Annotated in this window: 55 protein-coding genes and 3 pseudogenes (2 of these 58 only partly in view); 22 read left to right on the forward strand and 36 right to left on the reverse strand. The window is 55.1% G+C overall.

The genetic code is table 11. The annotated features are described in order from the left end of the window. The 4 genes from cgtA to rplU form a co-directional block, all read right to left on the reverse strand. Window positions 1-988: the 5' portion of an Obg family GTPase CgtA gene (gene cgtA / locus J2Y91_RS05550; protein WP_048914473.1), read on the reverse strand. It extends 191 nt beyond the left edge of the window; only the first 988 of its 1,179 coding nucleotides appear in the window; it begins with the start codon at window positions 986-988; its stop codon lies beyond the left edge, outside the window. Further along, window positions 985-1,980 (reverse strand): DMT family transporter, encoded by a 996-nt coding sequence (locus tag J2Y91_RS05555; RefSeq protein ID WP_253537640.1) that lies wholly within the window; start codon window positions 1,978-1,980, stop codon window positions 985-987. Before J2Y91_RS05555 ends, cgtA begins: the two co-directional genes overlap by 4 nt. Before the next feature lie 105 nt (window positions 1,981-2,085). After that, entirely contained in the window at window positions 2,086-2,343 is a 258-nt protein-coding gene (gene rpmA, locus J2Y91_RS05560; protein WP_048914471.1) for a 50S ribosomal protein L27, read from the reverse strand. A 15-nt stretch (window positions 2,344-2,358) separates the two neighbouring features. After that, window positions 2,359-2,670 carry a 50S ribosomal protein L21 gene (rplU, locus tag J2Y91_RS05565; protein ID WP_048914470.1) on the reverse strand — a complete coding sequence of 104 codons (312 nt, stop codon included), beginning with the start codon at window positions 2,668-2,670 and terminating at the stop codon, window positions 2,359-2,361. Window positions 2,671-2,925: 255 nt separating this feature from the next. On the opposite strand from rplU, the gene ispB reads away from it, so the two are divergent. Continuing rightward, on the forward strand, window positions 2,926-3,900 hold the full coding sequence (gene ispB / locus J2Y91_RS05570; protein ID WP_048914469.1) for an octaprenyl diphosphate synthase: 975 nt from the start codon (window positions 2,926-2,928) through the stop codon (window positions 3,898-3,900). Between the two features lie 239 nt (window positions 3,901-4,139). Further along, window positions 4,140-4,400: a helix-turn-helix domain-containing protein gene (locus tag J2Y91_RS05575; protein ID WP_048914468.1), complete on the forward strand. Its 261-nt coding sequence runs from the start codon at window positions 4,140-4,142 to the stop codon at window positions 4,398-4,400. A gap of 51 nt (window positions 4,401-4,451) precedes the next feature. On the opposite strand, the gene murA is transcribed toward J2Y91_RS05575, so the two are convergent. The 7 genes from murA to mlaF all read right to left on the reverse strand — a co-directional run bounded on the left by murA (window position 4,452) and on the right by mlaF (window position 9,377). Then, window positions 4,452-5,720: a UDP-N-acetylglucosamine 1-carboxyvinyltransferase gene (murA, locus tag J2Y91_RS05580; RefSeq protein WP_099753981.1), complete on the reverse strand. Its 1,269-nt coding sequence runs from the start codon at window positions 5,718-5,720 to the stop codon at window positions 4,452-4,454. A 76-nt stretch (window positions 5,721-5,796) separates the two neighbouring features. Continuing rightward, complete coding sequence (gene ibaG, locus J2Y91_RS05585; protein WP_048914466.1) at window positions 5,797-6,051, reverse strand: BolA family iron metabolism protein IbaG; 255 nt, start codon at window positions 6,049-6,051, stop codon at window positions 5,797-5,799. A gap of 227 nt (window positions 6,052-6,278) precedes the next feature. Then, window positions 6,279-6,575, reverse strand: coding sequence for a lipid asymmetry maintenance protein MlaB (gene mlaB, locus J2Y91_RS05590; protein WP_048914465.1), 297 nt, complete (start codon window positions 6,573-6,575; stop codon window positions 6,279-6,281). Then, on the reverse strand, window positions 6,575-7,210 hold the full coding sequence (gene mlaC / locus J2Y91_RS05595; RefSeq protein WP_133622604.1) for a phospholipid-binding protein MlaC: 636 nt from the start codon (window positions 7,208-7,210) through the stop codon (window positions 6,575-6,577). The genes mlaB and mlaC overlap by 1 nt, the downstream gene beginning before the upstream one ends. 11 nt (window positions 7,211-7,221) lie before the next feature. After that, window positions 7,222-7,770 carry an outer membrane lipid asymmetry maintenance protein MlaD gene (mlaD, locus tag J2Y91_RS05600; RefSeq protein ID WP_048914463.1) on the reverse strand — a complete coding sequence of 183 codons (549 nt, stop codon included), beginning with the start codon at window positions 7,768-7,770 and terminating at the stop codon, window positions 7,222-7,224. Between the two features lie 4 nt (window positions 7,771-7,774). After that, entirely contained in the window at window positions 7,775-8,557 is a 783-nt protein-coding gene (mlaE, locus tag J2Y91_RS05605; RefSeq protein WP_133622603.1) for a lipid asymmetry maintenance ABC transporter permease subunit MlaE, read from the reverse strand. A gap of 7 nt (window positions 8,558-8,564) precedes the next feature. Next, complete coding sequence (gene mlaF / locus J2Y91_RS05610; protein ID WP_048914461.1) at window positions 8,565-9,377, reverse strand: phospholipid ABC transporter ATP-binding protein MlaF; 813 nt, start codon at window positions 9,375-9,377, stop codon at window positions 8,565-8,567. A gap of 228 nt (window positions 9,378-9,605) precedes the next feature. On the opposite strand from mlaF, the gene J2Y91_RS05615 reads away from it, so the two are divergent. From J2Y91_RS05615 to npr, 11 genes are all read left to right on the forward strand, one after another. Continuing rightward, window positions 9,606-10,586 (forward strand): calcium/sodium antiporter, encoded by a 981-nt coding sequence (locus tag J2Y91_RS05615; RefSeq protein ID WP_048914460.1) that lies wholly within the window; start codon window positions 9,606-9,608, stop codon window positions 10,584-10,586. A gap of 15 nt (window positions 10,587-10,601) precedes the next feature. After that, entirely contained in the window at window positions 10,602-11,588 is a 987-nt protein-coding gene (gene kdsD, locus J2Y91_RS05620; protein ID WP_133622602.1) for an arabinose-5-phosphate isomerase KdsD, read from the forward strand. 17 nt (window positions 11,589-11,605) lie between these two features. Continuing rightward, window positions 11,606-12,172, forward strand: a complete 567-nt coding sequence (gene kdsC / locus J2Y91_RS05625; protein ID WP_133622601.1) for a 3-deoxy-manno-octulosonate-8-phosphatase KdsC — start codon at window positions 11,606-11,608, stop codon at window positions 12,170-12,172. Next, window positions 12,169-12,744, forward strand: coding sequence for an LPS export ABC transporter periplasmic protein LptC (lptC, locus tag J2Y91_RS05630; RefSeq protein WP_048914457.1), 576 nt, complete (start codon window positions 12,169-12,171; stop codon window positions 12,742-12,744). The genes kdsC and lptC overlap by 4 nt, the downstream gene beginning before the upstream one ends. Then, on the forward strand, window positions 12,716-13,264 hold the full coding sequence (gene lptA, locus J2Y91_RS05635; protein WP_048914456.1) for a lipopolysaccharide ABC transporter substrate-binding protein LptA: 549 nt from the start codon (window positions 12,716-12,718) through the stop codon (window positions 13,262-13,264). The genes lptC and lptA overlap by 29 nt, the downstream gene beginning before the upstream one ends. Window positions 13,265-13,269: 5 nt before the next feature. Next, window positions 13,270-13,995, forward strand: coding sequence for an LPS export ABC transporter ATP-binding protein (lptB, locus tag J2Y91_RS05640; RefSeq protein ID WP_048914455.1), 726 nt, complete (start codon window positions 13,270-13,272; stop codon window positions 13,993-13,995). Window positions 13,996-14,043: 48 nt separating this feature from the next. Continuing rightward, a complete protein-coding gene (gene rpoN / locus J2Y91_RS05645; RefSeq protein WP_048914454.1) occupies window positions 14,044-15,477 on the forward strand; it encodes an RNA polymerase factor sigma-54 in 1,434 nt (477 codons plus the stop codon). A 22-nt stretch (window positions 15,478-15,499) separates the two neighbouring features. Continuing rightward, a complete protein-coding gene (hpf, locus tag J2Y91_RS05650; protein ID WP_062818062.1) occupies window positions 15,500-15,787 on the forward strand; it encodes a ribosome hibernation promoting factor in 288 nt (95 codons plus the stop codon). Window positions 15,788-15,963: 176 nt separating this feature from the next. Then, the gene (gene ptsN, locus J2Y91_RS05655) at window positions 15,964-16,446 is read left to right on the forward strand and encodes a PTS IIA-like nitrogen regulatory protein PtsN (RefSeq protein ID WP_048914450.1); all 483 of its coding nucleotides are present in this window, start codon (window positions 15,964-15,966) and stop codon (window positions 16,444-16,446) included. A 41-nt stretch (window positions 16,447-16,487) separates the two neighbouring features. Further along, window positions 16,488-17,342, forward strand: coding sequence for an RNase adapter RapZ (rapZ, locus tag J2Y91_RS05660; protein ID WP_048914449.1), 855 nt, complete (start codon window positions 16,488-16,490; stop codon window positions 17,340-17,342). Further along, window positions 17,339-17,611: a PTS phosphocarrier protein NPr gene (npr, locus tag J2Y91_RS05665; protein ID WP_048914448.1), complete on the forward strand. Its 273-nt coding sequence runs from the start codon at window positions 17,339-17,341 to the stop codon at window positions 17,609-17,611. The genes rapZ and npr overlap by 4 nt, the downstream gene beginning before the upstream one ends. 169 nt (window positions 17,612-17,780) lie before the next feature. On the opposite strand, the pseudogene J2Y91_RS05670 reads toward npr, so the two are convergent. From J2Y91_RS05670 to arcB, 16 genes and pseudogenes are all read right to left on the reverse strand, one after another. After that, a pseudogene (locus tag J2Y91_RS05670) lies at window positions 17,781-17,903 on the reverse strand (type VI secretion system baseplate subunit TssF); the annotation flags it as partial. Between the two features lie 81 nt (window positions 17,904-17,984). Beyond that, window positions 17,985-18,452: an immunity protein TsiR gene (tsiR, locus tag J2Y91_RS05675; RefSeq protein WP_133622600.1), complete on the reverse strand. Its 468-nt coding sequence runs from the start codon at window positions 18,450-18,452 to the stop codon at window positions 17,985-17,987. 2 nt (window positions 18,453-18,454) lie between these two features. Then, window positions 18,455-19,508, reverse strand: a pseudogene (locus J2Y91_RS05680) (polymorphic toxin type 44 domain-containing protein). Between the two features lie 29 nt (window positions 19,509-19,537). After that, window positions 19,538-22,963: an ImcF-related family protein gene (locus J2Y91_RS05685; protein ID WP_253537643.1), complete on the reverse strand. Its 3,426-nt coding sequence runs from the start codon at window positions 22,961-22,963 to the stop codon at window positions 19,538-19,540. Continuing rightward, window positions 22,960-24,237 (reverse strand): KPHS_23130 family T6SS system protein, encoded by a 1,278-nt coding sequence (locus tag J2Y91_RS05690; protein WP_253537646.1) that lies wholly within the window; start codon window positions 24,235-24,237, stop codon window positions 22,960-22,962. The genes J2Y91_RS05685 and J2Y91_RS05690 overlap by 4 nt, the downstream gene beginning before the upstream one ends. Window positions 24,238-24,262: 25 nt before the next feature. Beyond that, entirely contained in the window at window positions 24,263-25,003 is a 741-nt protein-coding gene (locus tag J2Y91_RS05695) for a hypothetical protein (RefSeq protein WP_133622599.1), read from the reverse strand. Next, window positions 24,990-25,130, reverse strand: coding sequence for a hypothetical protein (locus tag J2Y91_RS05700; protein WP_166643150.1), 141 nt, complete (start codon window positions 25,128-25,130; stop codon window positions 24,990-24,992). The genes J2Y91_RS05695 and J2Y91_RS05700 overlap by 14 nt, the downstream gene beginning before the upstream one ends. Then, entirely contained in the window at window positions 25,130-25,870 is a 741-nt protein-coding gene (locus tag J2Y91_RS05705) for a hypothetical protein (protein ID WP_253537649.1), read from the reverse strand. Before J2Y91_RS05705 ends, J2Y91_RS05700 begins: the two co-directional genes overlap by 1 nt. After that, window positions 25,857-25,997, reverse strand: coding sequence for a hypothetical protein (locus tag J2Y91_RS05710; RefSeq protein WP_166643149.1), 141 nt, complete (start codon window positions 25,995-25,997; stop codon window positions 25,857-25,859). The genes J2Y91_RS05705 and J2Y91_RS05710 overlap by 14 nt, the downstream gene beginning before the upstream one ends. Then, the gene (locus tag J2Y91_RS05715) at window positions 25,997-26,851 is read right to left on the reverse strand and encodes a hypothetical protein (RefSeq protein ID WP_133622598.1); all 855 of its coding nucleotides are present in this window, start codon (window positions 26,849-26,851) and stop codon (window positions 25,997-25,999) included. Before J2Y91_RS05715 ends, J2Y91_RS05710 begins: the two co-directional genes overlap by 1 nt. A 30-nt stretch (window positions 26,852-26,881) precedes the next feature. Further along, a complete protein-coding gene (locus tag J2Y91_RS05720; protein ID WP_253537652.1) occupies window positions 26,882-27,637 on the reverse strand; it encodes a hypothetical protein in 756 nt (251 codons plus the stop codon). Beyond that, on the reverse strand, window positions 27,624-29,777 hold the full coding sequence (locus tag J2Y91_RS05725) for a M23 family peptidase (protein WP_133622597.1): 2,154 nt from the start codon (window positions 29,775-29,777) through the stop codon (window positions 27,624-27,626). The genes J2Y91_RS05720 and J2Y91_RS05725 overlap by 14 nt, the downstream gene beginning before the upstream one ends. A gap of 15 nt (window positions 29,778-29,792) precedes the next feature. After that, the gene (locus tag J2Y91_RS05730; protein ID WP_133624998.1) at window positions 29,793-32,144 is read right to left on the reverse strand and encodes a type VI secretion system Vgr family protein; all 2,352 of its coding nucleotides are present in this window, start codon (window positions 32,142-32,144) and stop codon (window positions 29,793-29,795) included. A 583-nt stretch (window positions 32,145-32,727) separates the two neighbouring features. Beyond that, window positions 32,728-32,862: pseudogene (locus J2Y91_RS05735) on the reverse strand (sigma 54-interacting transcriptional regulator); the annotation flags it as partial. 29 nt (window positions 32,863-32,891) lie between these two features. Further along, window positions 32,892-33,617, reverse strand: coding sequence for a monofunctional biosynthetic peptidoglycan transglycosylase (mtgA, locus tag J2Y91_RS05740; protein WP_133622596.1), 726 nt, complete (start codon window positions 33,615-33,617; stop codon window positions 32,892-32,894). Window positions 33,618-34,410: 793 nt separating this feature from the next. Next, entirely contained in the window at window positions 34,411-36,750 is a 2,340-nt protein-coding gene (gene arcB / locus J2Y91_RS05745) for an aerobic respiration two-component sensor histidine kinase ArcB (RefSeq protein WP_133622595.1), read from the reverse strand. 983 nt (window positions 36,751-37,733) lie between these two features. On the opposite strand from arcB, the gene J2Y91_RS05750 reads away from it, so the two are divergent. Together J2Y91_RS05750 and J2Y91_RS05755 are read left to right on the forward strand one after the other, a co-directional pair. Continuing rightward, window positions 37,734-43,265, forward strand: a complete 5,532-nt coding sequence (locus J2Y91_RS05750; protein WP_133622594.1) for a glutamate synthase-related protein — start codon at window positions 37,734-37,736, stop codon at window positions 43,263-43,265. 35 nt (window positions 43,266-43,300) lie between these two features. Next, complete coding sequence (locus J2Y91_RS05755) at window positions 43,301-45,058, forward strand: sulfite reductase subunit alpha (protein ID WP_133622593.1); 1,758 nt, start codon at window positions 43,301-43,303, stop codon at window positions 45,056-45,058. A 41-nt stretch (window positions 45,059-45,099) separates the two neighbouring features. Here J2Y91_RS05755 and sspB read toward each other — a convergent pair whose 3' ends face one another. From sspB to zapE, 5 genes are all read right to left on the reverse strand, one after another. Then, entirely contained in the window at window positions 45,100-45,600 is a 501-nt protein-coding gene (sspB, locus tag J2Y91_RS05760; RefSeq protein WP_048914441.1) for a ClpXP protease specificity-enhancing factor, read from the reverse strand. A gap of 5 nt (window positions 45,601-45,605) precedes the next feature. Next, the gene (gene sspA, locus J2Y91_RS05765) at window positions 45,606-46,247 is read right to left on the reverse strand and encodes a stringent starvation protein SspA (protein ID WP_048914440.1); all 642 of its coding nucleotides are present in this window, start codon (window positions 46,245-46,247) and stop codon (window positions 45,606-45,608) included. A 308-nt stretch (window positions 46,248-46,555) separates the two neighbouring features. Continuing rightward, window positions 46,556-46,948: a 30S ribosomal protein S9 gene (gene rpsI, locus J2Y91_RS05770; RefSeq protein WP_034890399.1), complete on the reverse strand. Its 393-nt coding sequence runs from the start codon at window positions 46,946-46,948 to the stop codon at window positions 46,556-46,558. 15 nt (window positions 46,949-46,963) lie between these two features. Further along, window positions 46,964-47,392, reverse strand: coding sequence for a 50S ribosomal protein L13 (gene rplM / locus J2Y91_RS05775; RefSeq protein WP_048914439.1), 429 nt, complete (start codon window positions 47,390-47,392; stop codon window positions 46,964-46,966). Between the two features lie 244 nt (window positions 47,393-47,636). Beyond that, window positions 47,637-48,764 (reverse strand): cell division protein ZapE, encoded by a 1,128-nt coding sequence (gene zapE, locus J2Y91_RS05780; protein ID WP_133622592.1) that lies wholly within the window; start codon window positions 48,762-48,764, stop codon window positions 47,637-47,639. A 176-nt stretch (window positions 48,765-48,940) separates the two neighbouring features. Here zapE and zapG point away from each other — a divergent pair, with 176 nt between their 5' ends. The 3 genes from zapG to degS all read left to right on the forward strand — a co-directional run bounded on the left by zapG (window position 48,941) and on the right by degS (window position 51,981). Next, on the forward strand, window positions 48,941-49,339 hold the full coding sequence (zapG, locus tag J2Y91_RS05785; RefSeq protein WP_048914437.1) for a Z-ring associated protein ZapG: 399 nt from the start codon (window positions 48,941-48,943) through the stop codon (window positions 49,337-49,339). A gap of 121 nt (window positions 49,340-49,460) precedes the next feature. Then, the gene (gene degQ / locus J2Y91_RS05790; RefSeq protein WP_133622591.1) at window positions 49,461-50,843 is read left to right on the forward strand and encodes a serine endoprotease DegQ; all 1,383 of its coding nucleotides are present in this window, start codon (window positions 49,461-49,463) and stop codon (window positions 50,841-50,843) included. 82 nt (window positions 50,844-50,925) lie between these two features. Then, window positions 50,926-51,981 (forward strand): outer membrane-stress sensor serine endopeptidase DegS, encoded by a 1,056-nt coding sequence (degS, locus tag J2Y91_RS05795; RefSeq protein ID WP_133622590.1) that lies wholly within the window; start codon window positions 50,926-50,928, stop codon window positions 51,979-51,981. Window positions 51,982-52,112: 131 nt separating this feature from the next. On the opposite strand, the gene mdh is transcribed toward degS, so the two are convergent. Next, entirely contained in the window at window positions 52,113-53,048 is a 936-nt protein-coding gene (gene mdh / locus J2Y91_RS05800; protein ID WP_133622589.1) for a malate dehydrogenase, read from the reverse strand. Window positions 53,049-53,416: 368 nt separating this feature from the next. On the opposite strand from mdh, the gene argR reads away from it, so the two are divergent. The 4 genes from argR (at window position 53,417) to yhcN (J2Y91_RS05820) (ending at window position 55,353) form a co-directional block, all read left to right on the forward strand. Continuing rightward, on the forward strand, window positions 53,417-53,887 hold the full coding sequence (gene argR / locus J2Y91_RS05805) for a transcriptional regulator ArgR (protein ID WP_048914434.1): 471 nt from the start codon (window positions 53,417-53,419) through the stop codon (window positions 53,885-53,887). A 454-nt stretch (window positions 53,888-54,341) separates the two neighbouring features. Then, window positions 54,342-54,605 carry a peroxide/acid stress response protein YhcN gene (yhcN, locus tag J2Y91_RS05810; RefSeq protein WP_099753738.1) on the forward strand — a complete coding sequence of 88 codons (264 nt, stop codon included), beginning with the start codon at window positions 54,342-54,344 and terminating at the stop codon, window positions 54,603-54,605. A 110-nt stretch (window positions 54,606-54,715) separates the two neighbouring features. Then, entirely contained in the window at window positions 54,716-54,985 is a 270-nt protein-coding gene (yhcN, locus tag J2Y91_RS05815; protein ID WP_048914430.1) for a peroxide/acid stress response protein YhcN, read from the forward strand. 104 nt (window positions 54,986-55,089) lie between these two features. Then, window positions 55,090-55,353: a peroxide/acid stress response protein YhcN gene (yhcN, locus tag J2Y91_RS05820; RefSeq protein ID WP_048914429.1), complete on the forward strand. Its 264-nt coding sequence runs from the start codon at window positions 55,090-55,092 to the stop codon at window positions 55,351-55,353. 79 nt (window positions 55,354-55,432) lie between these two features. On the opposite strand, the gene J2Y91_RS05825 is transcribed toward yhcN (J2Y91_RS05820), so the two are convergent. The 3 genes from J2Y91_RS05825 to aaeB form a co-directional block, all read right to left on the reverse strand. Further along, entirely contained in the window at window positions 55,433-55,702 is a 270-nt protein-coding gene (locus J2Y91_RS05825; protein WP_133622588.1) for a barstar family protein, read from the reverse strand. A 51-nt stretch (window positions 55,703-55,753) separates the two neighbouring features. Continuing rightward, complete coding sequence (locus J2Y91_RS05830; RefSeq protein WP_099753740.1) at window positions 55,754-57,208, reverse strand: NAD-dependent succinate-semialdehyde dehydrogenase; 1,455 nt, start codon at window positions 57,206-57,208, stop codon at window positions 55,754-55,756. 137 nt (window positions 57,209-57,345) lie between these two features. Further along, window positions 57,346-57,450: the end of a p-hydroxybenzoic acid efflux pump subunit AaeB gene (aaeB, locus tag J2Y91_RS05835; RefSeq protein ID WP_133622587.1), read on the reverse strand. The gene runs 1,854 nt beyond the window's last position; only the last 105 of its 1,959 coding nucleotides appear in the window; the start codon falls outside the window, past its right edge; it ends in the stop codon at window positions 57,346-57,348.

Raw genomic sequence — 57,450 nt, forward strand, 5'->3', positions numbered from 1 at the left:
ACATCAGGTCCCAGCACAGCGCATTGACGCCCACACGGTTCGCCGCGGAGATCAGGTAATACTTCTCGGTCCAGCCCAGCGCGTCTGCGATCGCTTTAGCACGCGCCTGCGCCTCTTCCTCATCCAGCAGGTCAACTTTGTTGAACACCAGCCAGCGTGGCTTATTGAACAGCTTGTCGCTGTATTTTTCCAGCTCGCCGAGGATGATGCGCGCATTCTCAACCGGGTCGCTTTCGTCAATCGGCGCCAGATCGATAGTGTGCAGCAGAACGCGGCAGCGCTCGAGGTGCTTCAGGAAGCGAATACCCAGGCCAGCACCATCAGATGCACCTTCGATCAGCCCTGGAATATCGGCCACCACGAAGCTCTGCTCGCTGTCCATGCGCACCACGCCGAGGCTTGGCACCAGGGTGGTGAACGGGTAATCGGCCACTTTTGGCTTCGCGGCAGAAACCGCGCGAATAAAGGTCGATTTACCGGCGTTTGGCAGGCCCAGCATACCGACGTCGGCCAGCAGCATCAGCTCCAACTGCAGGTCGCGCTTTTCGCCCGGGGTGCCCATTGTTTTCTGGCGTGGCGTACGGTTTACGGAGGATTTGAAGCGGGTGTTACCCAGACCGTGCCAGCCGCCCTTCGCTACCATCATCTGCTGCTGATGGTGAGTCATATCACCCAGCGTTTCACCGGTACCCTGGTCGATAATACGCGTGCCGACCGGCACTTTGATCAGGATATCGTTGCCGCGTTTACCGGTACAGTCACGGCTCTGGCCGTTCTGCCCGCGCTCGGCACGGAAGGATTTCTCAAAACGGTAGTCAATCAGGGTGTTGAGGTTTTCATCAGCCTGCATATAGACATCGCCGCCGTCACCACCATCACCCCCGTCTGGACCACCACGCGGAATATATTTCTCACGACGGAAGCTGACGCAGCCATTGCCGCCGTCGCCCGCTACTACCAGAATCGTCGCTTCATCAACAAACTTCATTTTACTTCTCCGTCACTCATTCGCCCGGGCTCACTGCCTGCTGGCAGCGGGTCGGGATTGCTCCGCCGTGGCCATAAGCGATGACCAATTGCGGAAAACATGGCGCCTGACACCACGACGATTGCTCCAACAAACCCTAAGGTATTGAGTTGCGGAATGGCAAAAAAGTCGGGCCAGCCAAGCGATAAAAATTCTGAAAACAGCAGGGTAAATAAGGGCGTCAGCGTCACGATTGCGCTGACCTGTGCCGCCTGCCAGCGTGCATAGGCTTCCGCCAGCGCGCCATAACCCACCAGGGTATTGAGCGCGCAAAATAACAGACAGCCTAACTGCCAGCCGTCCAGCTGCCACAACAGCTCCAACCGAGCCCTCGGTAACAGCGCCACTGCACATAAAGTGTACAGCAAAAACAGGATTTGTTGCGAGCCCAGACGGCGCAGCAAAATTTTCTGCGTCACGCCGTACACTACCCACACCATGGCCGCGCTGACACCGAGGATCACACCCCAGGTGTAATCCGTCAGGCGCGTGAAGATCTCAATCAGGCTGGTGTTAAAGAACATCACCAGTCCGCATAACAGCATCACCCCACCGACGATCTGGCTGCCACGCATCCTCTCTTTCAGGATGAATACGCTGGCGAGCATCATGCCCGGCGGTGCCAGTTGGGCAATCACCTGGGAGGCGGTAGGGCTGAGATACTGCAACGAAGAACCAAACAGCACGAAGTTGCCCACCAGACCCGCGGTGGCAATTAACACCCAGACCAGCCAGCGCGGGTGACGAAAGAAGTCACGCGGCGGCAGTTGGCGTTTCAGCGCTAAAATTGCGCCCAGGCCTGCTGCTGCAAGGAGAAAACGGTAGAACACCACCGTGGCGGGATCCATCACCACCAGCACCTGTTTCATCGCAATAGGCAACGAGCCCCAGCTCATTGCAGTGACCAGCGCGAGAGCGGTCCCTATCCCTGCCTGCTGCTTACTGACTGACATCGGTGTTCCCTGGCAGAATGTAAAAAGCCCCGCAGTCTAGTGCGGGGCTTTTCTTTTCGTCGTCGCATAGAGCGGCATTTGCCACTCTGCGGCACGAAAACCTAATTACTCAGCAACGATGCTGATGTATTTACGGTTGTTCGGGCCTTTAACTTCGAATTTGACCTGGCCGTCTGCAGTTGCAAACAGAGTGTGGTCACGGCCGCAGCCAACGTTGGTGCCCGCGTGGAATTTGGTGCCACGCTGACGAACGATGATGCTACCAGCCAGAACAGTTTCGCCGCCGAAACGTTTTACGCCCAGGCGTTTTGCGTTGGAGTCACGACCGTTACGAGTCGAACCACCAGCTTTCTTGTGTGCCATTTGTCAGATCTCCTATTAAGCGCTGATGCCAGTGATCTTCACATCAGTGAACCACTGACGGTGACCCTGCTGCTTACGGTAATGTTTACGACGACGGAACTTAACAATCTTGATTTTGTCGCCACGACCGTGAGCAACGATTTCCGCTTTAACCAGGCCACCAGAAACTAATGGTGCGCCGATCTGAACGTCTTCGCCGTTAGCAATCATCAGAACCTGGTCGAATTCAACAACTTCGCCGGTTGCGATGTCCAGCTTTTCCAGGCGAACGGTCTGACCTTCGCTTACTCGGTGTTGTTTACCACCACTTTGGAAAACCGCGTACATATAAACTCCGCTCTCGCGCTTGCCTTCTTTGATTTCGGGCTGCGCTATAAATATTCACAATAGGGCGCGAATTCTACGCAACTTCCTCACTAAAGACAAGTGCCTGTTACGCTGTATTGCAGAAAAAAAACGCAACATGAATGGAGACGTTTCACCGCCGCGTTTTTGCAGTACAATCTGTCATACATTTCATGCCACAGGCACGGGTTAAGGCGCTTATCATAGCAGCGAACTGAGCGATAGCTGAAAAGACTGATGAACTTAGAACAGATAAACGAACTCACCGCGCAAGATATGGCGGACGTCAATGCGACAATACTCGACCAGCTGAACTCCGATGTATCCCTTATCAACCAGCTGGGCTACTACATAATCAGCGGCGGAGGGAAACGCATCCGCCCAATGATCGCCGTGCTGGCTGCACGCGCGGTGAATGATTACTCCGGTAAGCAGCATATTACCGTGGCAGCTTTGATCGAATTTATTCACACCGCGACGCTGCTGCACGACGACGTCGTCGACGAATCCGATATGCGGCGCGGCAAAGCCACCGCCAATGCGGCATTTGGCAATGCCGCCAGCGTGCTGGTCGGCGACTTCATCTATACCCGCGCTTTCCAGATGATGACCAGCCTGGGTTCACTGAAGGTGCTGGCGCTGATGTCGGAAGCGGTGAACGTGATTGCGGAAGGGGAAGTGTTACAGCTGATGAACTGTAACGACCCGGATATCACCGAAGAGAGCTACATGCGGGTGATCTACAGCAAAACCGCACGCCTGTTCGAAGCGGCGGCGCAATCGTCGGCAATCCTCGCCGGTGCCACCGCAGCACAGGAGCAGGCGCTGCAGGATTATGGCCGCTATATCGGCACCGCTTTCCAGCTGATCGACGATCTTCTCGATTACAGTGCCGATGGCAAAACTCTGGGGAAAAACGTCGGTGATGACCTGAGCGAAGGCAAACCAACGCTGCCGCTGCTGCACGCGATGCGTAACGGCAACCCGGAGCAGGCTGCGATGATTCGCTCGGCGATTGAAGAGGGTAACGGCCGTCATTTACTGGAACCTGTTCTGGAAACCATGCGTGAATGTGGTTCCCTGGAATGGACCCGCGACGCCGCAGAGAAAGAAGCCGATAAGGCGATCGCTGCGCTGAATGTATTACCGGAATCACCGTGGCGTAGCGCGCTGGAAGCGCTGGCACATATGTCAGTACAGCGCGAATTCTAATCTCGATTCTGCTTTAAGAGCGCGGCCTGCCGCGCTTTTTTTCTCTCCACGATCCGGCTATTTAGCCCGGCAGTTCTGCCCGCCTTCTCATCTTTATGCAACAACCTCACGCCATTACCTGTACTTTTGCGTAGTACTACGCAAAAAATGTTTTAGTCGCTCATTTTACTGGAAATAAATGGAAATTATTTGCTATAAAGCACCTGTTATATCCAAAAGTGCCCAAGGAGGGTAAGCACGTGAGACACAATCAGCAAGACTGGCACCCCGCCGATATTATTGCCGCGCTGCGTAAAAAAGGCACCACGCTAGCCGCACAATCCCGACAGGCTGGCTTAAGCTCATCGACACTCGCCAACACCCTGTGCCGCCCGTGGCCGAAAGGTGAATGGTTGATTGCTGATGCGCTGAATATTCATCCATCGGAGATCTGGCCGAGCCGCTACTATGATCCGCACACCCACCGGCTGCTCGATCGCAAGCAGCGCATCCGCAAGTAAAAAAAAGGGCCGGTATTATCTACCGACCCTGTTTCTTGCTGCGCGCAAAGATTACTCTTCGCTGCTGCCGCTTACGCGCTGAATATTCGCCCCAAGAGCGGCCAGCTTGTCTTCAATGTGCTCGTAACCACGATCGATGTGGTAAATACGATCCACAATGGTGGTGCCTTCTGCGATACAGCCAGCCAGAACCAGGCTGGCGGAAGCACGCAGATCGGTAGCCATAACCTGTGCACCGGACAGTTTTTCCACCCCGTGGCAGATCAGCGTGTTGCTTTCGATCTCGCCGTGTGCGCCCATGCGTACCAGCTCTGGCACGTGCATAAAGCGGTTCTCGAAGATGGTTTCGGTAATTACACCGGTCCCTTCCGCTACCAGGTTCAGCAGGCTGAACTGGGCCTGCATATCGGTTGGGAAGCCCGGATGCGGCGCGGTGCGCAGATTGACGGCCTTAGGACGCTTACCGTGCATATCCAGGCTGATCCAGTCTTCACCGGTTTCGATATCGGCACCCGCTTCACGCAGCTTAGCCAGTACGGCATCCAGAGTGTCAGGCTGTGCCGCACGGCACACCACTTTACCGCCGGAGATCGCCGCAGCGACCAGGAAGGTTCCGGTTTCAATACGGTCAGGCAGTACGCGGTACACGCCGCCGCCCAGGCGCTGCACGCCTTCAATGGTGATGCGGTCGCTGCCTGCGCCGGTGATTTTCGCCCCCAGCGTGTTCAGGAAGTTAGCGGTATCAACGATTTCCGGCTCGCGGGCCGCATTCTCAATCACGGTGGTGCCGGTGGCCAGCGTGGCCGCACTCATAATGGTTACGGTTGCGCCAACGCTGACCTTATCCATCACGATATGTGCGCCTTTCAGGCGGCCATCAACCGAGGCTTTCACGTAGCCCTCTTCCAGCTTAATCGTGGCGCCAAGCTGCTCCAGACCGGTGATATGCAGGTCAACCGGGCGCGCACCGATAGCGCAGCCGCCGGGCAGTGAAACCTGCCCCTGGCCAAAACGCGCCACCAGCGGACCAAGCGCCCAGATAGAAGCGCGCATGGTTTTCACCAGATCGTAAGGCGCACAGTAAATGTTGACCTCACTGGCATCCAGATGCACGGAACCATTACGTTCTGCTTTCATACCCAGCTGGCTGAGCAGCTTCATGGTGGTATCGATGTCCTTCAGCTTCGGGACATTCTGAATCTCTACCGGCTCTTCAGCCAGCAAAGCAGCGAACAGGATCGGCAATGCGGCGTTTTTGGCCCCGGAAATAGTGACTTCACCACTCAGACGGGTCGGACCCTGTACACGAAATTTATCCATTGCAACTGCTCTCTGTTGTCAGCTAAAAATCTGCCGCCAGCGCCTCACCACGTTACGCGTGGCAAACTCTGGCAGCTTAAAAACCGTTTAACTTACGGTCACGCGCCCACTCTTCAGGGGTATAAGTCTTGATGGAAACCGCATGCATGCGGTTATCCGCGATGTACTCCATCAGCGGAGCATAGACAGTCTGCTGTTTCTTAACGCGGCTCAGTTCACCAAACAGTTCACCCACGGCAATCACCTGGAAATGGCTGCCATCTCCGGTTACGTGGACTTCCTGCAGCGGTAGCGCGCTCATCAGCACGGATTGAATTTCACTCGTTTCCATGATGCTCTTAAATTCACTTGATAATAAACAGGCACACATCTTAGTGGAATCTGCCCGACTCTTAAACAAGCAAAAAATGCCTGCGCTTTGAGAAAAAGCCTAAATGAGAACAGATAACACTCCCGGCGCGTAACGAAGAAGGGAGCGACAATGCGCTCCCTTGGGTAAAAACGAGTAAACTCAACGCGTTCCACGGCTACTGCTGCCGGACTAACGCGCCCAGTGCCTTACTCGCCTTCGGCAATAATTTTCTGCAGGTTGTAGAGGGTGATCAGCGAACGCAGTTTATCCGTGATCCCGGTAAAACGCGGCGCTTTGCCACGCGCTAGCACGATCTGGCGCAGATGGACCAGCAGGGCCAGGCCACCGGAGTCCACGCGCTGCAGGCCCGCAACGTCGATAATCTCAACCCGGCCCATCACCTCAGCACGCTGCTGCCAAAGCGGCAGCAGCGTTTCACGTTCCAGCTCGCCGGCAAGAGTTAGCCGGTCGTCCTCGACCTGCCAGCGCAGTTGCCCGTCCATTACTGCTTCTTGTCCAGCGTGATAGGCTCATTTGCTGCCGACTTCAGGCGCGCGGTCAGGCCGTCGATGCCCTGCTGACGCAGCACGCCGCTCCACTCATTCTGCTTGGTGCTAATCATACTCACGCCTTCAGCGATCATATCAAACGCCTGCCAGTTTCCGCTGACGCTGTTTTTACGCCACTGGAAGTCCAGGCGCACCGGTGGTCGGCCGTTCGGGTCGATGATGGTGACGCGGATAGCGATAATGTTTGCATCACCCAGCGGCTGCTCCGGGGCGATCTGATAAGTCTGGCCGTTATACATCGCCAGCGCCTGGCCGTATGCCTGGGTCAGATAGTCGCTGAAAGCCGCAAAATAGGCTTCACGCTGTGCCGGGGTGGCTTCTTTGTAGTAGCGGCCCAGCACCAGCGCTCCCGCATATTTCACCTGCACATACGGCAGCAGCTCTTCACGCACGACCTGCCGCAGATAGTTAGGATCCTGCTTGATTTTAGGCTGTTCGTTTTTCAGGCGGTCAAAGGTCTTCTGCGCCGCCTCATTCATTAGCTTGTAAGGATTGGTCTGGTCGGCTGCGGCATTCGCCGCTACGGGTGCAATGACCAGCATCGCGACCATCAGTAAACGTTTAAACATTACTTGCCCTCTTATGGATTGTTCGCCGCAGCAGGCGCTGCTGCGGCCGGAGCCGCCTCATCGCCCGCGGCAGGTGGATTCTTGTTGTCGCCGTTCCCGCTCTTGTAGAGGAACTGGCCTATCAGATCTTCCAGCACCATCGCTGACTTGGTGTCCTGAATGGTGCCGCCGTCTTTCAGGGTTGCGGTGCCCATTTCCGGGTCATCAAAACCGATATTCAGCGCCAGATACTGTTCGCCCAGCAGACCGGAAGTCCGTACCGCCAGTGAGCTGGTGTCAGGGATATTGTTATATTTGTCTTCAATATCCATAGCGACTTTCGGTGAGTAGTTTTTCGGATCCAGCGTGATATCGGTTACGCGCCCCACCACCACGCCGCCCACTTTGACCGGGGAACCTGTTTTCAGGCCACCAATATTGTCAAAAGTAGCATAAAGCTTCCAAGTCGGTTCATTGCCGAGGGATTTCAGGTCGGCAACGCGCAGACAGAGAAAGATGATCGCGCACAGCGCCAAAAGTAAGAAGGCGCCTACCCAAATTTCGCTTTTTTTCGTTTGCATTGCATCAGTTCCCAAACATCAGTGCCGTAAGCACAAAATCCAGACCGAGTACTGCCAGTGAAGCATGTACCACGGTACGCGTCGTTGCCCGACTGATCCCTTCAGAAGTCGGGATGGCGTCATAGCCGTTAAACAGCGCAATCCAGGTCACAGTCACCGCAAATACGGCGCTCTTGATCACGCAGTTGATAATATCTGTTCGCAGGTCGACCGCACTCTGCATCGCTGACCAGAAGAAGCCAGGGTCAATCCCTTTCCAGCCCACGCCAACCAGCGCGCCACCCAGCACCCCAACCGCGACAAAAATCAGCGTCAGCAGCGGCATGCTGATAAAGCCCGCCCAGAAACGCGGCGATATAATGCGGCGCAGTGGGTCAACCGCCATCATCTCCATGCTGGAGAGCTGCTCGGTGGCTTTCATCAGGCCAATCTCTGCCGTCAGGGCCGAACCGGCACGCCCGGCAAACAGCAACGCGGTCACCACCGGCCCCAGCTCGCGCAGCAGCGACAGCGCGACCATCATACCCAGACTAGTTTCCGCGCTGTAGGTTTTCAGCACCAGGTAACCCTGCAGGCCAAGCACCATGCCGATAAACAGCCCGGATACGATCACGATGAGCAGTGAAAGCACGCCAACGCTGTACAGCTGTTTAACCAGCAGGTGAGCGTGCTTACGAAAACGGGGGATGCCAAACAGCGCATGGAACAGCATCAGTCCGGCGCGGCCAAATGAGGCACAGGTATTAATTCCCTGACGCCCTAATGACGCCAGTGCTCTTAGAAACATCAGTCTGTTAACTCCCTGAGCCGACTAAATCTTGCAGGTAATCCCCTGCAGGGAAACGGAAAGGTACCGGGCCATCAGCAATGCCGTCAATAAACTGACGCACGCGGGCATCTTCGTTATCACGCAGTTCAGGGGCTGTACCCTGAGCGATCACTTTCTGATCCGCAATGATATAAGCGTAATCGGCAATGCTCAGCACCTCAGGCACATCGTGCGATACCACGATACAGGTGACGCCCAATGAGTGATTCAGTTCGTCGATCAGCTTCACCAGCACGCCCATGGTGATGGGATCCTGGCCCACGAAGGGTTCATCAAACATGATCAAGTCTGGCTCCAGCGCGATAGCACGCGCCAGTGCCGCACGCCGCGCCATCCCGCCGGAGAGTTCAGAAGGCTTGAGATTGGCGGCACCGCGCAGGCCCACCGCTTCCAGCTTCATCATCACAGTGCTATGCAGCAGCGCTTTTGGCAGCTGGGTATGTTCACGCAGCGGCCATGCCACGTTATCAAACACGCTAAGATCGGTGAATAACGCCCCTGACTGGAACAGCATGCTCATTTTTTTACGCGCCTCATACAGGCGTGAGCGCGACAGCGTGGGAATATTTTCGCCGTTAAACCAGATTTCACCGCTGTCCGGAGGGATCTGCCCGCCGATTAAACGCAGTAAAGTGGTTTTGCCTATGCCGGAAGGACCCATTATCGCGGTGACCTTCCCTTTGGGCACCGTAAGCGAGATGTTATCGAAAATCGGCCGGTTGCCACGGGAAAAACTCACGCCCCGCACATCCACCAAATTCGTCTCCGTCTGGCTCATAGTTACCTCATTCCTTATTCTCAGGCGTTAAATTTATCCCCAATGGTAACGTATTACCTATCGGACCGGACACTTTTACAGAAACTTACCGCAATAACGTAGCTAAAGCTGGCATAAGTTTTACTTTTCACTCGCAGACCGTCAAAATCACAGCCATTAAATTTTCTTTGCCTTAACTCTTTAAAGCAAACGGTAACCAACGATTATACCCGATCCAAAGGACACTTCATGCTCGTAGCTACAGCACTATTGATTATCGGTTTAGTCTTACTGGTTTATGGAGCCGATCGTCTGGTGTTTAGCGCCGCAATATTGTGCCGGTCGCTGGGGATTCCACCCTTGATTATAGGCATGACGGTGGTGGGCATTGGCACCTCATTACCGGAGCTGATTGTCTCCTTTTCCGCCGCCACGCACGGGCAGATGGATATCGCTGTTGGCACCGCGATGGGGTCAAATATTACCAATATTTTACTGATCCTTGGCGGCGCCGCGCTGCTGCACCCGCTCACCGTCCACTCCAGACTGGTACGCCGTGAGCTGCCGCTGATGCTGCTGGTGACGCTGCTGTGCGGCGTCATGCTGTTTGATAACGAGCTGAGCCGCAACGATGGTCTGGCGATGATCGCCATTGCCGCTATCTATCTGATGTTTATCATCAAGATTGCTCGCCGCGCCGAACGCGAAAACAGCGACTCGCTCACGCGTGAGCAGCTGGCTGAACTGCCGCGAGATGACGTCGGCAATACTGTCGCCTTTCTGTGGCTGGCAGTGGCGCTGATTGTGCTGCCGATGTCGACACGCATGGTCATCGACAACGCCACGGTGATTGCCGACTATTTCGGCGTCAGCGAACTGGTGATTGGCCTGACGATTATTTCGGTCGGCACCAGCCTGCCGGAGCTGGCAACGGTGATTGCTGGCGCGCTGAAGGGCGAAGATGATATCGCCATCGGCAACCTTATCGGCTCTAACATTTATAATATGGCAATTGTGCTGGGCATTCCGGCACTGATTCACCCAGGCACACTCGACTCCGCCGCTTTCGCCCGTGATTACTGGGTGATGCTGGGAGTCAGTGCCCTGTTTACACTGATCTGTTTGCAGCGCAGTCGCCGCATTGGTCGGCTGGCAGGCGCGTTGTTGCTGTGCGGATTTATCGTCTGGGTGGGAATGCTGTATCAGTTCCCCTCAGTGACCTTCTGGTAAAAGGACTGGAGAATTATGGCGCATATCACGGCCGATCCCGACTTTGACTTTCAACAGGCCGGGAAAGAGGTTTTACGGATTGAACGTGAAGGGCTGGAACAGCTCGATCGGTACATTAACGACGACTTTAGCCGGGCCTGCGAGCTGATTTATCGCTGCCGTGGCAAAGTCGTGGTGATGGGGATGGGCAAATCCGGTCATATCGGTAAGAAGATGGCGGCGACCTTTGCCAGCACCGGTACGTCAGCATTTTTTGTTCATCCGGCTGAGGCCAGCCACGGCGATCTCGGTATGGTAAGCCCATCCGATGTGGTGATTGCCATTTCCAACTCCGGCGAGTCCTCCGAAATTCTGGCGCTGATCCCGGTGCTAAAACGCCTGCATGTTTCGCTAATCTGCCTCACCAGCCGCCCTGACAGCGCAATGGGACGTGCGGCAGATATCCACCTGTGTGTTAAAGTGCCGCAGGAAGCCTGCCCGCTGGGCCTGGCCCCGACCACCAGCACCACCGCAACCTTAGTGATGGGTGATGCCCTGGCCGTTGCGCTGCTAAAAGCTCGCGGTTTTACCCAGGAAGATTTTGCGCTCTCTCACCCTGGCGGGGCGCTGGGCCGTAAACTGCTGCTGCGCGTTGATGATATCATGCACTCCGGCAGCGAGATGCCGCACGTCAGCCGTGATGCTTCTCTGCGTGATGCCCTACTGGAAATCACCCGTAAAAACATGGGAATGACGGTAATCTGCAATGACTTGATGAAAATCGAAGGCATCTTTACCGACGGTGATTTACGCCGCGTATTCGATATGGGCATTGATATCCAGCATGCCAGTATCGCCAGCGTGATGACGCCAGGTGGCGTGCGCGTGCGCCCGAATACGCTGGCCGTGGATGCGTTAAACCTGATGCAGAATAAAAATATTACCTGCGTAATGGTCGCCGATGGCGATCAGCTGCTCGGCGTGGTTCACATGCATGACATGCTGCGCGCAGGCGTTGTATAAACCAGGAACTGAAAATAATGAGCAATCCAGTAGCCACCATTGAGACCTGTTATGGCGCAGTCAGCCAGCAGGTCATGGCGCAGGCACAGCAAATTAAGCTGTTGATTTGTGACGTTGACGGCGTGATGTCCGACGGGGTGATTTACCAGGGAAATAACGGTGAAGAGCTCAAAGCCTTCAACGTGCGCGATGGTTATGGCATTCGCTGCCTGCTGACCAGCGGCATTGAAGTGGCGATTATTACCGGCCGTAAAGCCAAACTGCTGGAAGATCGCTGCGCCACGCTGGGAATTACCCATCTTTACCAGGGACAGACAGATAAGCTTTTGGCCTTCCGTGAACTTCTGGATACACTATCGCTTCGTGCCGGGCAGGTTGCCTATATTGGTGATGACCTGATCGACTGGCCGGTCATGGCGGAAGTTGGCCTGAGTGTGACCGTGGCCGATGCACACCCTGTTTTATTGCCCCGTGCGGACTACGTGACCCGAATTGCCGGGGGACGCGGTGCCGTGAGGGAAATTTGCGATCTTATTTTGATCGCGCAAGGTAAGTTTGAAGAGGCCAAAGGGCAGTCAGTATGAGCAAAACAAGACGCTGGATAACGCTGATACTGGCGCTGGTCGCCATTGTGCTGATCGGCTGGAACCTGACCGGAAACGACAGCGATAGCAACGCGACCCGGAGTGACGACACGGAACCGACCTATATGAGCGATAATTCTCATACGGTGGTGTACAACCCTGAGGGCGCGCTGAGCTATAAGCTGGTGTCAGACAAGGTCACCTACTTCCAGACCGAAGCGGTGAGCTGGTTTGATAACCCGGTGATGACGACCTACGACGAAAACAAAATTCCAACCTGGTCGGTGCGGGCGGACAAAGCCAAGCTCACTAATGACCGCATGCTTTATCTCTATGGTCATGTGGAAGTGAACAGCCTGACCAAAGACGCTCAGCTTGAGCGGATTAAAACCGATAACGCTCAAATTAACCTGACCACTCAGGATGTCACTTCAGACGATCAGGTTACGCTTTATGGCCGCAGCTTTAACTCTACAGGTATGAAGATGCGTGGGAATTTACGGAAGAAAACTGCCGAGTTGATTGAAAAGGTCAAAACATCTTATGAAATTCAAAATGAACAACAGCCTTAAACTTCTGACGGCATCACTGCTGCTTGCCGCCAGCCTGCCCGCTCTGGCACTGACCGGCGACTCCGAGAAACCGGTTAACGTCGATTCAGAAAACCAGGCGCTGGATATGCAGGGCAACGTGGCTACCTTTACCGGCAAAGTTATCGTCACCCAGGGTTCGATCAAAATCACCGCGGATAAAGTGGTGGTGACCCGTCCGGGCGGCGACAGCAATAAAACCATTGTTGATGCCTATGGTAATCCGGCAACTTTCTACCAGATGCAGGATAACGGCAAGCCGGTGCAGGGCCACGCCCAGAAAATGCATTACGAGCTGGCAAAAGACCTGGTCGAACTGACCGGCAACGCTTATCTGGAACAGCTCGACAGCAACGTGAAAGGTGACAAAATCACCTATCTGGTCAAAGAGCAAAAAATGCAGGCCTTTGGCAGCACCGGCAAACGCGTCACCACCGTGTTAGTGCCGTCGCAGTTGCAGGATAAAGGCACTCAGTCAAACGGTCAGAAAAAGAGTAACTAACTAACATGGCAACCTTAATTGCGGAAAACCTGGCGAAGGCCTACAAAGGCCGTCGCGTGGTTGAAGATGTCAGCCTGGAAGTTAAATCCGGCGAAATCGTCGGCCTGCTGGGCCCGAACGGTGCAGGTAAAACCACCACCTTCTACATGGTGGTGGGGATTGTGCCGCGTGATGCGGGGCGTATCGTGATCGACGATGAAGACATCAGTATTCTGCCACTGCATGCCCGTGCGCGTCGTGGTATTGGCTACCTGCCTCAGGAAGCCTCCATCTTCCGTCGTCTGAGCGTTTACGACAACCTGATGGCCGTCCTGCAGATCCGTGATGACCTGACCAGCGAGCAGCGCGACGACCGCGCGAATGAACTGCTGGCCGAGTTCCACATTGAGCACCTGCGCGACAGCCTGGGTCAGGCGCTTTCCGGTGGTGAACGCCGCCGCGTCGAGATTGCCCGCGCGCTGGCCGCTAACCCGAAGTTTATCCTGCTGGATGAGCCCTTTGCCGGTGTTGACCCGATCTCCGTCATTGATATTAAAAAGATTATTGAGCACCTGCGTGACAGCGGTCTGGGCGTGTTGATCACCGACCATAACGTACGCGAAACGCTGGCAGTCTGCGAACGAGCCTATATCGTCAGCCAGGGGCATCTGATCGCCCATGGCACCCCGGAAGCGATCCTGGCCGATGAGCAAGTTAAGCGCGTCTATTTGGGTGAAGAGTTCAGACTCTGATAAGGTGTTCACATTCGGTAAGATTTCTGGGGAATTAATATTCTGAATATGAAGCAAGGTTTACAACTCAGGCTGAGCCAACAGCTTGCCATGACGCCACAACTGCAGCAGGCCATTCGCCTGCTGCAACTCTCTACGCTTGAACTACAGCAGGAAATTCAGCTGGCGCTGGAAAGTAACCCGTTGCTTGAACAGACCGACATTCACGAAGAAGTTGATACCCGCGAATATCAGGAAACCGAAGCGCTGGATACCCGCGAGGCGCTGGAACAGAAGGACATGCCGGAAGAGCTGCCGCTCGATGCCACCTGGGATGAGATCTACACCGCCGGCACGCCATCCGGTACGGGCACTGACTATCATGATGATGAACTGCCGGTCTATCAGGGTGAAACCACCCAGACGCTGCAGGATTACCTGATGTGGCAGGTTGAACTGACGCCGTTTACCGACACTGACCGCGCGATAGCAACCTCGATTGTTGATGCGGTTGACGATACAGGCTATCTCACCGTGACGCTGGATGAAATCCTCGGCAGCATTGGTGATGACGAGCTGTCGATGGATGAAGTTGAAGCGGTGCTGAAGCGCGTACAGCGTTTTGACCCGGTCGGCGTCTGCGCCCGCGATCTGCGCGATTGCCTGATGGTGCAGCTCTCTCAGTTTCCGACTGATTTTCCACTGCTGAAAGAGGCGCGCTTAATCGTCGGCGAGCACCTGGATCTGCTGGCAAACCACGACTTCCGCAGCCTGATGCGCGTCACCCGCCTGAAGGAAGAGGTGCTGAAAGGGGCGATGCAGTTGATCCAGACCCTCGACCCGCGCCCGGGCCAGTCGATCAACACCCAGGAACCAGAATACGTCATCCCGGATGTACTGGTACGCAAAGCCAGCAATCGCTGGACGGTGGAACTCAACGCCGACAGCGTGCCGCGCCTGAAGATTAACCAGCATTACGCTTCCCTCGGCGCCAGCTCGCGCAGCGACAGCGACACGCAGTTTATTCGCAGCAATCTGCAGGAAGCGAAGTGGCTGATTAAAAGCCTGGAAAGCCGCAACGATACGCTGCTGAAGGTAACGCGCTGTATCGTCGACCAGCAGCAGGCCTTTTTCGAGCAGGGTGAAGAGTTCATGCGTCCGATGGTGTTGGCCGATATTGCCAGCGCCGTAGAAATGCACGAGTCGACTATCTCGCGCGTGACCACGCAGAAATACCTGCACAGCCCGCGCGGCATTTTTGAACTGAAGTATTTTTTCTCCAGCCACGTCAATACCGAGGGCGGTGGCGAAGCCTCCTCCACGGCGATCCGTGCGCTGGTGAAGAAATTAATCTCGGCGGAGAATCCCGCCAAACCGCTCAGCGACAGCAAGCTCACCACCCTTCTTTCCGATCAGGGGATTATGGTGGCCCGGCGCACTGTGGCAAAATACCGAGAGTCTTTATCCATCCCACCATCAAACCAGCGCAAACAGCTGGTCTGAAAGCACTGAGAAGGAAGACACTATGCAGCTCAATATCACTGGACAACACGTTGAAATCACCCAGCCACTGCGTGATTTTTTAACTGAAAAGTTTGCCAAACTGGAACACTACTTTGACCGCATCAATCAGGTCTATATCGTGTTAAAGGTGGAGAAAGTGACACAGATTGCAGATGCCACGCTGCATGTGAACGGTGGGGAGCTGCACGCCACCTCGGAAGATAAAGATATGTACGCGGCGATTGACGGGCTGGTTGATAAGCTCGCCCGCCAGTTAAATAAACATAAAGATAAGCTAAAACAACACTAAACTTCACTGTACATTGATTGTTTTTTCGGCGAACCCAATATCAGTTAAGCCGGAAGCGTTTTCGGCTCGTGTTCCTTCGGGAAGACGAGCCGTTAATCAATACGGCATGTTAATCTCGCGATCCGAATGTCGGGTTCGAGCTATCGCCCTGTGCAAGTGAATACCTAAGTGAAACTATGATGAACAATGATCTGAAACTGGAACTGGGCTCCGTATTGAGCGTTGCGTGTACCCGTAATGGCGTGCACTGTCAGAGCAAAAAACGGGCGCTGGAAATTATCAGCGAGCTGGCAGCGAAGCAGTTAAATCTGCCGCACCAGACAATTTTCGAAGCTATCCTGACGCGTGAGCGTATGGGCAGTACCGGCATTGGCAACGGCATTGCCATCCCGCACGGTAAGCTGGAAGAAGATACGCTGCGCGCCGTTGGGGTGTTTATTCGCCTTGACCAGCCTATCGCGTTTGACGCCATTGATAATCAGCCGGTAGACCTGCTGTTTGCCCTGCTGGTTCCGGCAGATCAGTGCAAGACGCATCTGCACACGCTGTCGCTGGTGGCCAAACGCCTGGCCGATAAAACGGTGCTGCGCCGTTTACGTGCCGCTCAGACCGATGAAGATCTGTATGAGATCATCACGGAAGATCACGAAGAGAGCTAAACGCAGTTGTATCGCGTTGAGACAAACGGGGAGAAGAGTTAATGGTGCTGATGATCGTCAGCGGACGTTCTGGCTCAGGTAAATCAGTCGCCCTGCGGGCGCTGGAAGATATGGGCTTTTACTGCGTGGATAACTTACCCGTGGTACTGCTGCCAGACCTGGCTCGCTCACTTTCTGAGCGTAACATGTCCGCCGCGGTGAGCATTGACGTGCGTAACATGCCGGAATCCCCGGAAGTGTTTGAAACTGCACTGAACAGCCTGCCGGACTGTTTTTCGCCGCAGCTGCTGTTCCTGGATGCCGACCGCAATACGCTGATCCGCCGTTACAGCGATACCCGTCGTCTGCATCCGCTCTCCAGCAAGAATCTGTCGCTGGAAAGCGCGATCGATGAAGAGAGCGATCTGCTGGAGCCGCTGCGTTCGCGCGCTGACCTGATTATCGACACCTCGGAAATGTCAGTGCACGAGCTGGCCGAAATGCTGCGTACCCGACTGCTGGGCAAGCGTGAGCGCGAGCTGACGATGGTGTTTGAGTCATTTGGTTTTAAGCACGGCATTCCGATTGATGCCGATTATGTGTTTGACGTGCGCTTCCTGCCTAATCCGCACTGGGACCCGAAGCTGCGCCCGATGACGGGCCTCGACCGCCCGGTTGCTGCCTTCCTCGACCGCCACACCGAAGTTCACAATTTTATCTACCAGACGCGCAGCTACCTTGAGCTGTGGTTACCGATGCTGGAAACCAATAACCGCAGCTATCTGACCGTGGCGATTGGCTGTACCGGCGGTAAACACCGCTCGGTGTACATTGCCGAACAGCTGGCAGATTATTTCCGCTCGCGCGGGAAAAACGTACAGTCCCGTCATCGCACGCTGGAAAAACGCAAATCATGACCGTGAAGCAAACCGTTGAAATTAAAAACAAGCTGGGCATGCACGCCCGCCCGGCGATGAAGCTGTTTGAGCTGGTACAGAGTTTTGATGCAGAAGTGCTGCTGCGCAATGAAAGCGGCACGGAAGCAGAAGCCAGCAGCGTGATTGCCCTGCTGATGCTCGACTCCGCCAAGGGTGGGCATATTGAAGTGGAGGCCAGCGGCCTGCAGGAAGAGGAAGCGCTGGCGGCGGTGATTGACCTGTTTAACGCCGGGTTCGACGAAGACTGAGTGTAACAGGCCGTATCAAATCCTTACCGCGTATGAGCTCGTAAATGCAGTACTGCTTCACTCAGGTTGCTTTTCCAGAGATGAAGCAGGAATGCTGATAAAACCGGTGGGGCTGATAGTTTAGCCGTTCAAGCCCCTTTTCCAGCGGCTCCAGTTGGACAGGCGCTCAAGCGCCCGATCTATCCAGATTCAGCAGTGCCGCCCGGTCCGCATGGGCGCGGGCAAACTCTTCGCCCGCTTCAAGCAGGTAACGCATTTCAGCGTCGTAATAACGCAGGGTTAGGTCGTCCATTTATTCCTAACTTATTATCATCGATTGAATAACTCAGTTATCAGCCATGAACTGAGATTACCAGGAATGCAGTGACATTATTCAATATGTATATTGAAATGCTTTTATTTTCTTTAAACAAACATCACCGGAATCGTTATCAAGAATGGCTTTATTCACTCCATCCTGTATTTTAATCGACACAGAACAAGCCCCCTCTGAGGAAGAAAGGAGAAAGTTTTGGCCACCTCCACCAGTTGAGTTGTATTCATACTGACCACCAATACGCCACCCAATATCGATGGCAGCATCTTTTCTTATCAACGACATAAAGGAGGCCGTCAGTTTTAACTCTTTACCTGACGCTAAAATATCTGGTTTTGACTTCACAATCTCAACAACTTCATCTGGTTCCGGCTCAACGCCATAGATACTTTCACCCGCATATATGTACATTACCTTGCCCGTGTTATTTGTAATTGTCACAACAGGTCTTAGCGGAACAAAATAAGCCACCATGAATATCAGGCAAGCAACACAAAAACACAACAACATCACCTTCCTTTTCATACCTACTCCTCAATCCTTTCTGGATTATCAGTATTCCAGCACAAATACCTTTCCCTTGAATGAGGCAGTAGCTGATTAGGTGTGTTTTCCAAAGCATCAAGTATATTATTAAAAGTCAGATTTTCAGCATATTTCCCATACTGATGAAACAGTCTGAACCCTATCTTCATACTCGTAACATCATCCAGGGTATCGTCTCCGATTGCGCCTGGCGTCATGTTTTGCTCCCAGGTTGAACCTTTTAACAGCAGCGACTCTGAAAAACCAACGCTCAGACCCACGTATCCATAGTGTATACTCGACCAGACATCGTAAAAATAATCATGCTGTTTGAACTTGTGATAATAAGATTTTGATGGCTTTCCTTTATTTGGCAAAGGTCGCGCAACGGCAACCGCCGAAAACTTATCACGTATCTTAGGTTTATGATCCCAGGTCGAACCCGTTTTCACCGTCTGATACCATACGCCCATTGCAGCGAGTAAATCAGGTTGAGGGTACGGAGCCAGCTTTGCGTAAAAGGGGAGTTTTTCCACTCGGCACGCCTTTGCTTTGTGGTCTCGTCGTCGATTAAATATCGTATTGTTTCTGCCGTCTCACTTCTGACATTCGTCCTGATCTCACTCAGTATGTACTCAGCCACTTTATGGCTCCGTCAGTGTGAGTGCAATGACGCTCACTCTTCTCTTCCGAGGGCAGGTTTTTACACGGGTCCAGCAAAGAGGCCATAAACCCGTCGGGTAAAAAATGAGTAGAAGCAGTGTTTGAACACTCTCCTCCTTTCTCATAGCTATCCTGCATCATCGACGGCACAAAACGCGCCCTGCAGGGGCAGGAACTGATACTGTCCAGCGTCCCCGCCATCCTGCGCCCGTGTAAGGTGTCATTGCGGATCCCTCCGGCAATCATAAAGGTGCCGGAATGCTGACCGCAGGTGACTTTATCTCTTTCGCGGGCCACGGCTTTGCTGAACAGCGTATGGTCCGTTGCCCCTTCGATAATGCGCCCACCGCAGGTCGTGTTATCTCCCTGTACCAGATAATAACCTTTAGCCATAACTTAACTCCTTATGCTGGAAGATAAACTTACGCGCCGGGTAACTCATCTTTCCCTGCAAGCGCCCGTGCCGCCATTTCGGCATCAACGCTGAATATCTCCTGCGGCAGGGTAAAATTACGCAGCTGCAGCAGCTGTAACGGGCCGCTGCCGAGCTGTGAGCGCAGTACCCACTGCAGGGTGCCGCCGTCCGGCGTGCTGAAGCTCATCATCCACTCGCCACGGTCGAGCTGGCGGCGTTTGCCCTGCTCCAGCCAGCGGATAAGCCCCCAGGTGCCGCTCCAGTCGCCAAACAGCCGCGCCCCCGCGCTGGCGGTGCTCCAGGTCAGCAGGGTTCCGGGCTTGAAGGTGTCGCCCGGCCAGCGGAAGGTCTGCCACTGCGCCATCTGGTTGAAGTACGTCTGCTGCTGGCCGTCAATGGTCAGCTGGGTCTGCACCACCCCCGGCGCCGGGCGCGCCTGCAGCTCAAAGCTGATGCCCTGGCTGCCGTCGGTGAACAGCACGTCCGACAGCTGGCTCAGCTGGTTAAGCGCTTTGATAAACGCCGGGTTAAAGGTCAGCCCCTGGCTGTTGGTGCGGTCCGCCACCCACTGGCTGCCCTCCTTGTGCAGCACGCCGCCCAGCTCCGCGCTGAGGAAGCGCTCAATGCGCCCGCTGTCCTTGCGCAGGAATTCGGCCAGCATCGGCAGCGAGGCGTCGTTATTACCGGCGGCAAACGGGTAGCGCCCGTCAAACGCGCCGTGCCACAGCGCCACCACCGAGCGCGCCCATTTGTCATTCAGGCTGGCAGCGGACGGCTGCAGCACCGTCTCCCACGCCTGGGTCAGCGGCTGCACGAACATCGTCTGGCCAAAGCCGCTCCACTCCTCGCCAAGGCTGGCGGCAATCAGGCTGCCGTACTGGCGGGTGTCGGTCAGGTCAACGCTTTTGCCCTGAAACACGGTTTGCGCCAGCGTCTGCATCATCTCCTGCGGGTCCGAACTGCCCGCCACCTGCTGCAGGCGCAGGCGCACGCGGGTGATGCGCGTCAGGTACGTCTGCAGGCTCAGGCTGTCGTCACCGGACAGCGCATTTGCGGCTTTGTTGCGGCCCATCAGCGTCAGCAGCGGGCCGAAGGTCTCGTCGAGCGGCCCCTGCGGACCGGCTGCGCCCTGGTCAATCACCGGCTTTTTGCTGCTGCCCACCAGCGCCTGCGCCGATTTCATCAGCGAGTCCGACAGCGCCTCGCTCTTCTGACCCGCCTGCCCCTGCCATGCCAGGGTGTTCATCAGCGCAATCAGCGGCGACTGGCGCACGTCGCTCATCAGCGTCAGCTGGTCGGTGACGTCGGCGATGTTGGCCGCCGGGTTAAGGCGCAGGCCGTTGAGGAAGTTGAGCCAGCTGCCGGCAAAGTCGGTAAAGTAGCGCTGCGTCAGGCGCTCCCTGAGCGCTTCCGGCGATAGGTCGGCCGAGACGCTGCGGCGGCTGTCGCTCAGCACCCAGTCAATCTCATCGCGGCGCGCTTTGGCCGCGCTCTCTATCGCCTGCTGCACGCCGCCCTCCCACGCCTGGCGGGTAAACATGCCCGGCACGATCTCATCGGTGGTGAACAGGCGGCGCGCGTCGGTGCCGCCGGTCATATCCTCCAGCGTGACGTCGGCAAAGTTGCGGCGCACCGATTTCAGCATGTTCTCATACAGGGTACTTTCGGCGTTGCGGCGGCCTATCTGCTGCAGCAGCACCTGGCGGCTCTGGCTGACCAGCACCGGGTCCGGGGTGATTTTCCACTGCGGCTGGTGCGGCAGCTCGCTGATGTAAAACGCCCACAGGTCCGGCGCCAGGCTCTGCCACAGGCCGGGCGAGATGCCGTTCCGGGTCGGCTGCACCGTCTTCATCACCTGCGCGTAAAATGCGCCGTCGACCTTATCCGGGCGCGCCATCATCAGCCACGCCTTCAGCTGGTCATAGCCAGGCTTTGCGCGTTCGGCGCGCAGCGGGCTGTTGGCCGGCAGGTCGGCCAGCGCGCTCAGCTGCTGCTGCAGCGCGGCGCTGGCCGGGTCGCGCAGCAGGCGGTTATTCGCCACGCCGTACCACGGCATCATCGCCTGCAGCAGCGGCGTATTGTGGTCGAGGCCGAAGCGCTGGTACCACGGCGAGCCGTCCTGATGGCGGTGTTTAAGCAGCCCGGCGTCGTTGCGCAGCGCGTGCAGGTCGGTAAGCTGGCGGTCGGACACCGCCGGAGCCTGCACCAGCGCGCGCGCCTTCTGCGCCACGCTGACAATCTGGCTGCGGTTAAGCGCGAAGGAGAGCAGCAGCCCCGCGCCCCACAGGCCGATAAGCGCCATCAGCACCCAGGCCAGCGTCTGCTGCCACGGCATGCCGACGCGGCGGCCGGACAGACGGCGGCAGGCCGCCACTATGCCGTCCCAGCTGCTGGAGAGGGTCAGCGCATGGTCGTGGCGGGTGGCAACGTCACTGGAGGACGGCTGGCTGAACATCAGGCCGCGCAGCGGAATGCGCGCCTGCTGGGTGGTCAGCCAGCCGCTCAGGCGCTGCTGCCACTGCAGGCTTTCGCCCTGCTCCAGCTCGCTGCCCAGCCGCAGCAGGAAGTCATCGGAGAGGTGTTGCGCAATCTGCGCCATGCCCTGCTCACGCAGCTGCGGAACCAGGCTGTCGAGCTGCTGGCCGACCTCTTCCGGCCGCGCGCGCGCGGAAAACAGCGCGCCGACCGTCTGCTGCTCGCGCCCATCCTGCGGCCACTCGCTGCCGCGCAGCTGCCACAGCCACACCGGGGGCTGCCAGCGCAGGGCCTGCGAGATGTTCTCCAGGCTGCGCAGGCCGTTATCCTGCATCTGCGGGGTCAGCAGCTGGCCGTCTGCCAGCACCCAGACAATGCCGTCCAGCGGGCGGCCGCGGCGCAGCTGGCGCAGCGCGGCGAGTTTTTCGTCGTCCGGCGGTGCGCTCAGGCTGCCGCCGTCAATCAGCACGGTGCGGTCGCCTTCCAGCCACTGCTGCTCCTGCAGCCCGGGGACCAGCGCGGCGCGCGCGGCATCGTCGCCGACCACCAAAAGCAGGCGCACCCTGTAGCGCCAGAGCAGGTGGTAGCGGGCGCGGAGGTGTTGCCTGATTACCCTGACCATCGGGATGAGAGGAGATGCAGGCTTTGTTTTTTCATCCGCAATCCTGGCGATATCATCCCCCCTTGCCGCGTCGACTTTATCCTCAAACTTCCTACTGCCTGCTTTATGCAGAACAAACACGGAAGACAGGGTGAGTAACGCCAGGATAGACGCCGCCGTGAAACAGGATGACATCCACCGCTGCCGGGATGCGCTTTCTGCCATCAGACCCAGACGTTCAGGCTGCTGCCAGGCGATCAGGCCGAGGGCCAGCGCACAGGCCAGCAATAACAGCAGAATAATCAGGAACCAGAGTTCAGCGGATTTGGGGAATCGAAAGGATGCGTAACGCTTCAAGAGTCCATCTCCTTAAGTGGCCCCACCGGGGTTATCACGGTGCACCACATCATGTCCGTTGCCCGCTCGCCGCTAATGGCGAGCTGGGGGGTTTGGGTATTCTCAGCCGCAGAAGCCGCAGTCGCGATGGCCAGCCAGGGCGCAGCCGCGCCCGCGTGCCCGATAACGCTATCCAGTGGAATGACGGCCTCATTGTCGACGGCACCGGCCGGATGCGCCTTCTGACTGGCGATGATCTCTTTATGCTGGCCATCAGAGAGCCCGGCCAGCCACAGCTGGCTGATAACGTTATTCTTTAGCGGCACGTTATAAGCGGCCATCTTCATACCCGCAGCAAGCTGGCCGGGTAACGACGAGTCAGGCCGGTGAAACAGCGCCAGCGGTGGCAAAGTGCTCTGCGTTAGTCGGTTGCCCAGCAGCAGTGCGACCGCGGCTTCGGCGCTGTAATCAGTCTCATCAGGCATGACCTGCAGTGCCACGACCAGCAGCATTGCGTCCTGTTTAATCCGCTGATCCAGCCAGTGGTCAATCATTGCCAACCCGTGGCCTTCCGCGTATTCCACCGTGCAGAGGATCGCTGTTTCCAGCCAGATGTCTTTCCAGATATCACTGATACTTTCGTGCGGCAGGGACGATGAGAAATCAAATGCCACCACCAGATGGCTGTCATCAGTGAACTGGTTAACCGGCAGGTCCGATATGAGGCGGGAAAAAAGGTGCCGGACCACGCCATCAACCGTCTGTTCATCGTCAGCCTTGAAGCGGGTCAGCCTGTTCCCGTCTTCCCCCTTCCAGTCGGGCTGGGAAAGGAGAAGAGTTTGCCGGTTTATCAGCGCCTGCAGGACTTCGCGCGGATCCTCCTGCGGGTACGCGGTGATAAACGACACCTTAAGCACCTGTAGCGCCCGCCGGGCCCGCCGCGTTTCGCCTAAAATCCAGCGTTCGCGCCGGTTGTCATAACCGTTGGCCGCAATGCTCAGAAGCAGCCAGACCATCAGCCGTGCAATCCCGGCAGTCAGCCATAACGCAGCGGGAGCCCCCAGCGCCAGCCACCAGAAGGGTCGGTTTTCAACGCCCCGGCCCAAAAAGTGCATCAGTAAAAAACTGACGGCCATCATGATGGCCAGCGCGGTTATCCAGCGCGACAACGCTGGCGCTTTGGGGCGCTCATGGAGATCAGGTAAATTTTTGAGTGAATATGACATTGAATTTTCCGTTACAATGTTGAAATACTGAAATGATATTCCTCCCATTATTGAGAAACGGCATGCCATATCACCTCGCATAAAGAATGACAGACTATTTTTTTGGTTTAATCAGTTTTCCGCCTAACTCTTCAAGCGTGGCCTTTCCGTCAAAGAGTTTCTGGCATCTGTCTTTGATTTCGTCGTCATCCAGTGAAGTATCAAAGACCACCCTCTTGTTTTTCTTGATGTCCCAGAGCCCGGGGAATGAATCTACAAAACAACTAAGATAAATAGGGGAGACATACTTTCCATCCAACGAAATTTTACCACCATACTGGTTATCGCCAACATCGAAAGGAATATCGCTTTCTTTTCCGCTAAAAAAACCCGGCCCTGACAGTAAGTTTTTATTACTGTCAAAACTCGATACTATTGCTGTATAAGTTAAACTCCTTACATCCTTCAGAGCAACTAATAGAACCAGTCTTTTGTCAAAATTTATATCTACAATAGTATCCAGTTTGTCATCAGACTGCGGTATTTTATGAAGTTCTATACCCTTCGCATTGCACTGCATAAGTTCATTAGTTGACAGATATTTATTAGTTGGATAGATAAGCACCCCTTTTTCATCATTGGTGATGGCTATATCCCCACCTGTATTGTACTTATCTTGCCAGTTTTTTATTTTGCATGAGATATCACTCTTCCCGTTATCATTGACAACATGGATAATGGACCGTTCTTTTTTATCCATATACATCGTAAAATCACCATAGCGAATAACATTACTCGCACTGGCAGAACAGGTCATAATAAAAAGAAGGGAAAGGACGATTTTACACTTCATCACTGAGAATCTCCTTAGCAGCCTTGGTGGTTTTTTTCCTGTCTTCGATGCCGATGATGCCGCCGTTAATGGCCCGAGTGATACGCTCAGCATCATTATCACCCGGCAATGCACCTTTAACACAATCCACTATTTCTTTGGTTTAATCAGTCTTCCGCCTAACTCTTCAAGCGTGGCCTGGCCGTCAAAAAGCTTCTGACACCTATTATTTATTTCGTCGTCACCCAGCGACTTATCAAAAACCACCTTTTTATTTTTTTGGATATCCCAAAGCCCAGGAAATGAATCCACTGCACAGTCGAGATCAGAGGGGGACACATACTTCCCATCCAATGAAATTTTACCGGCATATCTGTCACTTCCTATATAGAATGGAATATCTTCATCATTGATACTTGAAAAACCCGGCCCTGATAATAAATTTTCATTACTGTCAAATCTCGATACTATCGCTGTGTAATTTAACGTTCTCACATCTTCAAGAACCACTAACAAAGCCAGCTTCTTTTCGAAATTTATATCAATGATAGTATGCCGCCTATCTTCTGATTCCGGTATTTTATGAAGCTCTATACCATCTATAGAACATCGCATAAGCTCAGCGGTTGACAGGTATTTATTGGTTGGATAGACAAGCACCCCTTTTTGATCATTGGTTATGGCTATATCTCCACCGGTATTGAACCTGCTTTCCCAGTTATTTATTTGACATAAGACATCACTCTTCCCGTTATCATTGACAACATGGATAATGGACCGTTCTTTTTTATCCATATACATCGTAAAATCACCATAGCGAATGACATTATTTGCACTGGCAGAGCAGGCCATTAAAAAAAGAAGGAAAAGGACGGTTTTACACTTCATCACTGAGAATCTCCTTAGCTGCCTTGGTGGTTTTTTTCCTGTCTTCGATGCCGATGATGCCGCCGTTAATGGCCCGGGTGATACGCTCAGCATCATCATCACCCGGCAATGCACCTTTAACACCATCCACTATTTCTTTGGTTTAATCAGTTTTCCGCCTAACTCTTCAAGCGTGGCCTGGCCGTCAAAAAGCTTCTGACACCTATTATTTATTTCGTCGTCACCCAGCGACTTATCAAAAACCACCTTTTTATTTTTTTGGATATCCCAAAGCCCAGGAAATGAATCCACTGCACAGTCGAGATCAGAGGGCGCGGCATACTTGCCATCTAACGAAATTTTACCGACATACCAGCTATTACCTATGTCGAAAGGAATATCGCTTTTTTTTCCGCTAAAAAAACCCGGACCGGAGAGTAAGTTTTTATTACTGTCAAAACTCGACAGTATTGATGTAAACGTTAATCTCCTCACATCTTCCAAAACCATTAACAAAACCAATTTCTTGTCGAAGTTAACATCGATAATAGTATCCCGCCAGTCATCAGACTGCGGGATTTTATGAAGTCCCACCCCATCAGAATTACACTTCATAAGCTCAGCGGTTGACAGGTATTTATTGGTTGGATAGACAAGCACCCCTTTTTCATCATTGGTGATAGCTATAATGCCCCCTCCTGAATTACGCTTACTTTCTTTGTTATTTATTTTACACGCGACATCGCTGCTTCCATTATCATTAACAATATGGATAACCGATGAGTCCTTTCTATCCATATACATTGTAAAGTCACCATAACGAATGACGTTATTAGTTTCAAAATCAGCTTTTACAGAACAAGTCATAAAAAAAAGCACAAAAAGTACGTTTTTACACTTCATCACTGAGAATCTCCTTAGCTGCCTTGGTAGTTTTTTTCCTGTCTTCGATACCGATGATGCCGCCGTTGATGGCTCGGGTGATGCGCTAAACAACATCATCATCACCCGGCAATGCACCTTTAACACAATCCATTATTTCTTTGGCTTAATGAGCTTTCCGCCTAACTCTTCAAGCGTGGCCTTTCCGTCAAAGAGTTTCTGGCATCTGTCTTTGATTTCGTCGTCACCCAGCGAAGTATCAAAAACCACCTTTTTATTTTTTTTGATATCCCAAAGCCCGGGAAATGAATCCACCGCGCAGTCAATATAATAGGGATAGACATATTTCCCGTTTAACGAAATTTTACCGCCATACCACCCCCCCCCTATATCGAAAGGGACATCGCTATTTTTTCCGCTAAAAAAACCCGGGCCGGAGAGCAAGTTTTTATTACTATCAAAGCTCGATACTATCGCTGTATACGATAAACTCCTTACATCCTCCAGTGCCACTAACAAAACCAGCTTTTGTTTAAAATTTATGTCAATAATAGTATCGAGCTTGTCATCTGATTGCGGCACTTTATGCAGTTCTATACCCCCTACATTGCACTGCATAAGTTCATCAGTTGAGAGATATTTATTGGTTGGATAGACAAGCACCCCTTTTCCATCATTGGTGATAGCTATAATCCCCCCACCTGAACTCCGTTTGCTTTTCAAGTTATTTATTTTACACGCAACATCACTCTTCCCGTTATCATTGACAACATGGATAATGGACCGTTCTTTTTTATCCATATAAATCGTGAAGTCACCATAACGAATGACGTTATTAGTTTCGAAATCAGCTTTTACAAAACAGGTCATAAAAAAAAGCACAAAAAGTACGTTTTTATACTTCATCACTAAGAATCTCCTTAGCTGCCTTGGTAGTTTTTTTCCTGTCTTCGATACCGATAGCACCGCCGTTAATAGATCTTGTTACGCGCTCAACCACCTCATTATCATCTCGCGAGGTGACCCTATCAGAATCCATCATTTTTAAGGTTTTATTTTTAAAGCACACGATATAGAACGCGCCCGTATCAATGCAGTTATAGGGAGTTTCCGTCACTTTGTGCGGGTCATCTATCTGCGGAGGTCTTTTGATCATCCCGGGCAGGTTTTTTCTCCGGTATTGAGGTTCTGTCCACCATGAGGCATCAAAGCTGCTTTTTGATAACCACCCCCGGTATACCCAGTAGCTGGAGTAGGTATCCAGCCCGGTGAGCATTTTAAACCCGCGCCCGCGAAACTTTTGCGCATCCACATCGCCGCAGTTGCCATTTCGCCAGCTGTATGAGCTGGCTATCAACCCACCACTTCGATTGTATTTGGCACCAGAGAAATACACATCTACCTCAGAGACTACCGAACCGTACCAGTGTCCAAGTTCGTTAGATTCATTCTTTTCAGAATCATCCACAATATTCCCACCAAAGTGCCTGCCATTTTTCGTATACTGTTCCTGACTTGATTCCTGCATGGAGAGTAAATAACCCGACTCGACAGCGCCCTGCCCCAAAAAGTGGCTTATTCTGTTGAAGCCCACAAGATTATATTTCCTCATTATCACATTTAGTGAAAATGAATATTCGACCACCTTTTTATTTATTCTGTTAATTTTATCGCTATCTCTAGCACTTGTAGTCGACGTCATCACTTTCTCACTCACCGCACGTTCCAGCCACCCACATTTCCTGAAATGCGCGATAAAGCGCCGCGGGTCAAAGTGCCAGACCCGGCCTGTCGGTATCTGCGCACTGTTCTCCAGCGCCAGTGCCCTGGCCAGCGCCGCCAGTGAACCCCAGTCCTGCTGGCTCATTGGCTCGTCCAGCACGGGATTGGGCTGTTTCAGCCAGCCATAGCGGCTCTCCACCGTATCGATATCCCACTCCAGCGGGAAGTGGCAGACGGTGCGGCTCAGGTCCATACGCCCGGAACCCAGGATCGTCGGGGAGTTGCACTGGCTGTTGGTGTCCTCATCGTCATCCACCAGTCGCCAGCCCGTCCAGTGCGGAAAATCCGCATCGCTGTATTTCTTGATGCTTTCCACCGCCAGATTAACCAGCCCTTTTCCCTGCGGCGTAGTGATCGTCCGCCACAGTGGGGCATCCGCCGGAGTCAGCGTTTCATAACGGGTATTGATCACCCGGCCAAAGCGCAGCAGCTCAAAACCGGCGCTCGGACTGGCGGGGTACAGCTTCAGCGCCTTTTTATACAGGTTATATTCATATTCCTCTCCGTCTGCGTCGACCAGCGCCTCGCCCACCTCATCGTATTTGAGTGAGTCGATAACATTTTTCCTGCGGGTGGTCATGGTGCAGCGCCCCCCGCCCAGAGTCATGGACACGAACAGATCGACCTGCGTCGTCTGTGACGGTTCCTCACTGCTGCGGGTCGGGATCTCGCTGTAAACCGGCGTTCCGGCCGGAATATAAAAGTGCATATCGCCGTAACAGGCGGTGGTGCGCCCGTGCTGGCTGAGATCCAGCTCCGCCGTGTTGCGCCCGGTTATCCTGGCAATATTCTCGTCGTCGCAGAATATCTGGAAGTGTACGGCATTTTTATCGTCCACCATGCCCACCGTTCCCAGCGGGGATTTGCGCTTCACCAGCTGGTCGACGGCAATCGACGGGTCGAGATCCTTGATATGCATATACAGAGAATACCAGGTGATTTTATCCTCCGGCTGGCTGCCCGTTTCGGCCACGTGTTTAATTAGCACGTATCCGTTATCGGTCTTGCCGTTGTAATTCAGCGGCGGATGCTGGCGTTTTGTGATGTCAGAGTGGCGGAAAGAGACAATCCTGCCGTCGGCAATGGTGCGCAGTAACTCAGGACGGCTTCCTGAGTCTGAGTGACGGATATGAACACCGCCGTGCCAGGAACGGTGCGCGTTCAGCGGATAGCCACGTTGAGGATCGACCGGCATCATGCGCTCAATCCACTCTTCATCCGTTTCTGTTTCATTTTTTGTGCGTAAAAATGGGGGACTGATTAACATGGATACATTCCTTTGTTATGACACGGAGAATTTAGAGGAGGGTTCCTTTGCCTCTTCTGGCAGCTCATGCAGGGGCTCTTTTAAACGGTATTTCTGCTGGCGATCGTAATGTCCCGCCCGCGTGCGGTAGTCCCCGAGCGTGGCCGACTCTATCGCGTTGGCATCGAGCGTGATGTAACTGCCGCCGCCGTTCAGCGTGATTTTCTTCTTCGCGATGATTTTGATTTCATCTTCCGTGCTGATGATGCTGATCTCCTGGCGCGCCAGCAGCGCCATCAGGTCGTTCTGCGCCTGCACCTGTACCGGGCCCTGATTGGCAATCAGCTTGATACCCAGTTTCCTGACGAACACGCTCAGCGCCTGGCCCACGCCGATAAACAGATTCTTTACCACGCTGATATCCGCGTGCTTTCCGGCGGTGGCCGTCAGGTTTTCACCCGCCGTCAGCTGCAGGTTATCGCCGCTCGCCAGCGCCATGCCGTCCGGCGCGCTCATCAGAATAACCGACCGCTTCAGCTCGTTCAGCCGCTGCTCCATCAGCGCAATCTGCGCCTGAAGATCCGCCGGGTTGCCCGTGGCGGTCTGCGCATCGGCGGATATCCCCTGCATCTGTTCCCGCGCGCCCTGCAGTAGGCTGATAGCCGGCGCCATCTCCAGCTGCATACCCTGTGCCTTCGGCTGGCCGTCGGCGGTGATGAACAGTCCTTTCTCCGCACGCAGCGTGCCCCAGCTGTCGCTGCGCAGCTCAAACCCTTCGCCGCGCTTCTGCTTCTCGCTGTCCACCAGGTGGCCGAGATTAAGCTGGCTTTTGCCGCCGTACTCGGTGCTGAGCTTGATATGCTCCTGGCCCGCCGTGTCGTCGAGGCGCAGCTTATTGTTCTTCGGCGTGCGCAGCACGTTGCGCTTGTAGTTGCGGATGGTGACGTGGTCGCCGTGCGCCGAGTCGTGCAGCACCCCGGCAATGTACGGGCGGTCCGGGTTGCCGTGCTCAAAGGCTATCGCCACTTCGGTGCCCGCCAGCAGCGGCAGGTGCAGGCCGTAGGTGTCGCCCGCATAGGGGCGCGCCTGGCGTACCCACAGGCTTTCAAAGCCGGTTTCCCAGCCAGCGCGGTCAAACAGCATGTTGACGCGATAGCGCCCGTCGCGGTCAATATGGCCGTAGGCATCGTTCACCGTGGTACTGGTGACGCGCGCCGGCAGGGTTCCCGCCATCACCGGGTGCGGCAGCGGCACCGGGCGGAAGCCGTAGCGGCTGTTGAGCGGGATGCCGTCAAAGGCGGTTTCAAAGCTGCGGTCGCGCCGCGCAGTGCTGACGATGGCGGTGACCAGCACGCCGCTCTGGAATACCTCACTGACGTCCTCCCCGCCGCTGACCCTCAGCTCACTGCCGGGTGCCAGCGCCGGGCTGCTGGTCACTGCCGCCACCCGCGTCTGGCCGTTCAGGTAGCGCTCGTGGCGCAGGCGGGCGTAGAACGCGCCGCTCTCCGGTTCCGGGCTGTGGCTGTAGCCGTCGCCCGGCGTCAGGTAGTTGTCCGCCCAGCGATAGGACTCACCGTAGGTGGTGTCGTCACCGCCGGTGACGTCGGCCTTCACGTTCATATCTTCGAGGGCGTTGCGGTAGTTGTAGTCGCGCCCGCTGACGCTTTTCTCCACCACCGCAAAGCGGCTGGCGAGGTCCCACACCGAGTCGCTGGCCGCGTCGTGCATGCCGGAAGGCGGCACGGCGGGCAGCGTCAGCCCCTGCACGTGGCCCTGCCTGCCGTCGTAAAACTCCACTACGTCGATGTGCAGGCGGGTGTCGGTGGTGAAGCGGAACCAGATGCCGACCTCGCCCAGCAGGCGGGTAATAAACGCCAGGTCGTCCTCGCCGTACTGCATCACCTGCTCGCGGCGCGGGTACGCGTTGTTGAGGGTGAAAACAAAGTCCTGCCCGCGCATCCCGTGGCGCTCGCGCAGGATTTTTTCCACAATCTGCGGCACCGACATATCCTGATAGATGGCGTTCTGACGGCTGCGCGACAGCAGCGCCAGGCGCGGCTGCAGGGTGACGGCGTAGTGGGTCTGGTCGGCGCTGGTGCTGAGGCGCTCAAAGCCGGTCAGCACGCCCTGCACCACGCGCACCGGCTGCTGGATCTTAATGCCCCAGCCCTGGTCAACCGGGGCCTGCAGGGTCAGCGAGGCCGCTTTCATCAGCATCGCCTCGCGGGTGATGGCATGGTCGGCGCTGGTGAACTCAATGCGCCAGCGGAACGGCTCGCTCAGGCGCTCCTCCCCTTTAAACGCCAGCACGTCGGGCCGGGACTGACAGTCACGCACCGCCAGCAGGTGGTGGCTGTGGCTGAAAAAAGAGACCGGGTTTTTGCTCATGGTGATGTCCTTATCTTCCGCTGCCGTGTGCGCGCCGTTACCATAAGAAATATTCATAATTACCGCTGTGGAAAATGAATATCAGGGCAGAGGCAGCTGTACCCTCCATGGGTATTCAGAGATGACTATATAGTAACCAACCTGGCGACTGCAATATTTTGAATGGGGATTTTTTGTCTGATTTTTATAGGTTTTTTCTTATTTGATTGAGTTAACCAGCTGAATGGGATAGCGAAAAACTCATCGGTATTATCGGAACAACTAAAGGATTCGTCAGCAACCAGCATCAGAATAAACAGCATCAACCCGCCAGTATTATCACTTTATGTTAACTGTTTAATGTAATGACCGTCATTGAGGCTGGTTATCGTCACCGGCGTTCGCCATGAATGAATGAGTGGGAAAAATCGCTTCTGGCGGAAAATCAGGGCCTGCTGCCTATCGTTTAAGCATGCTTAAACGATAGGCAGCAGGCCATTTCAAGATAGCAAGAGCATCACGACAGCAGCGCTTTCACCTACTGCATCAGATTTGCCACCTCTTCCGGGCGCGTTCTGCCGCTCCGCTTACCTATTGTTGAACTGAGGATCAGCTGAGGGACCGCACGATGAAGAAAATAGACCGGGCGGGATTTCATCTTGATCGCCCGGCCCTCACACCACAGCGGGTTCAGCTCTTTGCCGACTGAGTTACGCGCGAAGCCCAGATCGAAGCCGATTTTTTATGCGGTTGAAAACAGGGATGTTCCTAATCCAGTTTATGCTGGCGCAGGAAACCTTCACCGCCCAATTGACGCATCTGGCGCAGGATCCACTGCTGGCGCTGGCGCACATAGCCGGATGGCGCATCGGCGCGGAAGCGAATCGGATTAGGCAGTACCGCGGCCAGCAGCGCGGCTTCAGACATGCTTAAGCGGCTGGCTGGCTTATGGAAATAGCGTTGTGAAGCCTCCTCCACGCCAAATACCCCTTTGCCCATTTCCGCCACGTTAAGGTAAACGGTGAGAATGCGGCGTTTGGTCCACACGGTTTCTATCCCCACCGTTAACCCGGCCTCCAGCCCTTTACGTATCCAGCTGCGGCCGTCCCACAGGAACACATTTTTTGCCGTCTGCTGGGACAGGGTCGACGCCCCACGCATTCCGGCCTTCTCACCTTCGCTGTCCAGCACCGACTGGATCGCCGCAACATCAAAGCCCCAGTGGGTCGGGAATTTCTGGTCTTCGGAAGCGATCACCGCCAGTGCCATCCACGGTGATATTTCATCCATCCCTACCCAGTCCGAGTGAGCAACATAGCTCCAGTTGCCGCTAAACCAGGCACCCAGCTGCCGCTCAACCATCACGGCAGAAAATGGCACCGGAAGAAAAGCAAAGGCAATAATGCCGGTAAGCCATAAACCCAGTACGCTGAGAACGAGGCGAAGCAAACCCGATTTGATGCGTGCGGTGACGCTGTTATTACGACGACTCATGCCAGAACCTGTTTTAAAAAATGATTAGTGCGGAAATACACCCGAAATATCCGAATGCCTTTAGTTAAGCGATGTAACTGGAATCGGTTCCATCATGCCAGCTGATTTCGCTCTGTTATGCGCTGGACCTGACACAGGATGAAAGCGTTACCACCTGATTGGTTCGCAGCGCTTATAAATTTCGCCCTGTCGTATTCGAAAACCGATCTGCTACAAAAGAAAATCACTCGCAAATGATGCCGGTTTGACCGTTTTTTCACCCGCGGAGTGACGTCATCGCCATCGGATACCCTGCTGAACGGAGTCAGCTTTTGACTTATGCAGAAAGGCCCACTCAGGATTTGTGCTAGCAGAAACCTAAACGTTTCGGAAAGGCTGTTTAAAAACACCTAAAAACAACCATAAAACATTGAGTTAGTAACACGTATTTGGCCAAATTCCATTACCGCATAAGCTTATGTGAAAATGGCCCTGCGGTAAAAAGTTTGCGTCAATCTGACTGGCGAAAAAAAAAGCACATATGGTCAAAAATAAGACAAATCCGCAATCAATTGCATTCGTTACTTGACTGAGAAGTAAAATTAAGGTCTTCTATTTGCCAAGGCTGCTCCACATCACACATTTTAATGAATCTGGTAACATGTGATGTGAGATTTGCTAGAGTAGTCCCTGAGCTTATTAGTGGTTCACCCAATACCAAATCTGCGCTCCCGACGATTCCTATCAGAATAGCGCAGGTTTCCAGTTTCCCTGGTGTTGGCGCAGTATTCGCGCACCCCGGCCTCGGTCGGGGTCATTTTTTTTCAGCATCCGTAACCCATTGACGCAGTACTTCAACGTCATTGCGCCACTCCTGTTTCAGCTCATCAATCCACTCCTGCACGTTATCCCACCATGCTGGCAGTTCCGGGCTTTGAATCTGTTTGGCAATCTGTTGTAAGTGAGTCAGACCGACCGATCCTGCAGCCCCTTTGATCTTGTGGCCCTCTTCGGCAATCCCTTTCTGATCGCGCGCCATCATGTTGGAATCCAGCACCTCCAGATAGCCCGGCATCATCTGCTCAAACATCTCCAGACTCTGATGGATCAACTTCGGCCCGACCAGTTCGATATATTGCTCAAGCATTGGCACATCCAGCAGCGCCAGCTGTTTCTCATCCATGTCAATCTCCGTTGGGGTTGGCAGCTCGACTTCCTGATAATCCCAGTATTTTTTGATCATCGCCGTCAGCGCAGGCACCGCCAGCGGTTTGCTCAGCACATCGTCCATGCCGGCATCCAGGTATTCACGCTTGTCCTTGAGCACGTTAGCGGTCAGCGCCACCAGCGGCGGCAGCTGCTCACCCGCGTGGAGCCGATGAATAGCACGCGCCACGTCCAGCCCGGTCATGTCCGGCAGCTGGATATCCAGCAGCACCAGGTCAAATTCATCCGGGTTGAACATATCCAGCGCCGCCTGGCCGGTCATCGCCACTTCCACGCTGTTGCCGAGCTTCTCCAGCACGGAGCGCGCGACGACCACGTTCAGCTCAATATCTTCTACCAGCAGCACATGCAGCGCAGGCAGCGGCAGGTCGTCTTCCGGCTGCTCATCCTCCACCTGTTCCGCGATACGCGGGGCGTTCAGCGTCAGGGTAAAGCAGGAGCCCTGGCCCGGGGCGCTACGCACGCTGATGTCTCCGCCCATGCTCTGCGCCAGGCGGCGGGATACGGCCAGCCCGATGCCGGTTCCGGTCGCCGGTTTGCCGCCGCGCTGATCCTTCACCTGGTAGTACATCGCGAAGATCTTATCCTGCTCGTCTTGCGGGATGCCCATGCCGGAGTCTTCAACCTCAAAGCGCAGGCAGTCATCCTCCAGGTAGCCAACGCGCACCACAATTTCGCCCTGCTGGGTAAATTTCACCGCGTTGCCGATCAGGTTCCACAGGATCTGACGCAGGCGCGTGCCGTCGGCAATAATTTTGTGCGGCAGCGGCAAGTCAGGCGCCAGTACAAACTTCAGCCCTTTCGGCTCCGCCAGCAGGCCGGAGAGGTTTTCCAGATCGGCGAGGAAGCCGGTGAAGTCGATCGGCTGGTTATCCAGCTGCACTTTGCGCCGCTCGATTTTATCCATCTCAATCACGTCGTTGAAAATATTGCCGAGGGTGATCGCCGAGACGTGGATAGTTTTGAGGTATTTCAGCTGTTCCTGATTGAGATCGGTATCCAGCAGAATGCGGCTCAGACCGACAATGCCGTTAAGCGGCGTACGCAGCTCGTGGCTAATCGTAGAGATAAAGGTGGTCTTTTCCCTACTGGCGTTCTCTAACGCATCCTGATAGCGCTTACGCTCGGTTATATCGCGTCCAAAGCCCATCAGCCCACTGCGTTTGCCCACGCGATCGTAATAAGGCACTTTGCGGATCTCAAAACAAGCCTTGCGCCCGTCAGGATACTGCAACCACTGCTCGTAGGTCAGGGAGACGTTGTGGCGGAACACTTTTTCGTCCGTTTCCAGCACTTTGGTGGCGGCATCGTCGTCATACACCTCTTTGGGTGTCAGGCCGATTAACTGCTTCTCACTTTTGCCGGTCAGCAGCTCCATCGCCCGGTTACAGCCGGAAAACTGCTGATCGCTGTTACGATAGAAAACCAGGTCGGGGGAAGCATCAAGGAACGAGCGAAGAAAGGAGGATTGCTGTTCCAGCTCAATCTGCGCCTCTTCACGCCGCGCCATCTCCTCTTTCAGCCGGGTCATCACCTGCAGGCGCGCCTCTTCGGCTTTGATACGGTCGGAAATCTCCTGATTGAGCTGGGTGATATTGCCCTGCATCTGCTGGTTCAGCTCAAGGTCGCGATTACGCATCTCCTCCAGCTTATCCACCAGCCGTGACAGGCGCTGGCGCGACTCCTCCAGCTGCTCCACCACCACCGAGAGGAAATAGACCGCCCACGGGGTGATCAGCAGGCCGAAAAACACCGATCGCACCATATCAATGCTTTCGACGTGGCCGCGCAGCACCATGGTGACGGCCATCTGCACAATCATCGCCAGCACCACCAGCGCAGAGGCCAGCAGCAACGAGAAGCGCACCAGCCCCAGCTTCACCATCAAATCAACGTAGTACTGCGCTAATAAACGAATTTGTTTCATAAAGGATCCCTTCCGCCTGATAGCCGCAATCATACCGGAATTGGACAAAAGACCAACGCACGATTGACCGCAGGACACTGCCAGCAGCTGCACGGTAATAGTGCAGCACCACCCACAGGCGGCGGCCGCTTATGGCGGGATTATCGTCGCCGTCGGGCAACGGCTGCGGATCGCTGTTATCCCGCGCCAGGCACGCATTTCGTACGGATCAAAAAAGTTACGCCTTCGCATATTGACTAAATTTTATAACTGCATAATCTGTAGGGCCGCTGCCAGTTCGCCGCGCCATTCTCAGATGATGTTTTTCTTAGCGATGATGGAAATCACTCGCCTTCTTTTGTCTCATCCAAACGAATAACCATTCACAATTCATGAAATATTAATCACACCTGGCATGATTAATTTTACTAATGACACCCCCTATTTTATTCAAATAACCCCACTAATTAAAAACAGTGCGTTCCTGCGGTTATACTCATTCTTACAGCACATTCTGCTGCCATTGCCTCCGGCACCAGCATGGTGCAGAGATTTGGCGCCTGCCCTATAGTGAGTCAGCTCACACTTCGCCCCCTGACAACTCCTGTTGAACAGCGTTAAAAATGGTGTTGATAACCATATATATCAATAAGATAACTCACACAAAGCGTCAAAAAGCATAAGTAAGAACGCTATTTGACCTGAGTACGCTTTACCGATAAGTTGGAAATCCGCTGGAAGATTTCCTCAGGGGTCAGCGTCCTGGCATATCTATGCAGCAACCAGACTCCCTTGTGATGCAAGTTATCTCCACCCAGAGACCCGGAATTAAAGTGAGCGGTCCCCTTCAAGGATGTTTTAGAAAATATCTGGCGAAGGATGCCCGGATTCACGGTGTCCGTAACAAACAGCGGCAAAAATAGGATACAGAGCCTGGAGAGATGCCGAGCGCCCTCTGTGCCTGAAGAATAGTGGTAATGTCAAAGCAGTTAAGGAGGCCCTCGATGTCCAACTCAAAACCTTATCCTTATGGACTGTACGATCCATCAAAAGACAGTGACAGTTGTGGTGTGGGTTTCATTACTCGTAAGGACGGCGAGCAAACTCATGAGGTTCTGCAAATGGCGCACAGCGCACTCTGCACCGTACCTCACCGTGGAGGCATGTCTGCTGAAGGCGTCGGTGACGGAGCCGGGGTGAACGTTGACCTCTCTCTGCACTTCTTCCGCAAAGTCACCGGGCTGCCGTTAGAGGCCGGTCGCTTTGGCGTGGGTAACTTCTTCGTACCGAAAGATGCTGCGCTGCGTGCCAACGCCGAGCGTCTGGTAGAAGAGACGCTGGCCACTTATGATCTTGCCATTATCATTAAGCGTGACATGCCGCTGGATACCAGCGTGCTGCGCCCGGCGGCGATCCCGTTCCAGCTGCCTATCGTGCAGTGGGTGTTTACTGCCCCGGCCGATATCACCAACCAGATCGAATTCGAGAAGCGCATCTATCGCGCGCTGCTGGACATCGAAGCACGCGCCTTTACCGAAAGCGAATTTGGCGGTCTGTATCCGCTGTCGCTCTCTTCGCGCACTCAGGTATTTAAAGCACGCCTGAACTCAAACGAAGTGATCCCCTATTTCCAGGATCTGACCGATGCCGATCATCAGGTGCGCGGTCTGTTCTTCCATACCCGTTTCTCGACCAATACCGACCCGCATACCACCATGGCGCAGCCGTTCCGCCTGATGGCGCACAACGGCGAGCTGAATACCGACCGTAAAAACCGCATTGCGGAGTCGGCGCTGGCGCTGGCCCGTGGCAAGAAGATTGTGCGCCCGAAAGGCCAGTCCGACAGCTCACGCCTTGACCAGAGCATCCACAGCCGCCTGATGGAAGATAACCTCGACCTGATCACCGCCGTGGTCTCAATGATGCCGCCTGCGTGGGAAAATGACCCTTCACTGTCTGCGGAAGTGCGCGCGATGCTGGAGTACTTCTCCCTGTATGAAGAGAAGAATGACGGCCCGGCTGCGCTGATCTTCGGCAACGGTGAAGTGATTGGTGCCCGTCTGGACCGCCTGGGCCTGCGCCCGCTGCGTTCCGTTGAAACCGCCGAGTACATCGGTGCTATGTCTGAAGCCGGTCAGATCGCCTTCCCACCGGAGAGCGTGCTGCGCCGTGGCCGTATCGAAGCGGGCGGGATGCTGTATTACGATCACCGTGAAAAGCGCAGCTACACCACGCTCGAAGCGCTGGAAAAACTGGCAGCGGTGGCGGATTACCCGGCGCTGCTGGCACAGTCGCGCGTCACCCTGGAAGAGCTGCCGGTGATCCCGGCGGAGCAGCAAGGCTCCCCACTGCGTTATAGCGGCGACCTCAAAACCTATCAGCGTTTTGTGGCGTACTACTACAACCAGGAAAGCTTCAAGTTCATGATGGACCCGATGCTGACCACCGGCGCAGAGAAAATCTCCGCGATGGGCTACGGCAACGCCATCAACGCCCTGTCCGACCACGAAGGCGGCATGGCGCACTACTTCTCCCAGCGCTTTGCGCAGGTGACTAACCCGCCGCTCGACTCCATTCGTGAAGCCGACGGCATGACGCTGCGCGTGGCGCTGGGTGCCAAACCGCACCTCGGCCGCAGCAAAGGCAAGCAGATCGTGGTACCAAGCCCGATCCTGACCCACCTGGATATGCTGCAGCTGCGTGAGCAGACCGTTGCTCCGTACAAACGCTTTGAGATGCTTTACACCCCGGTAATTGGCGTGGACCCGCTGAATCGTGCCGCCAATGCGGACGCGCTGGAAAAAGCCATCGACGATTTAGCCCAGGAAGTGGTCGATTTCGCCCGCGAACAGGGCGGCATCGCGGTGATCACCGACCGCCACATCTCCTCAACCCGCGCCAGCATTCCCATGCTGCTGATGGTTTCCGCCATTAACCAGCGCCTGGTGCAGGAAGGTCTGCGCCTCGACGTTTCGCTGGTGGTGGAGAGCGGCCAGAGTATCTCGTCACACCATATCGCGGCCACCCTTGGGTTTGGCGCTTCCGCGGTCTATCCGCTCGGCGTGCAGATGCGTGCGGAAGAGAAGTACGGTGAAGGCGAAGGCGGCAACAAAGCCTTTAAACGCTATGCCAAAGCCGCAGAAAAAGCGCTGATGAAAACCATGGGCAAAGTCGGCCTGTGTACCGTTGAGAGCTATAGCTGCGGTGAGTTCTTCGAGCCGAACTTCCTTGATACTGAAGATCGCGTGCTGAAGAAGTACTTCCCGAACATCAAGACCCCGGTCGGCGGCGCAGGTTTTGCCAGCATCGCGCAGATGGCGGTGGACTGGCATCAGAGCGCGTTGCGCATTCAAGGCGAAAACGAAGTGCCGCTGCTAGGCCTGTTTAAAGAGCGCGCGGAAGGGGCCGGCCACTCCTACGGCACCATCGCCGTGCGCACCTTCATCGATATGACCGAGCAGCCGATCCGCTTCGCCGACAAGCCGCGTGAGGAGGATAACTTTATCCGCCTGATGACGCTGGCCAAGCTGGATAACGCTTTTAACATCAAAGCCAAATCCTTTAAGGACAGCAGCTTTGAGCGCATCCCGAACGAGGTGATCGATAACTTTGCTATCACCCCGGACTATCGTCAGTTCTCCAGCCTGATGCTGGAAGAGCGTAAACGCCGTCCTGCGGCGCTGCGTGACATTCTCGCCTTCCCGGCGGACCTGACCCACGTCGACAGCGAAGCCGAATTTACCCGTAAGCTGGGCCGTTACTCGCTGGTCAACAATGGCTTTGCGGTGCGCGGTATGGTGTGCCAGGCGGTCGAAGGCCGTGAAGGCCAGTTCACGCTGCGCCTGACCGATGCCATCGTCGGCCTGAAAAGCGAGCACGATCGCCTGACCACCCTGTCCGGCGTGCTGAAAAAACGCTTCGGTGATGCCATTGAGCACAGCGAAATCAGCGCGGACGCGCTGCACATTAGCGCTAACGGCAAGGCGGCTGACTACCTGTCGCGCATCTTCACCATCTCTGCGGCGCTGCCGCTGAGCGAAGTGCAGCCTGCGCATGAAATTACCCGTACCTTTGCCTCCGGTGCGATGAGCCACGGCGCGCTGGTGGCTCCGGCGCATGAGGCGGTGGCGCACGGCACCAACATGGTTGGCGGCATGAGCAACTGCGGCGAAGGCGGCGAGCACTACTCGCGTCACGGCACCATTCGCGCTTCACGCATCAAGCAGCTGGCTTCCGGCCGCTTTGGCGTCTGGGCAGCCTATCTGGCGGACCCGATGCTGGAAGAGCTGGAGATCAAGATCGGCCAGGGGGCAAAACCGGGCGAAGGTGGTCAGTTACCGGCGGCGAAAGTCACCGTTGAGATCGCCGCTGCGCGCGGGGGCACACCGGGCGTTGAGCTGGTTTCACCACCGCCGCACCACGATACCTACTCCATCGAGGATCTGGCACAGCTGATCCACGACTGTAAAGCGGCGCGCGTGCGCGTGATCGTGAAGCTGGTGTCATCCGAAGGTATCGGCACCATCGCGGTTGGCGTGGCGAAAGCCGGCGCCGATGTGATTAACGTCGCGGGTAACACCGGCGGCACCGGTGCGGCTTCCGTCACCAGTCTGAAATACACTGGCCGCGTGGCGGAAATCGGCATCGCCGAAGTTCACCAGGCGCTGTGTGCCAACGGCCTGCGCGAAAAAGTGCTGCTGCGCTGTTCCGGCGCTCAGCAGACCGGTAGCGACGTGGTGAAATCCGCGCTGCTGGGCGGCGACAGCTTCGAGTTCGGTACCACCGCGCTGATGATGCTGAAGTGCGTGATGGCGAAAAACTGTAACGTGAAATGCCCGGCCGGTTTAACTACCAACGCCGAAGCGTTTGACGGCGATCCACGCCAGCTGGCGCAGTACTTCATCAACGTCGCACACGAAGTGCGTGAAATGCTGGCGCGCCTCGGCCTGCGCTCTCTGCGCGAAGCGCGTGGACGCTCTGACCTGCTGCACCTGATGGATCATCCGCTGGAAGTCGGCAAGCTGGATCTGCGCGCCATGTTAACCGTGGTGCCGGAGCTGAAAATTGCCCGCCCGGTCTATCTGGAAAAAGATTTCGAGCTGGACGATAGCTGGGTCGAGCTGGTGAAAGATCAACTGGTCAACCAGGGATCGACCGCGATCGCTCTTGGCGATGGCATCATCCTGAACAACCGTAATAAGAGCGTCGGTGGCCAGCTGGCGATTGATATTGAACGCCTGCTGAACCATCAGCTGGATGCGGAGCAGCTGAGCGCTATTCCGGCAGCCCTGCTGGACGATCGCGGTCGCCGTTATCTGGCGCCGGGTACCGTCACCATCGCCACGTCCGGCTCTGCCGGTCAGTCTTACGGCGTGTTCTGCAATGACGGCATGCGCCTTGAGCACTACGGCACCTGTAACGACGGTGTCGGCAAAGGCCAGTGCGGCGGTGAAATCGTGGTGATGTCGCCTGGCGGCGGCTCGCAGGATGCAGAGGGCAACGTGCTGGTCGGTAACTTCGCGCTGTTCGGCGCCACCGGCGGGCGTCTGTTTGCTCAGGGCCAGGCGGGTGACCGCTTCGCCGTGCGTAACTCCGGTGCCACGGCGGTCGTCGAAGGCGTCGGTGATTTCTGCTGCGAATATATGACCAACGGCGCAGTGCTGAACCTCGGCACTTACGGTACCGGCTTCGGCAACGGGATGAGCGGCGGCTTCGCCTATCAGTATGACCCGTACGGCACGCTGGCGGGTTCCGTGGCGGCTGACTCGGTGATGCTGGGTTCGATCACCGATGACAACGAGATGGCGCGCGTACACAAAGACGCGGTGCTGACGATGCTGAACTGGCATCTGGAAGCGACCCGCTCGCCGCGTGCGCAGTGGCTGCTGGATCACTGGGAAAGCGAGAGTCAGCATTTCGTCTACGTGATGCCGCGCTCCCTGCTGCTCTACCAGGACGGCGCTGAGATCCTGAAAGCCAAGACCCGTAAGGATCTGCTGGAGGAGCTCTCTACCGCGCTGGCCGGTCACCAGGTGGCGAAGTTTAAAGCGGCATGGCGCGATGGCAAGGCGATCGCTAACGGTGCGGTTCCGGGCTACGGTGCCACCGACACCCCTGAAATGCTGGTGCTGCTGAACAACTACACCGTGCTGAGTTCGGCACAGCAGCTGGCGCTCTCCCGCCTGCCGAAAGGCACGCCGGTGCAGGACCCAGCCGTTGAGAAAGCGGTGCGCAACCTGCTGATGACGGAAGATTTCACCCTGATCAGCAAGCTGCAGCGCCACGGTCGTGCGGCGATTGAAAGCTACAGCGACGAAGAGCTTTCCTGCCTGATTGGCGCCAAGCGTATGTCGGATTATAAAGCCGCCCTGACGCAGCGTAATATCCGCTCCATGGACAGCCTGGCAACCTATGGCTGGATCATGTATCAGGATGCCTGTAACAGGGAAGTGCTGGGACGTCTGCCTGACTTTGAAGAGCTGTTTGCGCGCGCTGCACTGCCAGAACTGGCGGCGGCGGTTGGCAAATTAGCCTGATAAATAATGAGAACGGGATTGAGTAGATAAAAGCGATGAAGATTCCTTATATTCCTGAAGATGCGCCATTCAATGGCGAACAGAAATTTTGGCTGGCGGGCTTTCTTGCCGGGTTACATTCACGCCTGCTGGTGCTGGAAAACCAGCCGCAGGCGGCAAGCGGGGCAGCGTCGGCTGCCAACACCCAGCTGCATATCCTGTTTGGTTCACAGACCGGTAATGCTGAAGCCTTAGCGCAGAGCGCGGCGAAAGCCGCCCGCGCCAAAGGTCTGGTGCCCGTGGTTCAGGGGCTGGGCGAGGTAGATATCGAAGTGTTCGCTACCATGCGTCACGTGCTGGTGATCACCTCAACCTACGGTGAAGGCGAGATGCCGGACAACGCCCAGCTGTTCTGGCAGGCAATTTCTGCCAGCACCGCGCCGCGCCTTGAGCAGATGCACTTCGCGGTTCTGGCTATCGGTGATACCGGCTACGATGGCTTCTGCCAGGCGGGTAAATTTATTGATATGCGCCTGGAGCAGCTGGGTGCGAAACGCGTTTACGACCGCATTGACTGCGACATCGACTTTGAAGAGCCGTCCAACGAGTGGATTGCCGCTTCCATGCCTCAGTTTGCCGCCAGCGCCGGCAGCAGCGGCACAGCGCTGGAGAGCGCTCCGGAAGCGCCGGTCATTCCGGGCAGCAACAAGAATAACCCGTATGCGGCAGCGCTGGCGACCAACAAGCGTCTGTCCGGTGAAAACTCCGGTAAGGACATCCGTCACTTCGAGTTTGACCTGACCGACAGCGGGCTGAAGTACGAAGCGGGCGACGCGCTGGGGGTGATCCCGGTGAACGAACCGGCGCTGGTTAACCTGCTGCTGACGCAGCTGAAATCCGACTACGACACGCCGGTTCCTGGCTTCGAACGTAGCCTGGGTGATCTGCTGACCTATCAGTTCGAGATCTCCGAGCCTTCGCGCAAGCTGATCGAATGGGTCGGCAAGAACACCACCAATCAGGAACTGCGCCACGTCCTGCAGCACGATGACAAAGATGCGCTGGGCGTGTGGCTGTGGGGCAAAGATACCCTCGACCTGCTGCAGCTCGACGTCACCCGTGCGCTGAGCATTCCTGAGTTCGTTGCCCTGCTGCGCCCGTTACAGCACCGCGCTTACTCCATCTCCTCCAGCCAGAAGGCGCACCCGAATCAGGTGCACCTGACGATTGCCTCCGTGCGCTACCACAGCGCCGGACGTGCGCGCAGCGGCGTGTGCTCGACCTACCTGGCCGAACGCGTGAAGCGCGGTGAGAAGCCGGCGATCTTTATCTCGCCAAATAAAGCGTTCCGCGTGCCGTCCAACGGTGATGCGCCGTTGATCATGATTGGCCCGGGCACCGGTATCGCGCCGTTCCGCGCCTTCCTGCAGGAGCGTGATGCGCTGGGTGCCAAAGGCAAAAACTGGCTGTTCTTCGGTGACCAGCATCAGGAACACGACTACATCTATCAGGACGAGCTGAGCAGCTGGAAAGAGAAAGGTTTACTGACCCGCCTCGACCTGGCGTTCTCCCGCGATCAGGCTGAGAAGATTTACGTGCAGACCCGCATGCTGGAACAGGGCGCAGAGCTGTTTGCGTGGCTGGAAGAGGGTGCTTACTTCTACGTTTGTGGCGATGCATCACGCATGGCAAAAGACGTCGATAAGGCGCTGTACCAGGTGATTACTCAGTTTGGTGGCATGTCTGCGGAGCGTGCAGCCGACTACGTTGACCAGCTGAAGAAAGAGAAGCGTTACCTGCGCGACGTGTATTAAGCCTTCGCAGCATAAAAAAAACGGGCCTGACGGCCCGTTTTTTATTTCACGACGCGTAACGCCGGACGACCACCGCGCGGCGGCGGCTCATCGTCAGGACCGTTGTCGTCATCCTGACCGCTGTCGTCAGGACGATCGCCATCGATAACCGACATCACCGTTTCCGGTGCGCTATCCTGCGCATCAGCGGCATCGTACTCGCCCGCCTCTTCATACGCTGGCTCTGGCTCAAACATCGTTCCTGCGCCGTTTTCACGCGCGTAGATCGCCAGCACCGCCATTAACGGCACGGAAACCTGACGTGGAACGCCGCCGAAACGCGCACTAAAGCGCACTTCGTCATTGCCAAGCTCAAGGTTGCCCACGGCACGCGGCGCGATGTTCAGAACGATCTGGCCATCACGGGCATATTCCAGGGGCACCATAACACCCGGCAAATTAATGTCTACGACCAGATGCGGCGTGAGATTGTTGTCGAGCAACCACTCATAAAAAGCGCGCAGCAGATAGGGACGACGTGCGGTAAGTTGAGACATTTCCATCGTAATCAGCCCCGCGTTTGCAGGCGCATTTCGCGTTCCGCTTCCGTCAGGGAAGCCAGGAAGGAATCACGCTCGAAGACACGCGTCATATAGCCTTTCAGCTCTTTCGAACCGGCACCAATCAGCTCAATGCCCATCTGTGGCAGACGCCACAGCAGTGGGGCCAGGTAGCAATCTACCAGGCTAAACTCTTCGCTCATAAAGAACGGGGTGCGGGCGAACAGAGGTGCGATGGCCAGCAGCTCTTCACGCAGCTGCTTGCGCGCCGCTTCCGCTTCCTGCGCCGTGCCGTTTTCGACTTTACGCATCAGGCTGTACCAGTCCTGCTCGACGCGGTGCATCATCAGGCGGCTTTCACCACGCGCAACCGGATAAACCGGCATCAGCGGTGGATGCGGGAAACGTTCGTCCAGATACTCCATGATGATGCGCGATTCATACAGCGTCAGCTCGCGATCAACGAGGGTGGGTACGGTACGGTACGGGTTGAGGTCGATCAGATCCTGCGGCAGGTTATCCGTTTCAACCTGCTCGATCTCGACACTAACACCCTTCTCAGCCAGGACAATACGTACCTGATGGCTGAAAATGTCAGTCGGACCAGAAAACAGCGTCATTACCGAACGTTTGTTGGCAGCGACAGCCATGTAAACCTCCAAGTTTATCGAGAAAATTACTGCGAATAGCCATCCACGCGGCGACTCATTATTGCCATCAGCCCGAAGTTTGACCGATCGTCCATTGCACAGGATACCAGCGTCATTGCCCGGCCAATGGGCACAAAGTGACACACAGTTTACCAGATTTTAGCCAGCTTGTGGGGAGCGGAGTGTCGAATTGCGGGGGAAAATAACAAAGCCGTGGGTGTTTCGCGCTTTTTGTACAGGCAGGAAATAAAAAACCCGGCGCCAGGCACCGGGTTTTCCGATAATCGTTTCTGCGTGAGCAGGAAAAATTAACGTTTGGAGAACTGAGGACGACGACGTGCTTTACGCAGACCGACTTTCTTACGTTCAACTTTACGAGCATCACGAGTAACGAAGCCTGCTTTACGCAGTTCGCCACGCAGGGACTCGTCGTACTCCATCAGAGCGCGTGTGATACCGTGACGGATCGCACCAGCCTGACCAGAGATACCACCACCTTTAACAGTGATGTACAGATCGAATTTACCTACCATGTCCAGCAGTTCCAGCGGCTGACGAACTACCATGCGGGCAGTTTCACGACCGAAGTACTGTTCTAATGAACGCTGGTTGATAACGATGTTACCGCTACCCGGCTTAATAAAGACGCGTGCGGAAGAGCTTTTGCGGCGACCAGTGCCGTAGTTTTGATTCTCAGCCATTGCCTGTAATCCCGATTAAATGTCAAGAACTTGCGGTTGCTGTGCCGCATGGTTGTGCTCGTTGCCCGCGTAAACTTTCAGTTTACGGTACATAGCACGGCCCAGCGGACCCTTTGGCAGCATGCCTTTAACCGCGATTTCAATCACGCGTTCAGGACGGCGAGCAATCATCTCTTCGAAGGTCGCTTGCTTGATACCACCGACGAAACCGGTGTGATGGTAATACACTTTATCGGTACGCTTGTTACCGGTTACGGCAACTTTTTCTGCGTTCAGAACGATAATGTAATCACCAGTATCAACGTGCGGAGTATATTCCGCTTTGTGCTTACCGCGCAGGCGACGAGCCAATTCAGTCGCTAAACGACCTAATGTTTTGCCTGTTGCGTCAACAACATACCAGTCACGTTGGACCGATTCTGGCTTAGCTGTAAAAGTTTTCATCTAAAAGCTTACCCAAATTAAGTTACACGTTGGTGAAATCCCAAACGCTTGAATAAACGGTTGGAGCTCACACGACCATCTTGACCAGTAAGCCCACCCCTTCGGATAGAGTTACTGGAACACAAAGAGTTTTGGGAAAAAAACCTTTGCTGTAACGTGGGGTCGCAAGATTATAGAGAAGTCGCCCAAAAAGATCGAACGTTTTCTGCGATAAAATCCTCATCCCGCCACGCCCATTCAAGTTTCAGGGCAAATGCGGCAGTCGCAGATACTCTTCACTCTGCATTTCCTGCAGACGGGATACGCAGCGTTGATACTCAAACTTCAGCCGCGTGCCCTGATAAATCTCGTACAGTGATGCTTCCGCCGAGACCACCAGCTTGACGTGCCGCTCGTAGAATTCATCCACCAGCGCCAGAAATCGCCGTGCCTGGTCTTCGGTCTTGTAAATCATCACCGGCACATCATACAGCAATACGCTGTGAAAACGGCGCGACAGTTCAATATAGTCGTGCTGGCTGCGCCCTTCCCCACACAGCGCAAGGAAACTCATCGCCACAACGCCCTCAGCCACGCCCAACGTGGGCAGCTTACGGTGATTAATCTCCAGCGGTTCATGGGCTTGACGCGGTTTTCCCGCCAGCGCCACGAACATCCGCTCCATCTCTTTGGCGGTCTCTTCACCGAGCGGCGTCATCCACAGATGCGCCGAGGTTAGCGTGCGCAGGCGGTAATCGATACCGGCATCAACATTCATGATTTCGCAGTGCTGCTTGATCATCTCAATCGCAGGTAGAAAACGTGCGCGCTGCAAACCGTTACGATAGAGATCGTCCGGCGGAATATTTGACGTGGCGACCAGGGTGATGCCACGGCTGAACAGCGCTTCCATCAATGTGCCGAGCAGCATCGCATCGGTGATGTCTGAGACAAAAAATTCGTCAAAACACAGCAGGTCGGTTTCTGCCTTGAAGCGGTCGGCGACAATCTGCAGTGGGTCACTCTGCCCCTGCAGTTCTGTCAGCTCCTGATGCACGCGCAGCATAAAGCGATGAAAGTGCAGGCGCTGCTTACGCTCACCAGGAATCGACTGAAAAAACATATCCATCAGCCAGGTTTTGCCGCGCCCAACGCCGCCCCACATATAGAGACCGCGCGCCGGTGCCTGGACCGTCGATTTGCTTTTGCCCATCAGCTTATTGAGCTTGCCAAACAGACCGCCGCTGGCGGCAGACGCAGGAGGGCTAACACGGCTTAACGCCTGCCAGATACCGTCTAAGCGGGTCATGGCGGCGCGCTGAACTTCATCGGGCTGATACTCGCCGTTTTCCAGCGCTTGCTGATAGCGCAACAGCGGGGACATCGTTTGCATAATTGAGTCACATTCCCTGAAAAAAAGGCCTATGCCGGTGTTGATCGTCGAAAAAAAAGTCGTTCTACACTAAGCGAAGCTGCCGCAGGATTCCACTTCCAATACATTAGCGGTTATAGTGGCTGGTATCAGATGGAAAAGCCCTACGTAACAACGAAGACTATATGGGAGTCATTATGACCTGGGAATACGCGCTTATTGGGTTAGTAGTTGGGATTATTATTGGCGCGGTAGCAATGCGTTTCGGCAACAAAAAACTGCGCGAGCAACGCAGCCTGCAGTACGAGCTGGAAAAGAGCAAGGCAGAGCTGGCGGATTATCGTGAAGAGCTGACTAACCATTTTGCCCACAGCGCCGAGCTGCTGGACAACATGGCACGCGACTACCGTCAGCTGTATCAGCATATGGCGAAAGGTTCTAATGACCTGCTGCCAAACCTGCCGGGTGAGAAAAACCCGTTTGCTTATCAGCTGACAGAATCAGAAGCGGATAACGACCAGGTGCCGGTAGAGATGCCGCGTGACTACCCGGACAGCGCCTCTGGCCTGCTGCGTGGCGAGCGCGCTACCAAATAATCATCTTCGTGGGGTGCCAGCCACCCCACGTTTCAAGCACCGTTCAGTTCACTGCAAGACACATACAGCCTGCCATTTTGGCGATGGGCATCATTTCCCTGCTAGCGAGAGTTTGCTTCCGATGAAGAACAAATTATTTCTGTTAAGCGCATTAGCATTGAGTGTCGGTGTCAATATGGCCACAGTCCCTGCGGCTGTGGCTGCTCTTCCTGGACAGATTCAGGGCCAGCAGGTGCCGAGCCTGGCACCAATGCTGGAGAAAGTTCTGCCGGCCGTCGTCAGCGTTCACGTTGAAGGGACAGAAAAAGAGAGCCAGCAGCAGATCCCCGACCAGCTAAAACGCTTCTTTGGTCAGGATGGAGAGGAAGGTGCCCCCGGTGACGATAAGTCGCAGGAGTTTGAAGGGCTGGCCTCCGGGGTGATTATCGATGCCGCCAAAGGCTATGTGCTGACCAACAACCACGTGGTGAATGGCGCAGATAAAATCAGCGTGCAGCTGAGCGATGGTCGCGAATTCACGGCCAAGCTGGTCGGTCACGATGAGCAGACCGATATCGCACTGCTCCAGTTGATCGATGCGAAGAATCTGACCCAGATAAAAATTGCTGACTCTGACCAGCTGAAGGTCGGGGACTTTACCGTGGCCATCGGTAACCCGTTTGGCCTGGGACAGACGGCCACCTCGGGGATCGTGTCGGCGCTCGGCCGCAGCGGTCTTAACCTTGAGGGGCTGGAAAACTTTATTCAGACCGATGCCGCGATTAACCGCGGTAACTCCGGCGGTGCGCTGGTGAATCTTAACGGTGAGCTGATCGGGCTGAATACGGCCATCCTTGCGTCAAGCGGCGGCAATATCGGCATTGGCTTTGCGATTCCAAGCAATATGGCGATGGGTCTGGCCCAGCAGCTGATCCAGTTTGGTGAAGTGAAACGCGGCCAGCTGGGCATCAAGGGCACTGAGATGACCGCCGATATGGCGAAAGCCTTTAAGGTTGATATCCAGCACGGCGCCTTCGTCAACGAGGTGCTGCCGCAGTCGGCGGCCGCGAAAGCGGGGATTAAAGCGGGCGATATCATTACCAGCGTCGACGGTAAAAACGTTGCTAACTTTGCTGAACTGCGGGTGAAAATCGGCACCACGCCGCCGGGCCAGGAAGTGAAAGTGGGCCTGCTGCGTGACGGTAAACCGGTCACGGTCACCGTTAAGCTGGATAACAGCAGCCAGACGACCGCCAGTGCCGAACTGATGACCCCAGCGCTGCAAGGGGCCACCCTGAGCGACGGCGCGGCCAAAGATGGCACCAAAGGTGTCAAAGTCGACGAGGTGGCGAAAGCGACTCCGGCGGCGCAGTTTGGCCTACAGAAGGATGATGTGATCGTTGGCGTTAACCGCACGCCGGTACAGAATCTGGCAGAGCTGCGTAAACTGCTGGAGACCAAACCGGATCTGCTGGCGCTGAGCATCATGCGCGGCGATGAGAATATCTATCTGCTGCTGCGTTAACCCTGCCACGCGGACACAGGCTACTGTGTCCGCGTAACTCATGCTATCCTGCCAGTCGTTTATTCATACACTGCCTAAAACCATGTTTCCTAAACTTTTGCGTTCAGCGATCTTCGGCCTGATTGTGGCCGCTATCCTTCTGGTAGCCGTGCCGGGCCTGCGGCTGGGCAGCGATCTGCTGTCTACTGCCGACGACAGCGCCGATCTTCAGCCGGTCAGCTACAACGCGGGGGTAAAACGCGCCGCGCCTGCGGTAGTGTATGTTTACAACCGCAGCGCCAACGGCACCAGCGATGTGCTCGGCTCTGGGGTGATCATGGATCCGCGCGGCTATATTCTGACCAACAAGCATGTAATCAACGACGCCAGCCAGATCATCGTCAATCTGCAGGATGGCCGCTACTTTGAAGCGATGCTGGTCGGTTCTGACTCACTGACCGACCTGGCGGTGCTGAAAATCAATGCGGTGAATTTACCGGTGATCCCGATCAATCCGCAGCGCGTCGCGCACGTTGGCGACCTGGTGATGGCGATCGGTAATCCGTATAACATCGGGCAAACGGTGACGCAGGGTATCATTGGCGCCACCGGACGGGTTGGCCTCAGCCCTTCCCGCCATCAGGATTTCCTGCAGACCGATGCGTCTATTAACCGCGGCAACTCAGGCGGCGCGCTGATTAACTCGCTGGGCGAATTGATGGGCATTAACACCCTCTCCTTTGATAAAAGCAGCAACGGCGAAACGCCGGAAGGTCTGGGCTTTGCAATTCCTACCAAGCTGGCGACGAAGGTGATGGAGAAACTGATCCGCGACGGGCGGGTAATACGCGGCTATATCGGCATTACCGGGCGCGAATTCCGCCGCTACAGCGGTCAGACATCAGGTATGGATCATAATCAGGGCATCGTGGTGACTGAGGTGAAGGCCGGCGGCCCGGCAGATAAAGCCGGTATTCAGGTCAATGATGTGATTACCCGCGTGAATAATGCGGCGGCGGTATCACCGGTAGAAACCATGGACCAGGTGGCTGAGATCCGCCCGGGCACGGTGATTAACGTCGATATCACGCGCAACGAGAAGAAGATGACGATGCCGGTCACGGTGCTGGAGTACCCGGACGAGATCCAGACGCAATAATCCCCTTCATACTTGACGCCGCAACTGCGTTGGCTGCATGTATTCACCCCGGTCACTTACAAAAGTAAGCTCCCGGGGATTCGTACATTTGCCGCCTTGTTGCGACGCCAATTATTTTGGGGAAGACTTAATCACTTGATAAAATCTTCACCCAGCACAATATCTTTTTTCAGCGTATCCAGCATGCCATTCAGCGACTGCTGTTCAAAGGCGCTCAGCTGGCCAATCGGACGGCGCTCAACAATCCCCTTTTTACCCAGCAGCAGCGGCTGCGAGAAGAAACGCGCGTATTCGCCGTCCCCTTCGACATAAGCACATTCCACCACATCGCTTTCGCCCTGCAGCGCACGTACCAGTGACAGACCAAATTTCGCCGCGGCCTGCCCCATCGACAGCGTGGCCGATCCGCCACCCGCTTTCGCTTCAACCACTTCGGTACCGGCATTCTGAATGCGTTTAGTGAGGTCAGCAGCTTCCTGCTCGCTGAAGCTGACGCCTGGGATCTGCGACAGCAGCGGCAGGATCGTCACGCCTGAGTGACCGCCAACCACCGGCACGTTGAGTTCTTCTGGCTGCTTGCCTTTCAGCGCAGCAACAAAGGTGTTGGAACGGATGATGTCCAGCGTGGTGACGCCGAACAGTTTGTTTTTGTCATAAACACCGGCTTTCTTCAGCACTTCCGCTGCAATCGCGACGGTAGTGTTAACCGGGTTAGTAATGATACCGATCAGGGCGCCAGGACTGGTTGAGGCGACTTGCTCAATCAGGTTACGCACAATACCGGCGTTGACGTTGAACAGGTCAGAACGGTCCATACCCGGCTTACGCGCCACGCCTGCGGAGATCAGTACCACGTCAGCACCTTTCAGCGCCGGGGTGGCATCTTCGCCGCTGAAGCCTTCGATTTTCACTGCGGTAGGGATATGGCTTAGGTCGACCGCCACGCCGGGAGTCACTGGGGCGATATCGTACAGAGAGAGTTCTGAACCTGCCGGAAGCTGGGTTTTCAGCAGGAGGGCTAATGCCTGGCCGATACCACCTGCTGCACCGAGAACTGCAACTTTCATCCTAAACTCCTTATTATATTAAGCATTTATTGTGCCGTGAAATCCATGTTGCTCTATCCGGATTTGCTGAAACGCGAGTTTAGCTGGCGGTTCAGCACGACAGGATATCATCGTGATTCGGCGTTACATTACACCGTTAGCGCTAACTGGAACAACCTCATTATTATAACAAATCGTTCACTTCTTGCCCGCTTCAGCAAGCCGTCAGCAAATTTTTTTTCCCATTCAAACTCTGTTAAACTGCACGCCCCTGGCGGCTTTAGCCGGCGGCTGCACCATTTCCCATTTGCATAAAAATTCATTTAATTGCATAATAATTTAATATCCCGCCACGGGCATGGCTTCTATTTTCCTCGAATCGGTAACCTATGCGTAACCCATCAAAACAAGAAGAGTTAATTAAGGCGTTCAAGGCCTTACTAAAAGAAGAAAAATTCAGCTCGCAGGGCGAAATCGTCAGCGCGCTGCAGGAAGATGGCTTCGAAAATATCAACCAGTCGAAAGTCTCACGCATGCTGACCAAGTTCGGCGCGGTGCGCACGCGTAACGCGAAAATGGAGATGGTCTACTGCCTGCCTGCTGAGCTGGGCGTGCCGACCACCACCAGCCCGCTTAAGAATCTGGTGCTGGATATCGACTTCAATGATGCACTGGTGGTTATTCACACCAGCCCAGGTGCCGCGCAGCTGATCGCACGCCTGCTGGATTCACTGGGGAAAGCCGAAGGCATCCTCGGAACCATTGCCGGTGATGACACTATCTTTATTACGCCAGCCCGTGCGTTCACCGTTAAGCAGCTGCACGATGCCATTCTGGTCCTGTTCGAACAGGAACTGTAAAGCATGCCGCTTATAAGACTTATGCATATCGTGGCGTAGGTCTCCTCCGTACAACTTTGTTCTATGCGACGAAATCCTCAGGGCCGTCATCATACGGCCCTTTGCTATTCCCCTGATAATTCAGTACTCAGCAGCAGATCTCACTGCCTTTGCTGGTCAATACGCCCGCCATCACCCGCTTAAATTTCTTCCAGCAATGTGATCTATCCCTAATAAGCGCACAAATTGTTAATTTCACGCAGCCTGATGTTTTTCCAAGCATTTAACGGGGTGAGGGTAAAATATAAGCGTTTTTTATAACGGTTGGTTATTAAAAACCCCTTCACATCACAAGAATCCCAACAAAACATTATTAGCATGCTATTAATTTTTTACGTTATTAGATCTATACTTGTTTTCGTGATGCAAATCACAGTAATTAAAAAGATAAAAACAGTTGACGAGGAATCAAATCATGAAAGTTACCACTACTATTGCTACCTTTGGCCTTCTTTCTGCTCTGTCATTCGGCGCTTTCGCCGCTGAATCTATCAACGCAGAACAGGCTAAAAATCTTCAGCCAATCGGCACTGTCAGCGTAAGCGGCATTGCGGGTTCACCGATGGATATCCACCAGGCGCTGAACGATAAAGCCGACCAGAAAGGTGCCACCGCTTATCGCGTTATCGAAAATAATGTGAATGGCAACTGGCATGCTACTGCCGAGCTGTACAAATAAGTTCGTATCTGTCTGAGAGTAAAAACAAAAAAAATTACGGTAACCCCAAGAATAATAAACGTTTTTTAGCCCTTTCGGTTACCGCCCAACCCAATTTCTGGAGTCATATCATGAAAACTACCTTCACCATCGCTGCTTTAGGTCTTGCTTCCGTTCTTTCATTTGGTGCCAGCGCTGCCAGCCTGGTGACTAACGATCAGGTTAATAATCAGAACCTGCAGTCAGTCGGTACCGTCAGCGTGAGCGGCATTAACGGCACTACCATGGATATTCGTCATCAGCTGTCTGAGAAAGCGGATCAGCAGGGTGCCAGCGCCTACCGTGTGATTGAAGCGCGTAACGACGGCAACTACCACGTAACGGCTGAACTGTATAAATAACCGTTAACGAACAGACATCGGGCGCTGTCAGCGCCCGTCCGTGACATGACCGCGGTCATAAAGTCGAAGCCCGCAGGTTGTTGGTCACAATGAGGAGATTAAATATGAAAATCAAAACAACCATCGCTGCATTGAGCCTGTTTTCACTGGTCAGTTTCGGCGCCAGCGCCGCACAGCTGGTCAATAACCAACAGGCAGAGAATCTGCAATCTGCGGGGACGATTACATTAAGCGGTGTGGCAGGCGTGCCGTCGGATATCCGTCAGCAGGTGTCACAGAAAGCGGATAGTGAAGGTGCCAGTGCTTACCGAATTGTTGAAGCGCGCAATCAGGATAACTGGCATGTCACCGCCGAGCTGTATAAGTAATTCCTCGTCGATGGGCACACCCGTTGCCCGGCAAGACGAACCCTTTGGCCCCGTTCGCCGGGGCCCTTTTTTTGCCTGACTATTTAACGTTAAAGCGAAACTCGCCATCAAGCTCCTCTTCCGCTTCATCAAATAGCAGAATCAGCGCGCCGTAGCGTCGCCTCTGGCCGCTGCCCAAATTGACGAACTCAATCTCCAACGGTAATGGCATTTGCGGCCCGGTGATAGCATCCCACAGACTGTCCAGATCGGCGATGGTACGATCCGTCAGGGCAAATCGTTCGCTGAACTGCCGGAAGAAATGTGCCTGATCGACAATCACATCAAAGTCGAAAATCTCTCTTTTCATTCGGTCTGCTCCGCAGGACACACAGCTGGGCGGCGACTGCCGCCCGTTGGGTTAAAGTCCGCCAATATGCAGGGCTTTCACTTCCATATACTCTTCCAGCCCCAGCACCGAGCCTTCACGCCCTAATCCCGACTCTTTTACGCCACCAAACGGCGCAAGCTCGGTGGACACCGCACACTCGTTAATTCCCACCATGCCGCTTTCCAGCGCGGCTGAGACGCGAAATACGCGCTGCAGGTTTTGCGTATAGAAGTAAGCTGCCAGGCCAAATTCGGTGTCGTTGGCACGGCGGATCACCTCCTCTTCCTCATCAAAGCGGAAGCACGCCGCCACTGGACCAAAGGTCTCTTCCCGTGACAGCTTCATGCTTTCATTCGCTTCGGCAATCACCGTAGGCTGCCAGAAGTTGCCGCCCAGCGCGTGACGCGCTCCCCCGGTAATGACCTTGCCGCCATGACTAAGCGCATCATTGACGTGCTCCTCGACTTTTTCCAGCGCCGAAGCCTCAATCAGCGGGCCAACCACGACGCCCTCATCCATGCCATTGCCGACTTTTAGCTTTTTCACTTCGTCTGCCAGCTGGTTAACGAAGCGGTCGTAGACGCTGTTATGAATATAGAAGCGATTCACACTGACGCAGACCTGCCCGGCGTTGCGGAATTTGTTGGCGATGGCCCCTTTTACCGCCGCATCTATATCGGCATCCTCAAACACGATATAGGGCGCGTTGCCCCCCAGCTCCATCGAGACTTTTTTCATCGTCTCTGACGCATTGCGCATCAGCAGCTTGCCGACCTGGGTGGAACCGGTAAAGGAGATTTTGCGCACCGCTTTACTGGCCATAATCGCGTCGCTGATGGCGTGAGTATCGCCCGCGACCGCATTGAGAACGCCGTCCGGTACGCCCGCTTTTTTCGCCAGCGCCAGCAGGGCAAAGGCTGAAAGCGGGGTGTTATTCGCCGGTTTGATGATGCCGGTGCAGCCCGCCGCTAACGCCGGACCCAGCTTGCGCGTCAGCATCGCCATCGGGAAGTTCCACGGGGTAATTGCCGCCACCACACCTATCGGCTCGCGCGTGGCCAGAATACGGCTGCCGGGCTTGGCCGGTGGGATAATCTCACCGTTGGCGCGCTTGGCCTGCTCGGCAAACCACTGAATAAAGCTGGCGGCGTACTCCACTTCACCCTCGGCTTCTTTTAACGGCTTGCCCTGTTCGGCGGTCATCAGTTGGCCGAGCCAGGCTTTGTTTTCAATCATCAGCTGATACCAGCGATGCAGAATCTCGGCCCGCTCTTTGGCCGTTTTTGCCCGCCACGCCGGGAATGCCGCGGCGGCGGCGGCAATCGCCTGTTCCGTTTCCGCCTTACCCGCTTTAGCCACCGCAGCAACCACTTCCCCCGTCGCCGGGTTGAGCACCTCAAAAGTGCTGGCCGCCTGCTGCCACTTTCCGTTTACCAGGAAACCGGTCTGAAACAGGTCGTTGTCCTTAAGCGTTGAGATCGTCATGATTTTCTCCAGATGTGTTTACCCTTCAGCTGGATTAAGTATAGATGGCAAAACCGCGAGGTTTTGTGACAAAAGGGCATCATCGGGGGGATTATGGCCGGGAAAAATGCTGACGGCAGGCGCCGTCAGCGGCAAGATCAAATCTCGATCAGGGTATTCTGATATTTCTTCAGAATGCCAGCCAGCAGCGCAACGGGCTCGGTCACGCTTTGTGGCGCCTGATACTGCTCCAGCTTTTGCTG

The organism is Erwinia aphidicola (genome assembly GCF_024169515.1).
GTDB lineage: Bacteria > Pseudomonadota > Gammaproteobacteria > Enterobacterales > Enterobacteriaceae > Erwinia > Erwinia aphidicola.

What these genes read in the sequence shown, in the direction of transcription:
- degQ (WP_133622591.1), top strand. Translation starts at nt 49,461, where the DNA reads ATGAAGAACAAATTATTTCTGTTAAGCGCATTAGCATTGAGTGTCGGT.
- tsiR (WP_133622600.1), bottom strand. Translation starts at nt 18,452, where the DNA reads ATGAAAAGGAAGGTGATGTTGTTGTGTTTTTGTGTTGCTTGCCTGATA.
- yhcN (WP_048914430.1), top strand. Translation starts at nt 54,716, where the DNA reads ATGAAAACTACCTTCACCATCGCTGCTTTAGGTCTTGCTTCCGTTCTT.
- J2Y91_RS05730 (WP_133624998.1), bottom strand. Translation starts at nt 32,144, where the DNA reads ATGAGCAAAAACCCGGTCTCTTTTTTCAGCCACAGCCACCACCTGCTG.
- murA (WP_099753981.1), bottom strand. Translation starts at nt 5,720, where the DNA reads ATGGATAAATTTCGTGTACAGGGTCCGACCCGTCTGAGTGGTGAAGTC.
- rpmA (WP_048914471.1), bottom strand. Translation starts at nt 2,343, where the DNA reads ATGGCACACAAGAAAGCTGGTGGTTCGACTCGTAACGGTCGTGACTCC.
- J2Y91_RS05755 (WP_133622593.1), top strand. Translation starts at nt 43,301, where the DNA reads ATGAAGATTCCTTATATTCCTGAAGATGCGCCATTCAATGGCGAACAG.
- arcB (WP_133622595.1), bottom strand. Translation starts at nt 36,750, where the DNA reads ATGAAACAAATTCGTTTATTAGCGCAGTACTACGTTGATTTGATGGTG.
- npr (WP_048914448.1), top strand. Translation starts at nt 17,339, where the DNA reads ATGACCGTGAAGCAAACCGTTGAAATTAAAAACAAGCTGGGCATGCAC.
- yhcN (WP_099753738.1), top strand. Translation starts at nt 54,342, where the DNA reads ATGAAAGTTACCACTACTATTGCTACCTTTGGCCTTCTTTCTGCTCTG.
- J2Y91_RS05615 (WP_048914460.1), top strand. Translation starts at nt 9,606, where the DNA reads ATGCTCGTAGCTACAGCACTATTGATTATCGGTTTAGTCTTACTGGTT.
- lptA (WP_048914456.1), top strand. Translation starts at nt 12,716, where the DNA reads ATGAAATTCAAAATGAACAACAGCCTTAAACTTCTGACGGCATCACTG.
- J2Y91_RS05830 (WP_099753740.1), bottom strand. Translation starts at nt 57,208, where the DNA reads ATGACGATCTCAACGCTTAAGGACAACGACCTGTTTCAGACCGGTTTC.
- mlaC (WP_133622604.1), bottom strand. Translation starts at nt 7,210, where the DNA reads ATGTTTAAACGTTTACTGATGGTCGCGATGCTGGTCATTGCACCCGTA.
- zapE (WP_133622592.1), bottom strand. Translation starts at nt 48,764, where the DNA reads ATGCAAACGATGTCCCCGCTGTTGCGCTATCAGCAAGCGCTGGAAAAC.
- rpoN (WP_048914454.1), top strand. Translation starts at nt 14,044, where the DNA reads ATGAAGCAAGGTTTACAACTCAGGCTGAGCCAACAGCTTGCCATGACG.
- sspB (WP_048914441.1), bottom strand. Translation starts at nt 45,600, where the DNA reads ATGGAAATGTCTCAACTTACCGCACGTCGTCCCTATCTGCTGCGCGCT.
- kdsC (WP_133622601.1), top strand. Translation starts at nt 11,606, where the DNA reads ATGAGCAATCCAGTAGCCACCATTGAGACCTGTTATGGCGCAGTCAGC.
- mlaB (WP_048914465.1), bottom strand. Translation starts at nt 6,575, where the DNA reads ATGGACGGGCAACTGCGCTGGCAGGTCGAGGACGACCGGCTAACTCTT.
- J2Y91_RS05715 (WP_133622598.1), bottom strand. Translation starts at nt 26,851, where the DNA reads ATGATGATGTTGTTTAGCGCATCACCCGAGCCATCAACGGCGGCATCA.
- lptC (WP_048914457.1), top strand. Translation starts at nt 12,169, where the DNA reads ATGAGCAAAACAAGACGCTGGATAACGCTGATACTGGCGCTGGTCGCC.
- sspA (WP_048914440.1), bottom strand. Translation starts at nt 46,247, where the DNA reads ATGGCTGTCGCTGCCAACAAACGTTCGGTAATGACGCTGTTTTCTGGT.
- mlaF (WP_048914461.1), bottom strand. Translation starts at nt 9,377, where the DNA reads ATGAGCCAGACGGAGACGAATTTGGTGGATGTGCGGGGCGTGAGTTTT.
- rapZ (WP_048914449.1), top strand. Translation starts at nt 16,488, where the DNA reads ATGGTGCTGATGATCGTCAGCGGACGTTCTGGCTCAGGTAAATCAGTC.
- J2Y91_RS05555 (WP_253537640.1), bottom strand. Translation starts at nt 1,980, where the DNA reads ATGTCAGTCAGTAAGCAGCAGGCAGGGATAGGGACCGCTCTCGCGCTG.
- degS (WP_133622590.1), top strand. Translation starts at nt 50,926, where the DNA reads ATGTTTCCTAAACTTTTGCGTTCAGCGATCTTCGGCCTGATTGTGGCC.
- ibaG (WP_048914466.1), bottom strand. Translation starts at nt 6,051, where the DNA reads ATGGAAACGAGTGAAATTCAATCCGTGCTGATGAGCGCGCTACCGCTG.
- J2Y91_RS05690 (WP_253537646.1), bottom strand. Translation starts at nt 24,237, where the DNA reads ATGGCATGCCGTTTCTCAATAATGGGAGGAATATCATTTCAGTATTTC.
- yhcN (WP_048914429.1), top strand. Translation starts at nt 55,090, where the DNA reads ATGAAAATCAAAACAACCATCGCTGCATTGAGCCTGTTTTCACTGGTC.
- ispB (WP_048914469.1), top strand. Translation starts at nt 2,926, where the DNA reads ATGAACTTAGAACAGATAAACGAACTCACCGCGCAAGATATGGCGGAC.
- zapG (WP_048914437.1), top strand. Translation starts at nt 48,941, where the DNA reads ATGACCTGGGAATACGCGCTTATTGGGTTAGTAGTTGGGATTATTATT.
- mlaD (WP_048914463.1), bottom strand. Translation starts at nt 7,770, where the DNA reads ATGCAAACGAAAAAAAGCGAAATTTGGGTAGGCGCCTTCTTACTTTTG.
- mdh (WP_133622589.1), bottom strand. Translation starts at nt 53,048, where the DNA reads ATGAAAGTTGCAGTTCTCGGTGCAGCAGGTGGTATCGGCCAGGCATTA.
- rpsI (WP_034890399.1), bottom strand. Translation starts at nt 46,948, where the DNA reads ATGGCTGAGAATCAAAACTACGGCACTGGTCGCCGCAAAAGCTCTTCC.
- J2Y91_RS05725 (WP_133622597.1), bottom strand. Translation starts at nt 29,777, where the DNA reads ATGTTAATCAGTCCCCCATTTTTACGCACAAAAAATGAAACAGAAACG.
- J2Y91_RS05750 (WP_133622594.1), top strand. Translation starts at nt 37,734, where the DNA reads ATGTCCAACTCAAAACCTTATCCTTATGGACTGTACGATCCATCAAAA.
- argR (WP_048914434.1), top strand. Translation starts at nt 53,417, where the DNA reads ATGCGTAACCCATCAAAACAAGAAGAGTTAATTAAGGCGTTCAAGGCC.
- rplU (WP_048914470.1), bottom strand. Translation starts at nt 2,670, where the DNA reads ATGTACGCGGTTTTCCAAAGTGGTGGTAAACAACACCGAGTAAGCGAA.
- ptsN (WP_048914450.1), top strand. Translation starts at nt 15,964, where the DNA reads ATGATGAACAATGATCTGAAACTGGAACTGGGCTCCGTATTGAGCGTT.
- mlaE (WP_133622603.1), bottom strand. Translation starts at nt 8,557, where the DNA reads ATGTTTCTAAGAGCACTGGCGTCATTAGGGCGTCAGGGAATTAATACC.
- hpf (WP_062818062.1), top strand. Translation starts at nt 15,500, where the DNA reads ATGCAGCTCAATATCACTGGACAACACGTTGAAATCACCCAGCCACTG.
- J2Y91_RS05825 (WP_133622588.1), bottom strand. Translation starts at nt 55,702, where the DNA reads ATGAAAAGAGAGATTTTCGACTTTGATGTGATTGTCGATCAGGCACAT.
- kdsD (WP_133622602.1), top strand. Translation starts at nt 10,602, where the DNA reads ATGGCGCATATCACGGCCGATCCCGACTTTGACTTTCAACAGGCCGGG.
- rplM (WP_048914439.1), bottom strand. Translation starts at nt 47,392, where the DNA reads ATGAAAACTTTTACAGCTAAGCCAGAATCGGTCCAACGTGACTGGTAT.
- mtgA (WP_133622596.1), bottom strand. Translation starts at nt 33,617, where the DNA reads ATGAGTCGTCGTAATAACAGCGTCACCGCACGCATCAAATCGGGTTTG.
- lptB (WP_048914455.1), top strand. Translation starts at nt 13,270, where the DNA reads ATGGCAACCTTAATTGCGGAAAACCTGGCGAAGGCCTACAAAGGCCGT.